The 57,671-nt window shown below is 42.5% G+C and carries 57 protein-coding genes, 1 other RNA gene and 1 other annotated feature (1 of these 59 only partly in view); of the genes, 14 read left to right on the top strand and 44 right to left on the bottom strand.

What is annotated here, in order from left to right:
• The 11 genes from BLR82_RS18775 to gpr all read right to left on the bottom strand — a co-directional run.
• Positions 1-508, bottom strand: the 5' portion of a protein-coding gene (locus BLR82_RS18775; protein WP_074600966.1) for a 16S rRNA (uracil(1498)-N(3))-methyltransferase. It extends 248 nt beyond the left edge of the window; the window shows 508 of its 756 coding nt (coding positions 1-508); its start codon is at positions 506-508; its stop codon lies off the left edge, out of view.
• Positions 509-1,465: a 50S ribosomal protein L11 methyltransferase gene (prmA, locus tag BLR82_RS18770; RefSeq protein WP_074600965.1), complete on the bottom strand. Its 957-nt coding sequence runs from the start codon at positions 1,463-1,465 to the stop codon at positions 509-511.
• 154 nt (positions 1,466-1,619) lie between these two features.
• Positions 1,620-2,747, bottom strand: a complete 1,128-nt coding sequence (gene dnaJ / locus BLR82_RS18765; protein WP_074600964.1) for a molecular chaperone DnaJ — start codon at positions 2,745-2,747, stop codon at positions 1,620-1,622.
• A gap of 208 nt (positions 2,748-2,955) precedes the next feature.
• Positions 2,956-4,785 carry a molecular chaperone DnaK gene (gene dnaK / locus BLR82_RS18760; protein ID WP_074600963.1) on the bottom strand — a complete coding sequence of 610 codons (1,830 nt, stop codon included), beginning with the start codon at positions 4,783-4,785 and terminating at the stop codon, positions 2,956-2,958.
• Between the two features lie 31 nt (positions 4,786-4,816).
• The gene (gene grpE, locus BLR82_RS18755; protein ID WP_425440914.1) at positions 4,817-5,389 is read right to left on the bottom strand and encodes a nucleotide exchange factor GrpE; all 573 of its coding nucleotides are present in this window, start codon (positions 5,387-5,389) and stop codon (positions 4,817-4,819) included.
• Positions 5,390-5,555: 166 nt separating this feature from the next.
• The gene (gene hrcA / locus BLR82_RS18750; protein ID WP_074600961.1) at positions 5,556-6,587 is read right to left on the bottom strand and encodes a heat-inducible transcriptional repressor HrcA; all 1,032 of its coding nucleotides are present in this window, start codon (positions 6,585-6,587) and stop codon (positions 5,556-5,558) included.
• Between the two features lie 77 nt (positions 6,588-6,664).
• Positions 6,665-7,822, bottom strand: a complete 1,158-nt coding sequence (gene hemW / locus BLR82_RS18745; RefSeq protein ID WP_074600960.1) for a radical SAM family heme chaperone HemW — start codon at positions 7,820-7,822, stop codon at positions 6,665-6,667.
• Positions 7,823-7,988: 166 nt separating this feature from the next.
• A complete protein-coding gene (gene lepA, locus BLR82_RS18740) occupies positions 7,989-9,803 on the bottom strand; it encodes a translation elongation factor 4 (protein WP_074600959.1) in 1,815 nt (604 codons plus the stop codon).
• Between the two features lie 190 nt (positions 9,804-9,993).
• Positions 9,994-10,314, bottom strand: coding sequence for a DUF3679 domain-containing protein (locus tag BLR82_RS18735; protein WP_074600958.1), 321 nt, complete (start codon positions 10,312-10,314; stop codon positions 9,994-9,996).
• Positions 10,315-10,325: 11 nt separating this feature from the next.
• Positions 10,326-11,519: a stage II sporulation protein P gene (gene spoIIP / locus BLR82_RS18730; RefSeq protein WP_083334946.1), complete on the bottom strand. Its 1,194-nt coding sequence runs from the start codon at positions 11,517-11,519 to the stop codon at positions 10,326-10,328.
• A gap of 91 nt (positions 11,520-11,610) precedes the next feature.
• A complete protein-coding gene (gene gpr, locus BLR82_RS18725; RefSeq protein WP_074600957.1) occupies positions 11,611-12,711 on the bottom strand; it encodes a GPR endopeptidase in 1,101 nt (366 codons plus the stop codon).
• A 166-nt stretch (positions 12,712-12,877) separates the two neighbouring features.
• Between gpr and rpsT the strand changes: the two genes are divergently transcribed.
• On the top strand, positions 12,878-13,144 hold the full coding sequence (rpsT, locus tag BLR82_RS18720) for a 30S ribosomal protein S20 (protein WP_026569890.1): 267 nt from the start codon (positions 12,878-12,880) through the stop codon (positions 13,142-13,144).
• A gap of 172 nt (positions 13,145-13,316) precedes the next feature.
• On the opposite strand, the gene holA is transcribed toward rpsT, so the two are convergent.
• Complete coding sequence (gene holA, locus BLR82_RS18715; RefSeq protein WP_074600956.1) at positions 13,317-14,369, bottom strand: DNA polymerase III subunit delta; 1,053 nt, start codon at positions 14,367-14,369, stop codon at positions 13,317-13,319.
• Between the two features lie 322 nt (positions 14,370-14,691).
• Here holA and BLR82_RS18710 point away from each other — a divergent pair, with 322 nt between their 5' ends.
• Positions 14,692-14,826 (top strand): YqzM family protein, encoded by a 135-nt coding sequence (locus BLR82_RS18710; protein WP_074600955.1) that lies wholly within the window; start codon positions 14,692-14,694, stop codon positions 14,824-14,826.
• A 108-nt stretch (positions 14,827-14,934) separates the two neighbouring features.
• Here BLR82_RS18710 and BLR82_RS18705 read toward each other — a convergent pair whose 3' ends face one another.
• The 3 genes from BLR82_RS18705 to BLR82_RS18695 all read right to left on the bottom strand — a co-directional run bounded on the left by BLR82_RS18705 (position 14,935) and on the right by BLR82_RS18695 (position 18,496).
• Positions 14,935-17,223 carry a DNA internalization-related competence protein ComEC/Rec2 gene (locus BLR82_RS18705; protein ID WP_074600954.1) on the bottom strand — a complete coding sequence of 763 codons (2,289 nt, stop codon included), beginning with the start codon at positions 17,221-17,223 and terminating at the stop codon, positions 14,935-14,937.
• 30 nt (positions 17,224-17,253) lie between these two features.
• Complete coding sequence (locus BLR82_RS18700; RefSeq protein ID WP_074600953.1) at positions 17,254-17,817, bottom strand: ComE operon protein 2; 564 nt, start codon at positions 17,815-17,817, stop codon at positions 17,254-17,256.
• A 64-nt stretch (positions 17,818-17,881) separates the two neighbouring features.
• Complete coding sequence (locus tag BLR82_RS18695; protein WP_083334945.1) at positions 17,882-18,496, bottom strand: helix-hairpin-helix domain-containing protein; 615 nt, start codon at positions 18,494-18,496, stop codon at positions 17,882-17,884.
• An 88-nt stretch (positions 18,497-18,584) separates the two neighbouring features.
• Between BLR82_RS18695 and comER the strand changes: the two genes are divergently transcribed.
• Positions 18,585-19,409 carry a late competence protein ComER gene (comER, locus tag BLR82_RS18690; RefSeq protein ID WP_074600952.1) on the top strand — a complete coding sequence of 275 codons (825 nt, stop codon included), beginning with the start codon at positions 18,585-18,587 and terminating at the stop codon, positions 19,407-19,409.
• A gap of 852 nt (positions 19,410-20,261) precedes the next feature.
• Here comER and BLR82_RS18685 read toward each other — a convergent pair.
• Genes BLR82_RS18685 through BLR82_RS18650 form a run of 8 tightly spaced genes read right to left on the bottom strand, consistent with a single transcriptional unit; the run spans position 20,262 to position 25,280 of the window.
• Positions 20,262-21,017 carry a class I SAM-dependent DNA methyltransferase gene (locus BLR82_RS18685; RefSeq protein ID WP_074600951.1) on the bottom strand — a complete coding sequence of 252 codons (756 nt, stop codon included), beginning with the start codon at positions 21,015-21,017 and terminating at the stop codon, positions 20,262-20,264.
• Positions 21,017-21,364 (bottom strand): ribosome silencing factor, encoded by a 348-nt coding sequence (gene rsfS, locus BLR82_RS18680; RefSeq protein WP_026569883.1) that lies wholly within the window; start codon positions 21,362-21,364, stop codon positions 21,017-21,019. Before rsfS ends, BLR82_RS18685 begins: the two co-directional genes overlap by 1 nt.
• Entirely contained in the window at positions 21,357-21,950 is a 594-nt protein-coding gene (yqeK, locus tag BLR82_RS18675; RefSeq protein ID WP_074600950.1) for a bis(5'-nucleosyl)-tetraphosphatase (symmetrical) YqeK, read from the bottom strand. The genes rsfS and yqeK overlap by 8 nt, the downstream gene beginning before the upstream one ends.
• On the bottom strand, positions 21,937-22,506 hold the full coding sequence (locus tag BLR82_RS18670) for a nicotinate-nucleotide adenylyltransferase (RefSeq protein WP_074600949.1): 570 nt from the start codon (positions 22,504-22,506) through the stop codon (positions 21,937-21,939). The genes yqeK and BLR82_RS18670 overlap by 14 nt, the downstream gene beginning before the upstream one ends.
• Before the next feature lie 11 nt (positions 22,507-22,517).
• Entirely contained in the window at positions 22,518-22,808 is a 291-nt protein-coding gene (yhbY, locus tag BLR82_RS18665; protein WP_074600948.1) for a ribosome assembly RNA-binding protein YhbY, read from the bottom strand.
• A gap of 1 nt (position 22,809) precedes the next feature.
• Complete coding sequence (gene aroE / locus BLR82_RS18660; RefSeq protein ID WP_074600947.1) at positions 22,810-23,649, bottom strand: shikimate dehydrogenase; 840 nt, start codon at positions 23,647-23,649, stop codon at positions 22,810-22,812.
• 10 nt (positions 23,650-23,659) lie between these two features.
• On the bottom strand, positions 23,660-24,760 hold the full coding sequence (gene yqeH, locus BLR82_RS18655; RefSeq protein ID WP_074600946.1) for a ribosome biogenesis GTPase YqeH: 1,101 nt from the start codon (positions 24,758-24,760) through the stop codon (positions 23,660-23,662).
• A gap of 1 nt (position 24,761) precedes the next feature.
• Entirely contained in the window at positions 24,762-25,280 is a 519-nt protein-coding gene (locus BLR82_RS18650) for a YqeG family HAD IIIA-type phosphatase (protein WP_074600981.1), read from the bottom strand.
• Positions 25,281-25,680: 400 nt separating this feature from the next.
• Between BLR82_RS18650 and sda the strand changes: the two genes are divergently transcribed.
• The 8 genes from sda (at position 25,681) to sigK (ending at position 32,890) form a co-directional block, all read left to right on the top strand.
• Entirely contained in the window at positions 25,681-25,821 is a 141-nt protein-coding gene (gene sda, locus BLR82_RS18645; RefSeq protein WP_026569877.1) for a sporulation histidine kinase inhibitor Sda, read from the top strand.
• 282 nt (positions 25,822-26,103) lie between these two features.
• Entirely contained in the window at positions 26,104-28,434 is a 2,331-nt protein-coding gene (locus BLR82_RS18640; protein ID WP_074600945.1) for a Na+/H+ antiporter subunit A, read from the top strand.
• 1 nt (position 28,435) lies between these two features.
• Positions 28,436-28,774 (top strand): Na(+)/H(+) antiporter subunit C, encoded by a 339-nt coding sequence (locus BLR82_RS18635; RefSeq protein WP_074600944.1) that lies wholly within the window; start codon positions 28,436-28,438, stop codon positions 28,772-28,774.
• Positions 28,767-30,248, top strand: a complete 1,482-nt coding sequence (locus tag BLR82_RS18630; RefSeq protein WP_074600943.1) for a Na+/H+ antiporter subunit D — start codon at positions 28,767-28,769, stop codon at positions 30,246-30,248. Before BLR82_RS18635 ends, BLR82_RS18630 begins: the two co-directional genes overlap by 8 nt.
• Positions 30,249-30,254: 6 nt before the next feature.
• Positions 30,255-30,731 (top strand): Na+/H+ antiporter subunit E, encoded by a 477-nt coding sequence (locus BLR82_RS18625; protein WP_074600942.1) that lies wholly within the window; start codon positions 30,255-30,257, stop codon positions 30,729-30,731.
• An 85-nt stretch (positions 30,732-30,816) separates the two neighbouring features.
• On the top strand, positions 30,817-31,038 hold the full coding sequence (locus BLR82_RS18620) for a monovalent cation/H+ antiporter complex subunit F (RefSeq protein ID WP_371068787.1): 222 nt from the start codon (positions 30,817-30,819) through the stop codon (positions 31,036-31,038).
• Positions 31,019-31,402 (top strand): monovalent cation/H(+) antiporter subunit G, encoded by a 384-nt coding sequence (gene mnhG / locus BLR82_RS18615; protein ID WP_074600940.1) that lies wholly within the window; start codon positions 31,019-31,021, stop codon positions 31,400-31,402. The genes BLR82_RS18620 and mnhG overlap by 20 nt, the downstream gene beginning before the upstream one ends.
• Before the next feature lie 783 nt (positions 31,403-32,185).
• Complete coding sequence (gene sigK / locus BLR82_RS18610) at positions 32,186-32,890, top strand: RNA polymerase sporulation sigma factor SigK (RefSeq protein ID WP_074600939.1); 705 nt, start codon at positions 32,186-32,188, stop codon at positions 32,888-32,890.
• A 174-nt stretch (positions 32,891-33,064) separates the two neighbouring features.
• Here sigK and BLR82_RS18605 read toward each other — a convergent pair whose 3' ends face one another.
• The 3 genes from BLR82_RS18605 to BLR82_RS18595 form a co-directional block, all read right to left on the bottom strand.
• Entirely contained in the window at positions 33,065-33,304 is a 240-nt protein-coding gene (locus BLR82_RS18605) for a YrhC family protein (RefSeq protein WP_074600938.1), read from the bottom strand.
• Between the two features lie 95 nt (positions 33,305-33,399).
• Positions 33,400-34,092, bottom strand: a complete 693-nt coding sequence (gene mtnN, locus BLR82_RS18600; RefSeq protein WP_074600937.1) for a 5'-methylthioadenosine/S-adenosylhomocysteine nucleosidase — start codon at positions 34,090-34,092, stop codon at positions 33,400-33,402.
• Between the two features lie 30 nt (positions 34,093-34,122).
• A complete protein-coding gene (locus BLR82_RS18595; RefSeq protein WP_074600936.1) occupies positions 34,123-34,818 on the bottom strand; it encodes a YrrS family protein in 696 nt (231 codons plus the stop codon).
• 181 nt (positions 34,819-34,999) lie between these two features.
• Between BLR82_RS18595 and BLR82_RS18590 the strand changes: the two genes are divergently transcribed.
• Positions 35,000-35,245, top strand: coding sequence for a KTSC domain-containing protein (locus tag BLR82_RS18590; protein WP_083334944.1), 246 nt, complete (start codon positions 35,000-35,002; stop codon positions 35,243-35,245).
• 526 nt (positions 35,246-35,771) lie between these two features.
• Here the strand turns inward: BLR82_RS18590 and greA are convergent.
• The 15 genes from greA to cymR form a co-directional block, all read right to left on the bottom strand.
• Positions 35,772-36,248 carry a transcription elongation factor GreA gene (greA, locus tag BLR82_RS18585; RefSeq protein ID WP_074600934.1) on the bottom strand — a complete coding sequence of 159 codons (477 nt, stop codon included), beginning with the start codon at positions 36,246-36,248 and terminating at the stop codon, positions 35,772-35,774.
• Positions 36,249-36,552: 304 nt separating this feature from the next.
• Positions 36,553-37,176 (bottom strand): uridine kinase, encoded by a 624-nt coding sequence (gene udk / locus BLR82_RS18580; RefSeq protein WP_074600933.1) that lies wholly within the window; start codon positions 37,174-37,176, stop codon positions 36,553-36,555.
• A 24-nt stretch (positions 37,177-37,200) separates the two neighbouring features.
• Positions 37,201-37,836, bottom strand: a complete 636-nt coding sequence (locus BLR82_RS18575; protein ID WP_074600932.1) for an O-methyltransferase — start codon at positions 37,834-37,836, stop codon at positions 37,201-37,203.
• Between the two features lie 147 nt (positions 37,837-37,983).
• Positions 37,984-39,126: an endolytic transglycosylase MltG gene (mltG, locus tag BLR82_RS18570; RefSeq protein WP_074600931.1), complete on the bottom strand. Its 1,143-nt coding sequence runs from the start codon at positions 39,124-39,126 to the stop codon at positions 37,984-37,986.
• Between the two features lie 244 nt (positions 39,127-39,370).
• Positions 39,371-39,655 (bottom strand): DUF1292 domain-containing protein, encoded by a 285-nt coding sequence (locus tag BLR82_RS18565; RefSeq protein ID WP_074600930.1) that lies wholly within the window; start codon positions 39,653-39,655, stop codon positions 39,371-39,373.
• 25 nt (positions 39,656-39,680) lie between these two features.
• Positions 39,681-40,097, bottom strand: coding sequence for a Holliday junction resolvase RuvX (gene ruvX / locus BLR82_RS18560; protein WP_074600929.1), 417 nt, complete (start codon positions 40,095-40,097; stop codon positions 39,681-39,683).
• 2 nt (positions 40,098-40,099) lie between these two features.
• The gene (locus BLR82_RS18555; protein ID WP_074600928.1) at positions 40,100-40,363 is read right to left on the bottom strand and encodes an IreB family regulatory phosphoprotein; all 264 of its coding nucleotides are present in this window, start codon (positions 40,361-40,363) and stop codon (positions 40,100-40,102) included.
• Positions 40,364-40,457: 94 nt separating this feature from the next.
• The gene (gene alaS / locus BLR82_RS18550) at positions 40,458-43,094 is read right to left on the bottom strand and encodes an alanine--tRNA ligase (protein ID WP_074600927.1); all 2,637 of its coding nucleotides are present in this window, start codon (positions 43,092-43,094) and stop codon (positions 40,458-40,460) included.
• Positions 43,095-43,208: 114 nt separating this feature from the next.
• Positions 43,209-43,415: a binding site (T-box leader), on the bottom strand.
• A gap of 65 nt (positions 43,416-43,480) precedes the next feature.
• Complete coding sequence (locus BLR82_RS18545) at positions 43,481-44,548, bottom strand: AI-2E family transporter (RefSeq protein ID WP_074600926.1); 1,068 nt, start codon at positions 44,546-44,548, stop codon at positions 43,481-43,483.
• Positions 44,549-44,661: 113 nt separating this feature from the next.
• A complete protein-coding gene (locus tag BLR82_RS18540; RefSeq protein WP_074600925.1) occupies positions 44,662-44,850 on the bottom strand; it encodes a hypothetical protein in 189 nt (62 codons plus the stop codon).
• Between the two features lie 71 nt (positions 44,851-44,921).
• Positions 44,922-47,240: an SF1B family DNA helicase RecD2 gene (gene recD2 / locus BLR82_RS18535; protein ID WP_074600980.1), complete on the bottom strand. Its 2,319-nt coding sequence runs from the start codon at positions 47,238-47,240 to the stop codon at positions 44,922-44,924.
• Positions 47,241-47,261: 21 nt separating this feature from the next.
• Positions 47,262-47,936, bottom strand: a complete 675-nt coding sequence (locus tag BLR82_RS18530) for a tetratricopeptide repeat protein (protein ID WP_074600924.1) — start codon at positions 47,934-47,936, stop codon at positions 47,262-47,264.
• 590 nt (positions 47,937-48,526) lie between these two features.
• Positions 48,527-49,639 (bottom strand): tRNA 2-thiouridine(34) synthase MnmA, encoded by a 1,113-nt coding sequence (mnmA, locus tag BLR82_RS18525; RefSeq protein ID WP_074600923.1) that lies wholly within the window; start codon positions 49,637-49,639, stop codon positions 48,527-48,529.
• A gap of 36 nt (positions 49,640-49,675) precedes the next feature.
• Positions 49,676-50,818 (bottom strand): cysteine desulfurase family protein, encoded by a 1,143-nt coding sequence (locus BLR82_RS18520; RefSeq protein WP_074600922.1) that lies wholly within the window; start codon positions 50,816-50,818, stop codon positions 49,676-49,678.
• A 17-nt stretch (positions 50,819-50,835) separates the two neighbouring features.
• Entirely contained in the window at positions 50,836-51,255 is a 420-nt protein-coding gene (gene cymR, locus BLR82_RS18515) for a cysteine metabolism transcriptional regulator CymR (protein ID WP_074600921.1), read from the bottom strand.
• A gap of 406 nt (positions 51,256-51,661) precedes the next feature.
• Between cymR and BLR82_RS18510 the strand changes: the two genes are divergently transcribed.
• Positions 51,662-52,951 carry a replication-associated recombination protein A gene (locus BLR82_RS18510; protein WP_074600920.1) on the top strand — a complete coding sequence of 430 codons (1,290 nt, stop codon included), beginning with the start codon at positions 51,662-51,664 and terminating at the stop codon, positions 52,949-52,951.
• A 478-nt stretch (positions 52,952-53,429) separates the two neighbouring features.
• Entirely contained in the window at positions 53,430-54,101 is a 672-nt protein-coding gene (locus tag BLR82_RS18505; RefSeq protein WP_074600919.1) for an RsfA family transcriptional regulator, read from the top strand.
• A gap of 72 nt (positions 54,102-54,173) precedes the next feature.
• On the opposite strand, the gene ssrS is transcribed toward BLR82_RS18505, so the two are convergent.
• The 3 genes from ssrS to hisS form a co-directional block, all read right to left on the bottom strand.
• Positions 54,174-54,366, bottom strand: a non-coding RNA gene (gene ssrS / locus BLR82_RS18500) — 6S RNA.
• 118 nt (positions 54,367-54,484) lie between these two features.
• On the bottom strand, positions 54,485-56,263 hold the full coding sequence (aspS, locus tag BLR82_RS18495; RefSeq protein ID WP_074600918.1) for an aspartate--tRNA ligase: 1,779 nt from the start codon (positions 56,261-56,263) through the stop codon (positions 54,485-54,487).
• Position 56,264: 1 nt separating this feature from the next.
• Positions 56,265-57,545, bottom strand: coding sequence for a histidine--tRNA ligase (gene hisS, locus BLR82_RS18490; RefSeq protein ID WP_074600917.1), 1,281 nt, complete (start codon positions 57,543-57,545; stop codon positions 56,265-56,267).
• Positions 57,546-57,671: the final 126 nt, after the last annotated feature.

The following is a 57,671-nucleotide window of genomic DNA, read 5'->3' as shown; positions in this document are numbered from 1 at the left end:
CGAAAATTTTCACCGGATAATCCTCGCTCTTTCTCAAAAGCGCATCGAAGTCAAGGAAAGGCTCCACTTCCGGAACTACTGTGCGATGCGATTGCTCGCTAGCCTCTTTGACTATTTTCTGATAACGGGACAGCTTTTTTTCTGCCTTTTTCTTATCCCATTTTACAATCGAACGTCCTGCTTGAAAAGGAATGAAACTGGCCGCTCCTAGCTCTGTTCCTTTTTGCAGGACAAGTTCCAGCTTATCGCTTTTGGGAAGCCCGTGAGCGATAGTCACTTCTACTGGAAGTTCTTTTGACTCATCCAGCCATTCGTTAATAGTAGCTGCAATATACTGATCCGTGATATTGCTTATCGTACATATCGCTGCCCTGCCTTCTGGTGCATTGCAAATAATTGAGTCACCAGTCTGCATACGCATTACCCGATCGATGTGATGCCTGTCATCCCCAGTTATTCGGACCATACTTTCCTGCCAGCCCTCTTCGGGTACAAAATATCGCTGCAATTAAAACACCTGCTCTGCTTCCGGTTTTTTTGCTATAAAGGAGATCCAGTCCTCCATTTGATTGACTTCCAATATTTCAAAACCGTTCTTTTCCAATTCCTCGCGTACCTCTTGTTTTTTAGCCTGGATAATACCGGAAGTAATAAATGTTCCTCCTGGCTTCAAGCAAGCATACGCTTCATCGATGAAACGGACGATAATCTCGGCCAGAATATTAGAAACAATCAAATCAGCTTGTTCATTAACATTATCAAGCAAGTTATTTTGCCTTGATTCAATCTTGCTCTCCACATGATTGAGCTTAGCATTTATCACGGTGCTTTTCACGGCGATATCATCCAAGTCGAATGCCTTAACCTGATCTGCTCCCAGCAGCACGGAAGCGATGCTTAATACTCCAGATCCGGAACCAACATCGAGTATTCTGTCCCCTTCCGAAACGAATCTTTCCAGTGCTTGTATACTCAAAACGGTCGTGGGGTGCGTACCCGTACCGAAAGCCATTCCCGGATCAAGCTCAATGATGATTTCGTCACTCGAAACAGGTTTATACTCCTCCCATGTCGGTATGATCGTCACCTTTTCTGATATTTTTACAGGCTTATAATATTTTTTCCATGCTGTCGCCCACTCTTCCTCATGCACTTCGCTAAGCGTTATCTTATTCGTGCCTAGGTCAATATTATAAAGAAGCAGATTGTTGACCGCCTGTTTGATTTCTTCTACTGTTTCCCCGAGAAAACTGTTAACAGGCAAGTAAGCTTTCACGTAAACGCCTTCTTCTGGATAATCATCGGGGTTCAGCTCATAAATTTCTCCATAAAACGTGTCTCTTTCTTTTATCAAATCCCTTGGATCTTCGATAACAACTCCACTGGCACCTGCTTCGTGTAGTATGTTGGAAATCGGTTCTATTGCTTCATTTGTGGTATGGATTGTGATTTCTGACCATTTCACTGGAATCACCCGCTTTTTCCGGAATAACAGCTGCCAACCAGCTGTCATTCCGATTATTGATAGATACTTTATGTAAAGTCAGGGTTGAACTTGTTAAAAAGCAGGCAGGAAGTTACAAAACATGTACCTTCCCGCCGGTTTATCTTACTTATGATCATTCCCCTTTGAATGCGCGTTTGACCCGCTGAAAGAATGTTCCATGCTGTTCTTCCGTCGGCTGATTGCCACTGATATCATTAAATTCGCGCAAAATTTCCTCTTGCCGTTCTGTAAGGTTGGTAGGAGTCACGACGCGGATGTTGACATGCTGGTCCCCATGACCGTAACCTCGCACATTCGGAGCCCCTTTCCCTTTCAAACGGAACGTCTTGCCTGTTTGTGTTCCAGCTGGAATTTTAAGCTTTACTTTACCATGGACTGTCGGAACTTCAATTTCATCTCCCAAAGCAGCCTGGGCAAAAGTTATGGGCATCTCACAGAACACATGGTCGCCTTCACGCTGGTAAAATTCGTGGGGTTTGATTTGAACCACGACATATAAGTCTCCTGGAGGACCTCCATTGACTCCGGCTTCGCCTTGTCCGGAAACACGGATTTGTTGTCCTTCGTCTATTCCTGCCGGGATGTTGATATGAATTTTTTTACGTTTTTTCACTTTACCTGTTCCACCGCAGGTGTTGCACTTATCGGGGATGATTTTCCCTGTACCTTGGCAATAATGGCAGACACGCTTATTGACGACACGGCCGAATGGTGTATTTTGTTCCATATTCAGTTGACCTGACCCATTACAATGGGAACAAGTTTTCGGTTCAGTTCCAGGCTTGGCGCCGGAACCGTGACAAGTGTCGCAAGTTTCCTCGCGTGGGATTTGAATGTCTGTTTCTTTGCCGAAAATGGCTTCTTCAAAATCCAGTGTCATGGTATATTGTAAGTCAGCGCCCTGCCGCGGTGCATTAGGGTCCCGCCTTCTTCCACCGCCGCCAAAGAACATATCAAATATATCGCCGAAACCGCCAAAGTCTTCGGCACCGCCAAAACCACCGCCAAAGCCTTGGCTCTGTGGTCCGGCATGACCAAACTGGTCATATTGAGTTCTTTTTTGTTCATCGCCCAGTACTTCATAGGCTTCTTTCGCTTCTTTAAATTTATCGGCAGCATCTGCTTCCTTATTTACATCCGGATGGTATTTACGTGCCAATTTCCGGTATGCTTTTTTTATTTCATCCTTGGAAGCATCTTTGGAGACGCCTAGGATTTCATAATAATCTCGTTTACTCACTTGAAGATCACTCTCCCGAATCTCTATAACATAAAGTTTATCATAACATTACTTTCCTTAACTGAGCAAATTCCTTCTTGTGTAGATAAGTTGGGGCACATAACAAATAGAAGCTTGATGAATTGGTGTTATAATACGGATTAAGTGTAAAAAGCCAAAGCCAAGGAAATCCTGACTTTGACTTTTTGACACGGACTTATTTCAACGCCTATTTTTTCTCTTCATCGTCGTCTACTTCTTCATAATCGGCGTCCACTACATCATCGCCTTCCTGGCCGCTTTCACCTTGCTGGGCCTGGGCATCTGCCTGTGCTTGTTCATATAGTTTAACCGATAGGGCTTGCACCTGCTCTTGAAGGGCATCTTTTTTCGTTCTGATTTGTTCTAGGTCGCCTTCTTCAAGCGCTTTTTGCAATTCTTCTTTAGCAGACTCCGCTTTTTGTTTTTCATCTTCAGAAACCTTGTCGCCTAGGTCCTTGATGGTTTTATCTGTCGTGAAGACCAACTGATCTGCTTCGTTGCGAAGTTCCACTTCTTCTCGGCGTTTCTTATCTTCTTCGGCGTTTGCTTCAGCATCTTTTACCATTTGTTCCACTTCTTCTTCAGATAGTCCGGAAGATGACTTGATGGTAATCGATTGTTCTTTGTTCGTACCCAAATCTTTTGCCCGGACATTTACGATACCATTTGCATCAATATCGAAAGACACTTCGATTTGTGGTACACCACGTGGTGCTGGTGGGATATCGGTCAACTGGAAACGTCCCATTGTTTTGTTATCTGCAGCCATTTCCCGCTCACCTTGCAGCACATGGATGTCTACTGCTGTTTGATTATCTGCTGCAGTTGAGAATACTTGTGAATGGCTGGTAGGTATGGTCGTATTCCGTTCAATCAATTTAGTCGTTACACCGCCCATTGTTTCAATACCCAATGATAGCGGGGTAACATCCAGCAATACTACATCCTTGACATCACCTTGCAGCACTCCACCTTGAATAGCAGCACCAAGCGCTACAACTTCGTCAGGATTTACCCCTTTAGATGGTTCGTTGCCGATTTCCTTTTTGATCGCCTCTTGCACAGCAGGGATTCTGGTGGATCCACCGACAAGAAGAACTTTATCGATCTCTCCTGCACTCATACCAGCATCTTTCAATGCTTGACGAGTAGGTCCCATAGTCCGTTCTACAAGATTGGAAGACAGCTCATCGAATTTAGCACGAGTAAGATTCATTTCCAAATGAAGCGGGCCGGCATCCCCAGCAGTAATAAATGGTAGGGAAATTTGGGTTTGGGCAACACCGGATAAATCTTTTTTCGCTTTTTCGGCAGCATCTTTAAGCCGTTGCAATGCCATATTGTCCTGAGAAAGGTCGATGCCATTTTCTTTTTTAAACTCAGCAACCATATGATCAATGATGACTTGGTCAAAGTCATCGCCGCCCAGACGGTTGTCACCGGCAGTGGCCACAACTTCAAAGGTGCCTTCGCCGATATCCAGAATAGATACGTCGAATGTACCGCCGCCCAAGTCATAGACAAGGATAGTCTGATCTTGATCATCTTTATCAATACCATATGCCAAAGCAGCAGCTGTTGGTTCGTTGATGATACGCTCTACTTCAAGACCTGCAATTTTACCTGCGTCTTTTGTTGCTTGGCGCTCGGCATCATTGAAATAAGCAGGTACGGTAATGACGGCTTTGTCAACAGATTCTCCCAAATAATCCTCTGCATATGATTTAATGTACTGCAGAATGATAGCAGAGATTTCCTGTGGAGTGTATTCTTTTCCTTCGATCTCCACCTTATAGTCTGTGCCCATATGGCGTTTGATTGATTGAATCGTGTTTTTATTGGTGATCGCCTGACGCTTGGCAACTTCGCCAACTTGTCTTTCTCCATTTTTAAAAGCAACAACGGAAGGGGTGGTACGGTTTCCTTCAGGGTTCGGAATTACCTTTGATTCTCCACCTTCCATCACAGCTACACAAGAGTTTGTTGTTCCTAAGTCAATTCCAATTATTTTTCCCATGTCTAACTTCCTCCTTTACAGCATATGTAGTTTATTGATTGACCTTTACCATAGCCGGCCTAATGACACGGTCTTTCAGTAAATAGCCTTTTTGCAATTCTTGCACAACTACATTGGATTCATATTGGTCATCTTCCACCTGCATAACTGCCTGATGGATGTTTGGATCAAACGTTTCACCTTCTGTTTTGATCTCTTCGACGCCTTCTTTTTCTAAAGCATCTCTCAATTGGCGATAAACCATTTTGATGCCGTCCACAAATCCTGCAGCCGATTCATCCTCGGGCACTGTATCCAGCGCTCTTTCAAAATTGTCGACGACAGGAAGCAGCTCAGATACAAGTGATTGTGATTTATACTTAAGATCTGCCTCTTTTTCTTTTTGCGTCCGTTTCCGGAAATTATCATACTCAGCTTGTAATCTTAACAATCGCTGATATACGTCCTCTTTTTCCTTCTTTATTGCTTCGATTTCCTGTGCAGCCTGCTGGTCCTTTTCCTCGTTGTTGGAGTCGGAATCTTCCTCTGTTTCTTCCACCAGTTCTTGCTCAGGATCTTCCACTACTTCCTGTTCTTGTTTTTCCTGATCTTTTTCTTCCACGATTGTCACCTCCTAAGCAACCTCTTCCACCATAACCATTGTAGAATATATCACGAAAATGGTGTGTGTTAAATAAATACGTTTGAAATTGTTGCAAAAAAATCATTCTGTCTGCACACAAAGAAGGGATGGGAAACACGGCTTCCCATCATATCAGCTATACCCGCAATTACTCCCTTTCATACAGCGAGCGGAAAGTATTGGTCAATCTTTTCGACAGCACGTTCAACAGACTGATCACCCTTGAATATTCCATTCTTGTCGGCCCAAGCAAGGCAAGTGTTCCCATTTGCTTGTCGCCTATCGAGTAAGTAGCGGTAATCAAACTGCAGTCCTGCATGGCGTCAAGCTTATTCTCCTGTCCAATGGATACTTTAATCCCGTCTTTTTCTGTTCGGAGAAGGCTCGCCACAAGTTCTTCCTGTTCCATCACGGAATACAGTGACCTGATTTTTTCCACGTCTTTAAACTCTGGCTGCATCAATATATTGGTTTTACCTCCTACATAGAGCTTGACTGGGTGTTCCTCAAACAAAGCTCCGTTAAGGTAATGGTAGGCCGTTTTATAATCGCGTGTATGTTCCCTCAGCAATGCCGCCACTTCTGCTTTCAGTTTTTCCTGCAGCTTGATAATCGGCACACCAGCCAATTTGTCATTCAGTATATTGACCAGTATTTCCAGGTCGGCCGCATTGATTTCGTGTGGTACATTAAAAGAACGATGTTCAACATGACCGGTATTGGTAACCAAAATAGCAACAGCTGTATTTGCCGTTAAGCTGATGATTTGCAGCTGTTTCAATTTTGTTTCAAAAACTTCCGGCCCTAATATGATAGATGTATAATTTGTCAAATCGGAAAGAATTCCGGCAGACTTTTGCACAACCCGCTCAAATTCCAGCATTTCTTCCTCAAAAGTATGTGTAATGATCTCCAGTTCAGAATTGGACAAAGAAAACGGGGAAAGGAGATGGTCCACATAGAACCTGTATCCTTTTTCCGACGGCACCCTACCTGAAGAAGAATGCGTTTTTTCAATAAAGCCCAACTCTTCCAAGTCAGCCATTTCATTTCGAATGGTTGCAGAACTAAAGGTTACTTCATCTTTCTTGGCAATAGCTCTGGAACCGATTGGTTGTGCGGTAGTGATGAATTCATCAATAATAACTTGTAATACGAGCAGCTGTCTATTTGATAACATCGATGATCACCCCTGTTAGCACTCTTATGTAGTGAGTGCTAAATCTATTATTAAATTATCAAATGGACCGTTCCTTGTCAATAAGTAAGCTCCAGTGAATCATCGTCCAAAAGAAACTCCTGAAACACTTCATTTCCGAACAACAGGCCCTCTGATGTAAGTTGTAAAAATCCAGATTTTTCCGTCAGCCAGCCTTTCTTTTTCAATTGCTCAATCGCATCACCATAGAGATGATTAATCTCCCGTCCGTACTTTTCTTGAAATTTTTGGATGGAAACTCCCTGACGCTTGCGCAGTCCAAGAAACATTTCTTCCTCCACTTGCTCCTTCAAGCCTATCGGTTCCGTATGAAGTACCGGTTTCCCGTCCTTCAATGCTTGCTCGACATATGCCGGCAAAGGTCTTAAATTGATGGTCCGTCTACCGGGTAAATAACCGTGTGCCCCTGCGCCCATTCCATAATAATGATCATTGTTCCAATACGTTAGGTTGTGCCTGCTTTCATAACCAGGTCTGGCAAAATTACTGATTTCATATTGGTTGAGCCCTTGTCCCTCCATTCGTTCGGTTAGCAGCTGGTACATTTCTGCTTCCACTTCTTCCTTCGGTTTATGAAGCTTTCCTTTTTTGTAACGTTGGTAGAAAATGGTTTTCGGTTCTATTTGCAGTGAATAAGCTGAATAATGAGGAAGCTTGAAGGACAATGCTTCGTGAAGTGTCCGTTCAAAATGGTCCAATGTTTGATTGGGCAAGCTGTAGATTAAGTCGATGCTAATATTTTCGAACCCGTGTTGTGTTAAGGCATCCACATTCTGATAAACATCCTTCACCCGATGTACCCTGCCAATGAACTCCAGCATCTCATCATCGAAGACCTGTACCCCCATTGATATTCGTTGTACCCCATAATGTTTCAAAAGCCTGATTTTTTCATCATCTAAATCTCCTGGATTGGCTTCAAAGGAATATTCCTCACAGGAGTTAATTTCGAAATGTCTGTCAATCATTTTGAGCAGCTTTTCCAATTGGCTGCTGTTCAATGCCGTAGGTGTTCCACCGCCAACAAAAATGGTTTTCATCGATTGTTTTGGTTCATCAATGTAAGTAGACATTTCCTTCCCCAAAGCATCGAGATACTCATCCACAAGTGTTTCGTTGTAGTAAAACTTCGTAAAATCGCAGTAATGGCAAATTTGCTGGCAAAAAGGTATATGAATATAAACGGATTTGACCATTTGTTGTCGCCCCTTCTCTGCTTATTGCAGTCAATCTTGTTGTTATCAGTGAAGGAGCTGTTCCAGGTAAGAACAGCTCCTTTTTTATTTACCTGTTATGAATGGATAATCAGAAGACTGGCGAGACAATCACGGAATACCAGTCTGCAACTTGAAGAAGCACGCTTTACTCCTCGTCCATTTTCAATACAGACATAAAGGCTTCCTGCGGTACTTCTACCGAACCGACCATTTTCATTCGCTTTTTGCCTTCTTTTTGCTTTTCCAACAGCTTACGCTTTCTGGAAATATCCCCACCGTAACATTTAGAAAGCACATTTTTCCGCATTGCTTTGATTGTAGAGCGAGCAACTACCTTGTTGCCGATAGTCGCCTGTACAGGAACTTCAAACTGCTGTCGCGGAATCAAATTTTTTAACTTTTCTACAATCTGTTTCCCTCGTTCATATGCAAAATCCCTATGGACAATGAACGATAGAGCATCAATCGTATCTCCATTTAGTAAGATATCCATCTTCACCAAATTGGATTGCTTGTATCCGATCAATTCATAATCAAAAGATGCATACCCTTTTGTCTGGGATTTCAACTGATCAAAAAAGTCGTAGACAATTTCAGAGAGCGGTATATCATAGACGACATTCACCCGCACTTCATCGAGATACTGCATGTCAATGAAATCGCCACGCTTTTTCTGGCAAAGCTCCATAACTGCGCCTACATAATCATTCGGCACCATGACCGTCGCTTTCACGTATGGTTCCCTTACTTCCTGAACACTTTGCGGATCCGGCATGACGGAAGGATTATCCACTTCTACCTCTTCACCGTCTGTCAAAGCAACTTGATAGATAACACTTGGAGCTGTCGTAATCAGTTCGATATTGAATTCACGCTCGATTCGTTCCTGGATGATTTCCATGTGGAGCATACCCAAGAATCCACAACGGAATCCGAAGCCGAGTGCCTGTGAGGTTTCTGCTTCATATTGCAGGGAAGAGTCGTTCAATTCCAAGCGTTCAAGCGCTTCACGTAAATCATTGTAATTATTCGCATCGACCGGATACATCCCGCAAAACACCATTGGGTTCAAGCGCTTGTATCCTGGCAGGGGTTCATCTGCAGGCCGTTCACTAAGTGTGATTGTATCACCAACCTGGCTGTCCCCTACGTTTTTAATCGAGGCTGTCAAATAACCTACATCGCCGACTGCCAGTTCTTTCTGTTGGTATGGTTTCGGATTGAATACCCCCAGTTCGTTCACTTCGAACTCTTTTCCATTCGCCATCATTTTAATCTTGTCGCCTACTTTTACTGAGCCTTCCTTCACACAGACATAGGCGACGACGCCACGGTAAGGATCATACAAGGAGTCGAAAATCAACGCCTTCAATGGTGCTTCTGCGTCACCCTGCGGAGCAGGAATCCTTTCGACGATTTGTTCCAATATCTCATCGATCCCGATACCAGATTTACCACTAGCTAAGATAGCGTCATCGGCCGGGATTCCGATTACATCTTCAATTTCCTTTTTGACTCGTTCTGGGTCGGCACTCGGTAAATCGATTTTATTGATGACCGGGATGATTTCCAGATCGTTGTCGAGCGCGAGATACACATTCGCCAGTGTCTGAGCTTCTATTCCTTGTGCAGCATCAACCACCAGGATTGCACCTTCGCATGCTGCCAGGCTTCGCGACACTTCATATGTAAAGTCTACGTGACCAGGTGTATCAATGAGATGAAATAAATAATCTTCTCCATTGTCGCGTTGGTATTTCAACTGTACCGCATTTAATTTTATGGTAATTCCGCGTTCCCGTTCCAAGTCCATGGCATCGAGAAATTGCTCTTTCATTTCACGGGAGGTAAGTGCTTTCGTTTTTTCTAAAATTCTGTCGGCAAGTGTTGATTTTCCATGATCGATATGAGCGATAATGGAAAAATTGCGTACTCTACTTTGATTTCTTGCATTAGCCAATGATGATCACTCCTATTTTTCGAGCAACGATAACTAGCATTGATTATAGCAGTAGGCAGCAATACATTCAACGAAAACAGTGGAGTTCTCTGCAAATAAATGACAGCAGTCTGTTTCCGGCAAGGGTTCCTGCCTTTCACATTCTGCTGTCTTTTCCTCCGACACTTACCCTGTTTATCCAATATCTTTATCAGAAAAACACCTGTACAAGCTGGTATATGATTGCAATCACTTGATTGTAGAACCAGCTCAGGAAGTTTCCGAGTGCAGCCGCCAGCTTTTGTGTAAAATGGGTCTCCTTAACCGGTTCATAATCTTTTCGGGCAGCTAGAACTGACTCCGCTTCCGGCTCTTTTACCGTTATCAAAGGTGTTTTTTTATCAATGGCAGGGATTTCTTCATCCTCGACTATTGTACCCTCCGGTCCTTTGGCAACCTGGTTGATTCCTGTCAGCATCCCACCAAAAAATAATAGAACCATTATCAGTAAACTGAACAATACCTTTGCCATTGGCCGACCTCCTAAGGATTTGCCTGAACTTTCTCTGCATCCCAATAATAGTCACTAAATACTTCTGCTAAAGCAGCCGCCGAACGATACAGTTCATCCATATTATTGTCAACGCCGCCAAATTCGATAGTCAGGGCATTTTCCGAGACGTCCTGGTTATAAACACCATTTCTGCCAGGACCGCCATACTTCTCGACACCCCTGCTAAGTCCCGGGTATTTCTCCTCCATTAAATGGTGGAGTTTGTTGGCAAGTTTTAAATTCTTTTCAAAATGTTCATTTTCACTTCCTAACACAAACATTATTTTGGCAAAATCTTTTCCGTCTATTTTTTTAGTGGTGACATCTCTCCCCATGGAATCCCGGTGAAGATCGAAAACAAATTGCAGGTCTTTATTATCGGCAAGCGCAGCCTCGACCACCGGCTTTGATGCCCGGTAGGAATCAGCGGTGTAATCCCAGCCTTTTTCCTGGAGCTCCCCTGTATTATCCGTATGGTCTACTTGCGTTCCGACCCCATGCTCCTCCAAGCGCTTTTTCAATTCATCGCTCACTTTAGTTATGTTGACTTCTGCATGGAACGCTTCATCCGGGTTGTCGACTCCTGGCAAATGCGGTAAGAATGACTCTCGGTTGTGGGTGTTATATATAAACACCACTTTCCTGTCACCTGTAGTCGGCTGACTGGACTCTTTTTCCCCCTCGCTTTCTTCTGTTTCTTTTTCCTCCTCCTCTGGAAGTGATGCCTCCCTTTCCTTCAAAACCACTTCAAGTGGAGCAGAAGATTCTGCGGTAAGATTGGTATAATTCGTCCCTTCACCAGCAATCAATATTTCCCGGTCAAACTGTTGAAATCCTGGCAATTCCTTTCCGAGCAAACTGCGAGGATCTTCCGGTTTCAAACTCGTAGTCAGCCTGAAAGCCAAATCGGAAGTATCGAGCGGTTGATAGTCATCCGGATAAGCACTTTCGAAAGCCTTGTTTTCCATGCCTACTAAGTAGAGAAACGAGGACCCTTTAATCTGCCTTGTCCATTCATTGATTGTACTGGAGGATAACCGATAGGCAGGCTGTATCGTCGTGAGGACCCCTATAAAAATAAACAATGCCGTTATGCTTAAAATAAGTACACTACCGTTTCTATACCAAGGCTTCGTTTTGTACACAAATTCGTGAATGGTCGTTCTTCGAGTCTTCTTTCTCATGTTTCCATCCTTCCTGTCTTTTCTATCATCTTTAGTAGAATCTATGAACTGACAGGAAGAAGTAGAACTAGAAATTGGAATTACGGATTAATCAGCGGGTATAGGAGCCGAAATTTTCGACATTGATATTTTCATGAAGTGCAGCATTGAGACCGGACGCAATAATGTGGGCCATATCAGCCATATAACCGTCAACCTCTTTTGGTGTCACCATCAAATTATGCCCCAAGGGAGTTAATACTTCTTTGATGAGCGAACGCTTTTCTTCCTCCGATAAACTACCGACCATACCTAATACGGCTTTTCTTTGTTCTTCTCCCGGCAAGTCCTCTTCTTTAAGCTCTCGTTTCCCGAAAGACATTCCAGCAGGTGTCAAGGCTTTTGAAGGCTTATCCTTTTCCTTGAACTCTCTGCCAAAATGCTTAAGGAGAAAATCGATAGTATCGCTGGTTATTGTTACCGCGTCGACCACGGTCGGAACCCCTATAGCAATCACCGGTATTCCAAGGGACGTCTCACTAATCTCTTTCCGTTTGTTCCCGACTCCCGATCCTGGATGGATACCCGAATCAGATATTTGAATGGTGGCATTGACCCGCTCTACTGACCTGGATGCAAGCGCATCAACCGCTATAACGAAGTCAGGTTCCACTTGGTTGATCAATCCAAAGATAATATCACTGGTTTCGATTCCGGTTACTCCCATTACTCCGGGAGTCATGGCAGAAACTGGTCGATAGCCCTCTTCCACATATTCTGGATGGAGGTTAAACAAATGGCTGGTAACCATGATTTTTTCGACGGTCATCGGCCCGAGAGCATCCGGGGTAATATTCCAATTTCCCAGTCCCACTACTAGACAAGTTGCTTCCTTTGGAATCTTACTTTGTTTAATCAGCTCTCCCATTTCTTTGGCTAATACCTTCGCAGTCTGCTCCTGGCTTTTGGTATCCTGCTTTTTAACGGCTTCCGAATGAATCGTTACATAGCTTCCCGCTTTTTTGTCGAGCGCTTCTGCCCCCGTTTCATCTATTTGCACATAGGTTACCGTGATGTCCCCTTCCTGTCTTTCCTTTGTTGTAACTCCCTTAATACTACTCTCATCCGTTTTTTCTTTTTCTACATACATGTCTTTTGCTTCTACTGCTAAATCAGTTCTTACTTGGTATTTCTTTTGTTCTTCCTTGTTCATGTTGCGACCTCCCTTTTTATTGTTTAGGGTTGCCGGTTTTACTGTTAATCATACAGAATATCGTTTATACTGAAAGATAGCTATTGAAAAGCAGCAAACGCTTTGGTAAAATGGCTTTTGTTCCAAATTAATATTTTAGGGATGTTTTCTATGGAGGTGAAACTAAATGGCTAATATTAAATCTGCAATTAAACGTGTCCGCACTAACAACGATCACCACTTGCGCAATCAATCCTTTAAAACGGATATGCGTACACAGATTAAGCGTGTAGAAAACTTTGTTAATAGCAATGATGTCGAAAATGCGCAAACGGCGCTTCGAAAAGCAACTCATAAAATTGACAAAGCTGTTCAAAAAGGTATCGTCCACAAAAACAAAGGCAACCGCCAAAAAGCTCGTCTTGCAAAAATAGTTAATGAACTTAGTGCCTAACGGCTTGATTTATGACCAACACGAACGATCCTGACGCAGGATCGTTTTTTATTTCCCTTAAATAAACGAAGCAGCCTGAACGAATGTTTTTATCATCCCGGTATTTTCATTTCAGAGAATCCAAAAAAGGGACTGCCAGAAGCTAATTGGCTTCCGGCAGTCCCTTTATATGCTACCTATCGGTGCTAAGTTTTTTGTTTTGCCGATGATGAATCAATTGATAAAGAAGGAGCTCAAAGGAAAGGGATTTGTCCATTTTGCCTTGTTTGATCTGCGTATCCGTCTCTGTAAACAGATGGATGATTTGCTGCAACTCATCAAGGGTAAAGCTTTTCTCTCGTTTTTGTGACATCTTCACCACATACGGATGTACCTTAAGCTGCTGGGCCATTTGTTTTTGTGAATACCCTTTTTTCTGCAACACCTTTACATGCATGACAGTTCTGAATTGGGAAGCAAGCAATGCAAGTAACGCGATTGCATCCTCGTTTGCTTTTTCCAAGTCCTTGTAAATATGAACAGCTTTACTTAAATCTTTTTCAATTACTGCATCTACCAGCTTCAATCCAGAGGTTGTGGCATTGTGCGCGATCAACTGCTCGGTGATTTCCTTTGTTATCCTTCCTTCTCCGCCTGTGTATAATGCAAGCTTATCGATTTCCTGCTTCAGCATAAGCAAGTTGGTTCCCATTTCCTGACCTATAATATCAAAAGCATCTTCGTCGATTTCCACTCCGGCACTCTTTGCCAAACTTTCAATCCATTTGGGCAAATCCCATTCCTTCACTGGCTGGCATTCAATAAAAGCACTTTGTTGTTTTAACGTTTTCGTTACTTTTTTTCGCTCATCAATTTTTTCATAGGGAGCAGTAATCAGAAGTATGGTATATTCAGCCGGAGTCGACAAGTATGTTTGAAGGGCATCAAGATTGTGCTCGACAGCAACCTTATCTGGTTTCGCTTTTAAAAAAACCGCATTGTTTGCCATAATCACTTTCCGCTCGCTAAAAAACGGGTATGTTTCCGCATCCTCTATCACTTCTTGAATGGACGTTTCCGTTAAATCATATGTAGTAACACCCGTTTCCCTCTCTTCTTCCGTCAGTGCATTCAACAGGAGTTGCTGACGGATATCCTGTATTAAATAGGACTCTGTTCCATATAATAAATATACTGGAGAAAAATGCTTGTTTTTTATCTCCTTTAAAACATCAAAATAATTCATCCTGTTCACTCCATCCTTGTAGGACAATCGTAAAACGAAAAAGACTTCCTTGCAAGCAGGTTTATGACAGGAAGGAGAAAACAGACCAAGCTGTCTCCTCCTTAAGAAAAAGCAATCTATATCAACGCAGGCATAACAGCCCCGGGAAACTGCTGTGCCTGCGACATTTTGCTCTTGGTTATAGATTGACCAGTTTGTCTTTTTATATGGGTGTTAAGTCTTGCTAACAAAGGTAAGTACATTTAAACAAGTTAAATTACAATCAAAAGTGGATTTTTTAGCGTGAATGTCTTATACTAAAGTTGTTATAGGAGGGGTTAATGTGAACGAATTCGAAAGAGATGTCCAATCCAAAAATAATGATGTCGTTGATTCTGGAAAAGGATTTATTTTCTCATTCCTTTTCTTTTTCATCATTTTCTTCATTGGTGTCTTTGCAAAAGTGATCGGATCCTGAATAAGTATGGTACGCAAGGAAAGAGACTGTTTGACGCAGTCTCTTTTTTTAATTGTTGGTTCCTGATCTGATTCATTAACATGGATTGCTTCCGGTTACATGATCATTCTATGGAAGAAAGGAATAAAATGTTCCACCTTGGCCGTAAAATGAGTACCATACCGCCCCATGTTGATCTGTCCGCATAACAGAAATTTCGGCTTTGTTCAGTTTTTCAAGCACTTCTCGGTGCGGATGGCCATATCGATTTGACCTTCCTACTGATATCCAGGCCGCTTTAGGCGTTACCTGCTGCAGGATTTCTGACGATGTGGACGTTTTACTTCCATGATGAGCTACTTTCAAAACGTCAATATCAAGCTTCGGGTAAGCGTTAATCACAGCCCTTTCCGTGTCTTTTCCAATATCTCCAGTGAACAACCAGCGTTTTCCTCCGATTTCCGAAAATAATACCATTGAATTGTCATTCGAATCCCCGCTCTCACCAGATGGGGACAGTATAATGAACACTTTTCCGCCGACTGTTATGGATTGTCCGGCATTCAGTTGAACAAGCCGTGTATTCACCTGTGGCAATACAGCCATCTGTTGTTGACTAAATTGATAATAAGGACTGGTGAATAGCTTTTTTACATCAAAATCGCGGAGCAAATAAGAAGCACTGCCATCATGATCCAAGTCACCGTGTGACAAAAACAGCCCATCGATGGTAGTAATGCCCCTGTAGTATAAGTATGGCTTGATTATTTGCTTATAGACTTTGTCTGTCGGTGCATGAAAATCAGCCGAGGCTGACCCGGCAGCATGGACCAGTATTACTCCTTTTCGGTGCGGAAGTTCAATGACAAAGCAATCTCCTTGGCCGACATCCAGCATGGTCACTTTTCCGCGAGGACTCAAAAATGGGGAGAGCGATAATGCTACAAGTAAAGAAACCAATCCCACACCATATAGAAGTGCTTTAAAACGTCTTTCGGCAGTAAATTTTGCCATAAACATAATCAGTAATAAAAAGTATGGTCCATACATGAGGGTGGGAAAATCACCGATAACCCAAGAAGAATCAAAATTTTGGTCAATTTTCTCCAAATAAAGCAGCATGGTATGATGAACGCTAAAAAACAATTTATCGATGAAATCAGCAAGAGGCATAATAAGCAGGACAGAAAATTGCAACACCAAGAGACAAGGAATCACAAATGCAGTGAAGTAAGGTACGACAATCAGATTTAATATTATTGACAGGGGTTGAAAAAAATAAAAGGTGTCCAATTGAATGGGGAGAATCGTAAGCTGGGCTATGAGACTTACAGAAAAGCTAATGTAAAACCAGGAGTACGGTTTGGTGAAAAAATTTTTGGATAGGAGTAAACCAAAGGTCACGAGATAGGAGAATTGAAAACCTGTTTGCATGATCAATTGTGGATTCCCGATCATTAACCCTATGAAAATGAGGCTGAGACAATCTGTCAGCGACAGATTTAAATTTAATTTTTTGCAAATTACCAAGAGGACGGCCAGCAAACTCGCACGCCAAACGGAAGGGGATTCTCCAGCCAAAACAGCATATATAGGCAGGACAGCAATTAAGCAAGATTGAATGTTCTCTACCGTCCACCATCCGGTTTTTACAGCAAGATAATAAATAACCGCCACCAGCAAGCCGACATGCAATCCCGAAATCGCTAACAAATGGTTTATTCCCCATTTTTGAAACCTAGCTAATTGCTCTTCCGGAAGTTGTGTATCATCACCCATCAGAAGCGCATTAAGCCAGGATGCGGAAAAAGGACTTAGATGGGAATTATTAATCTTCAGGATTGAGGAACGAATTTGATCGAAGAAATATAGGAAAGAAGAACCTTTACATTGGAGGCTGTCTTTAGAAGAGAGAATCAATTGATAGGAAATACCCTTGGATTTCAAGTAGTCTCGGAAGTTAAATTCTCCTGGATTGGAAGCCTGCTGGGGAAGTTCAAGTCGCCCTTTAACATGACAATCAGCTCCTCTTCGCAACTGTTCGGAAGTTACCGTACCAGTCTCTCCCTTTTCTTTGTTATTAAAATAGGTGATCAGCGTCTTGATTCCGTTTGTTCTGTCCTTTAAAATAAATTCAGTTTTTTCAGGGGTGCCTTGAATGGAACCGACGATTTTCCCTTGAATTATTTCGGGATCTGATGAGTAGGAAGGAGAAGGTTCATTAGTAAAAACAAACCATCCACTAAACAAGACAAGCGAGGAGAAAATAAACATCGTATGCTTGCCGCTCAATCTCTTTCGAAAATAAAGCAAGAAAATCCAAAGGAGAAAAAAGAATACGATGATCACGTTATGATGGAAAACGGAAAGGGAACTCGCCAGCATTGCCAGGGCGATTAGATGCCAATTCCCTTTCACCGCTTCTTCCGCCCCATTTCAATAACAGGATTATACACGAAATAACTGCTCTGCTTCCTGCTTAAAGGCAGTAAGTTCCTGCTCATCTTTTCCCGCTTCTTCCAGCTTGTCCAATAATTGATCCACATATTGCTTTTTCTCCTGTACCCGGATATCCACTGCAACCTCTTCCAGCTTCACTTTTTCCGTTTCTACTCCTGCATCTTGGAAAAGTTCTATCGCATAAGGGTGATTTTTGTAATCCTCCGCATAATAGACTTTGCGGATTCCGCTCTGGATAATCGATTTGCAGCATTGGAGACATGGAAAATGAGTCACATACAGTTCTGCTCCATCTGTGGCAACTCCAAACTTCGCACACTGCAAGAGTGCATTTATTTCCGCATGGACGGTTCTAACGCAATGACCGTCTATTACATAACAGCCTTCATCAATGCAATGGACACTACCAGATACACTTCCATTATAGCCCCCCGCAATAATCCGCTTGTCTCGAACAATGGTTGCACCAACCATCAACCTCTGGCAGGTACTGCGCAGTGCAAGTAGATGGCTTTGAGCCATAAAATATTGATTCCAAGATATTCTTTCCAAATTAATTACCACCTTAACCACAGTTTCATTTAGTTTAACCCCAGCATTTTTTCTCGTCAATACTCTATGGAACTTGAATAGAGGAAGCGATTTTTTCCAGAGTCTTCTTCCCGATGCCGGCTACTTCAAGCAGTTCCTCTATCTTCTGATAACCGCCATTTTCATCGCGATACTGTATAATAGCATCTGCTTTGGAAGGGCCGATTCCAGGCAGCTTTGTCAATTCTTCTGCATCGGCAGTATTCAAGGGGATCTTGCTATTCCCCTGTTCAGCTTCCACATCTGAATTCTCGTCTTGTGCGCCTTGAGCAGGAACCATAATCACCTGTTCGTCCTGCACTTTCTGAGCTAAATTTACCGCGTTCGAATCCGCTTTTTTAAGAAATCCTCCTGCCAATTCAATTGCATCTCTAACCCTTTTGCCAGCAGACAAAGGATAAACACCTGGATGTTTCACCTCTCCTTTGATATCTACATATACTTCCCCTTTCTCACTTTGATTTAACGGATCTCCGTTTTGTTCAGCTTGCATTCCAGAAGATCCGCGTATTTCTTCCGGTAAGGAGAGTGAATTTCCTTCTTCGGCTGTCAAGGGGTCACTAAGTAAGTAAATAGCAGCTAAAACGATCAACCCGATCATAATTAAAATGATTCGAACGTGTTTTTTCACTATTTCCATCTTATTTTTCCTCCTTCTTAACAAGGTCTCATAGGACGGCCTATTTGTTCATACAATAGATTGGTAAAACATGCAGGGAGTTGATGAAATGAAATGGGGAGTTATCGGGACGGGAAATATGGGGCAAATCCTTATTCATGCTTGGATGTCCTCAGGCGTTATTGAGCCGGATCAACTTTATATAACCAACCGAACCATCAGTAAAGCTCATGCTATACAGGTAAAATATCCAGGTATCCATGTCTTAGAGGACAAAATGGAACTTACAGCTGTAGCAGATATTCTTTTCATTTGTGCAAGGCCGACGGAAATTTATCCGCTAATTGGCGAAATTCATGACAAACTGACCAGCGAACAGTGCCTTGTATCGATTACTAGCCCCTATTCTGTTCAGCGACTGGAACATCTGGTACCTTGTCAGGTCGTCCGGATGATACCAAGTATCACGAACAGGGCTCTTTCTGGGACAACACTCTTCAGTTTCGGCGAATCGGTAACAAAAGTGATGAAAGGATACTTACTCCAAAGCAGCAAGCTGTTTTCTAATCCGCAGGACATTGAAGAAGATGTGACACGGATAGCCTCCGACATCGTTTCATGCGGTCCTGCCTTTTTCAGTTACTTGGCTCAGGAATTCATCGAAGCCGCCTGCCGTGATACCAACATCAGCAAGCAAGAGGCAACAAGTCTAATGGAAAACATGCTGATTGGGTACGGGAAATTACTGGAAGAAGGGCATTACAGCCTCCCGCTACTCGTTGAAAAGGTGTGCGTCAAAGGCGGAGTTACAGGAGAAGGGATCAAAGCGCTGGAAGGAGAAGCCGGCCGTTTATTTAGCGGCTTAATTAGCAGGACACACGCAAAATACCGCGAGGACATCGAAAAAATAAGTTATCAAATGCTAGAGGGTTAATAATAAATTCAACAGATTTTGCGAAAATCCTTTTTTTTAAATAAACCAAATAAAAAATTTTGAGTGAAATATTCTTGTTAAGCGATGTAATTGATAGAGACTACGCAGTAACTTCCTTTTAAGTCCTAGGGCCTTTTTTTTATAGTAGTGGTGTAATCCGGCGCTACGGAAATACCTTAAGCTTTCCGCGGGCGGCTGGTGAGCTTCCACGAGCTAACGCTCTGCGGGATCTCACCGAGGCCTTCCCTCCCGCAGGACAGGTGTTTTCGGTGGGACGAGTAATCGCAGTCCCAAGGAAGGCTGCGGCAGCGATGCATCGCACGAAGAAAATCGTATTGTATTTTCGAGGAGTCTATAGGTATTTCCTCCGCCGAGAACAGCTACCTGTTTATAAACGAGTGTACTAGCCATTTTTCTCTTGAATCACTTGTTACTGCGTGTGACTAGGATAATAAGCAGAGTCCAAGAGAAGGAGAAAAGATGGAACCCCAACTGTTTTTTTAGAAGAGAAGTACACGATTCCAAGCAAGCCTTTTTAAGATGTCTTGTTGGGATTCAATGGAAAAGGTTTCTACGCTTACGATAATCAGCACGCTTCTTAGCGCAGGTACCATACGCAGACTCCTGCGGGAAAAGCGCGAGCTGAAGATCCACTTGGAAAAGCGGTGTTTTTTACCAAGTTATCTGAAGCCGTGCCCGCGGAAAGCGAAGTATGCTGCCGAAGCGGTGGTTAACACGCTTATTTAAATAGCAATAGCAATTTACATAATAGTTACTGCGCAGTTTATATCTATTGCGCATAACAAAAGCTTGTAGAAAAACTTAACGTTCTTCTACAAGCCAAGAAGGTGGTTAAACCTCTTTCTTTTTTTCACACACAAAGAAAACCCGTTCTGCTTGCGATTCCTCAAGCGGTTCATCAGAAAAGTCCCCATAAACTCCCCGGATAACAAAACCGGCATCTTTCAGCAGCTCTCTATATTGATTAACCGGAAAAGTCCTTTGGTGATGCTGTTCATCAAACCGTTGATATCGCTGATCTGCTTCTTGAATGAAAAACGTTAAATCGTGGAAAACTTCCCCTTGTTTCTCCCCTGGCTGACAAAGCCAAACATACGATATATCATTATATATTTCAGCGAAAGTCTCTCCCTTCATATCATGCTCGATATGTTCAATCGAGTGGGTGTCGAAGAGAAACAATCCTTTGGGAGATAACATTCGGTTTACATTGGCAAACGCTTTGCGTAAAGATTGCTCGTCCGTAATATAATTAATCACATCGCAAAAACTGATGGCTGCATCAAATTGAGAAAAACCACTCAATTCGGTTAAATCTGCTTGATACCACTGTATTTGTTGGCCTGCTTCTTCGGCTGCACTCCTAGCGTAAGCAAGCATTTCTTCTGAATTGTCTATGCCTGTCATTCGGTAGCCGGCATTGGCCAGACGCCTGGTGATTTGACCGGTACCGCAGCCTAAGTCAGCAACTTTGCCGATGGATTTAGCATAGCGGCCAAACATTTTTTCGGCAAAAGCCGTCCACTCATCATATGGGGCATCTTCCATCAGCAAATCATAAACCATCGCAAGCTTCGCATATGACATTAATTAATTCCTGTTTCCACTAGTGGTGCGTCTCCCCATAAACGCTCCAAATTATAATAGCTTCTTTCTTCTTTATGGAAGATGTGACAGACTACATCTTCTAAATCGACCAAAATCCACCTTGCCTGCTCAAATCCTTCCAGCCGCTTCACGGTCAGTTCCTTTTCTTCTGCAGTTTCCTTTATTGCTCTGGCAATTGCCTGGACCTGCCGTTCATTACTCCCCTCACATATGAGAAAATAGTCGGCGATAAGCGAGACATCCTTCATGTCCAATAAGACAATATCTTCTCCCCTTTTATCCTCGCATGCTTTTGCCGCTAATTGTGCCAATTGTTTACTATCCATTAATTGCTTCCCTCCATTTATTATCCTCCAACATCTTCGTTAAATCATTATATGCATGAAAAGTATCCGGATAAATCCGTTGATTTTTGCTCACTAAATAACGAATGGTATTTTTGGATACCATCCAACAGGCATAGTCTAAATTTTCCTTGGCTGCCCTTCTAACATCATCGACCCCTGGAAAGGCACGTCCAGGTTCCATATAATCGGCCAAAAAGACCAGCTTTTCCAGATGATTCATGCCGGCTTTTCCGGTCGTATGCCAGCGAATCGGACTTAAGACATCGTTGTCCTGGATGCCGACCTCGCGCTCTACAAGTAAAGCACCAACCGGGCCATGCCACAATTCATGATGATATTCCAATAAATCCTTGGGAAGGGGCTCATGGATAATCCAGCTGCGCATTTCCTCTCGATCCCGGTATTTGGCGTAATCATGGAAAATCGCTGCAAGCTCTACCGTTTTTAAGTTTCCCCCATATTTGTCCGCCAATTCTAATGCGGTGTCCGTAACTCGGACAGTATGTTCGAACCGCGCTTTTGTCAGGTGCGGCTCTACGATAGCCAAGGCTTCACTCCGTTCCATATAAACGATACTCCTTTATCTTGTTAATCACTTTATCCGGCACCAAATACTTCACAGAATGGTTTGCTGAAGTTCTTTCCCGTATTAAAGTAGAAGAAACATCTATACCAGGTATTTCGATTTCCAAAACTGGGTAGTCGGTATCTAGTCGGTAGTCGGAACGTTTCACTCCTACAAAATGAACCATTCCGGTCAGCTCCTGGATTCGGTGCCACTTAGGCAAGTATTCCACCATATCTGCTCCTATGATGAAATAAAAATCGGTGTCAGGCTCACGATCCTGTAATAACCGTATGGTTTCAATCGTATAGGACTTCCCTTCCCGCTCTAATTCAATCGGTTCTACACGAAAATGAGGGTTATCCTCTGTAGCGGCCTCAACCATCTCCAAACGGATCGCCGCATTTGTTCCTGAATGCTGCTTATGCGGCGGCAAATTAGAGGGAATAAACCACACTTCATCAAGCTGTAACGCCTGGTATACTTCCTCAGCAATCAACAAGTGACCCAAATGAGGTGGGTCAAATGTGCCACCTAACAAACCAATTTTTTTCATAACAAACTCCTTTAGGGCAGTACAATTTGTTTGTTCTCTTCCGATTCTTTGTATAGTACGATGATGTTTCCTATTATTTGTACAATTTCTGCCTTGGTTCCTTCTGCAAGCTCCTCTGCAACATCCCCTTTATCTTCCATACAATTTTGCAGGATGCTGACTTTGATTAGTTCCCGTTTTTCCAAGGCTTCACCCACCTGGGTTATCATATTCTCATTGACCCCTGTCTTGCCAACTTGAAAAATAGGGTTTAAATGATGAGCTTGAGACCGTAAATAACGTTTCTGTTTGCCTGTTAACATTTCATTTCCCTCGCAATCTTTGTTCTAGTTGTTCCACCAATGATTCCATTTGTGGATGTGTTCCTGTCCAAATTTCAAATGCATATTGGGCTTGATAGAGCAGCATCGTATGCCCTTGGTGTGTCCTGGCACCTAAATCCCCGGCTTGTCTTAACAGCTTGGTAGTCAATGGCTTATAAACGATATCACTAACCACTGTATGTGGCTTTACCTTATTTAATGAGATGACCTGTTCATCGTATTCAGGAGACATCCCGACAGATGTAGTTTGTACAATCAAATCATAGTTATCGAGCGACGATTCCGCTTCAGAATAGGAAAGGATTTCTGTTTCGGTATGTAAATCCTGTAAATCAAGCAAGCCCTCTGCTTTGGACTTGGTTCTGTTGGCTATACCGATTCTTTGTATTCCGTGTTTGGCAAGTGCACGGTAAATCCCGCGAGCAGCTCCTCCTGCTCCCAGTATAAGTGCCTTTTTCTCTTGCCGAAGCACGTCAGGATAAGCCTCAGCCAGGGAACGCAGATAGCCGCTGCCATCGGTATTATACCCTTTCAGCCTCCCTTTATCGTTTACCACCGTATTAACTGCACCGATTCTATAAGCATCCGTGTCCACTTCATCTAAGTACGACATGACTGCTTGCTTATGCGGTACAGTCACATTGAACCCGGAGATACCCGCTCTTTTCAATTCATTTACGCGCTTCTCTAGTTGATTCGGCTCCGTCGCGAACAGTTGATAGGATCCCTGAATGCCAGTATTCTCCATGAATTTTTGATGTATGAACGGCGACAAGGAATGTTGAACCGGGTAGCCGATCAATCCTAGCTTATATCCCATTATTCTCCCCCTATATCAAGGAAGGTCGGATCGATATAGTTACGCCTTTCGGGCTGTATACTGTAACCGTAACATCCCCCTCCGGTATAGTGATCCAGCCTAACCCTGGAAACACAACATCCGTTTTCCCTTCTGTTAGTTTCATCGTATTCTTCTCAAACTCCGGGAGCAATTCCATTGACTCTTGGCCAGGAGGTGACAACAATTCACCGACATGGCGCTGGTAAAGATCGTCAGCGTTCTCCAGTTTGGTACGATGGATGTTCAATTGATTCGCAAAATAACAAACAAAAGACTTTCTTCCTCCCTTATTGAAGTCAAATCGGGCAAGACCCCCAAAATAAAGCGTCTGCTGTTCGTTCAATTGAAATACGCGCGGTTTTATCTCTTTTCCAGGCGTGATTGCTTTCACATCTTCATCAGATAAATAGTGAGCCATCTGTTTTCTATTTATGACTCCTGGTGTATCATACAACGAACTATCTTCATCCAGTGGAATATCAATAAAACCGAGAGTGGTCCCAGGAAAATAGGAAGTGGTTATTGCATCACTAATTCCACTGGTCCGGTTGATTAATTTGTTGATCAGCGTCGATTTCCCTACATTCGTGCTGCCGACAATATACACATCTTTTCCTTCCCGGTACGTTTCAATTGCGGATTCCAGTTCATCAAATCCGATCCCCTTTTCCGCAGAAACCAATAGAACATCCTTTACCGGAAGACCCTCTTCCTTTGCCGAATGGTGCAGCCATTGCTTCAGTTTATTTTTGTTTGTAGACTTTGGAAGTAAATCTACTTTATTTCCCGCAAGCAAGATGGGATTGCTTCCAGTCAGCCGCTGCAGGCTGTTAATGAAACTGCCATTGAAGTCAAAAATGTCGACCACCTGCACAATTAGCGCGTCGGTATTACGGATTTCACTGATCATCTTCAAAAAGTCATCATCAGTCAGTGAGACATCTTGCACTTCATTATAATGCTTTAAACGGAAGCAGCGTTTGCAAATAACAACTTCCTTCTCCAAAGCAGACTTCGGCGCATATCCCGGCTTCTTCTCTTCTTCCGTTTGAATAGACGCTCCACACCCTTGACAGATTATTTCTTCCATCTCACTCTTCCTCCCAAGTAATCATTCCTTTTCTTCTCATCCAACTCAAGATCCGTCTTTCAATTTTCCGATTGATTCTTGTCAATTTACCATCTGTTTGAACAATCGGTACAACCAGAATGGTATAAAATCCTGCACTGTTGCCGCCCAACACATCAGTCATAATCTGATCTCCGACAACAACGATTTCCTTCTTGTCCAATTCCATCTGTTTGGTAGCTTTTTTGAAGGCTTGACTCAACGGCTTTCGCGCGCCATAAACAAACGGAGTGTTTAATGGTTCTGAGAATAATTTTACTCTTTCTTCTTTATTATTTGAAATGATTGTAATTTTGATTTCGTGTTTTTCCATCAGCTGGAACCAGGCGATGATTTCCGGTGTAGCCATGGCCACATCCCAAGCCACCAACGTATTATCAAGATCTGTTATAATTCCTTTTATTCCACGAGCTTTCAGATCGTCTGGATGGATTTCAAATACGCTTCTCACATGTTCATTTGGCAAAAACCTTTTTAAGATCAACTGCTAGTCACCTCATTTTATGTATAACCGTTCTCTACACTCCTTACTCATGATATACATTTTATCTTCTGGATTCAAAAGAAATTTTTTAGCAGTTCACTTCTTTTCCATCTTGGCATATATGTTTGCTGTCGGCAAAAAATGAATCTTTCTTTCGACAAATTCCCGCACATTTCACTCTGTGGATAACTTTATTAACATCTTATTTCCCGTCAAATCAAATAATTCCTCCCAAATAAACAGTTTATTAACAAGTTATATACAGCCAACTGTTAATAACTTACAACTTGTCCAACCCATTCTTTCATGGTAAAGTATTAATAACTTCAAGACAGACATTCATTCATTCCTTGAAAATGTATTGATGGGAAACTTCCAATACAGGAGGAGCAGCCTTATGGAACATTTATCGGACGAATTGTTAATAGAATCCTATCACAAAGCGAATGAACTAAATTTAAGCAATGAATTCATTCATTTAATAGAAGCGGAAATTCAAAGAAGGTCGCTAACTCACGAAATTAAATACTCCAGCTGAATACTTCCGTTTTCTGTTTGGATTAAATGGATGGTTTACTGAAAATTGTCAAACTCTTGTCATGTTTTCTCATGGCAGGGGTTTTTTATTTTCGCTAAAATGAGTTTATGGACGTTTTTGCATATTCCCCCCTCGTCCATGAATGCATTTAGTTGAATATTACACCTTGTTCTGATTAAAATGAAAGGTAAGTGTGCATTTATTCCGCACTCCCATCGGCATTATTATCATCTGATAGCCTTCCCCTGTGAATGAGATCAACTAAAGGAGGACCATTATTACATGCTATTCGCAGTTTTATTACCACTTATCTTGACACTTCTTATTCCTTTCTTGAGTAAGGTTAAAGATAAAGTCCACACAGGAATTTTTGTCTTTTTCATACCTCTGGGAATATTCATTTTTTTTGTTCGTTTTATTGGAGAGGGTTTTTCTCCGGAACTGGAAAGCTACCCTTGGATTCCTTCTCTGGGAATTTCACTTGATTTCTACTTGGATGGATTAAGCTTATTATTCGTGCTTTTGATCAGTGGCATAGGAGCCCTGGTTACTTTATATTCCATCTTTTATTTACATAAATCGGAAAAATTGGCGCACTTCTATGTGTACCTTTTACTATTCATGACCGCAATGCTCGGGGTTGTATTATCAGATAATGTGTATGTTCTTTATACATTTTGGGAATTAACTTCTATCTCCTCCTTCTTATTGATTGGGTATTGGAACCATCGGGAAGGATCCCGCTACGGGGCGATGAAGTCGATGCTGATCACTGTCTTCGGTGGTCTGAGCATGCTTGGTGCCTTCATGCTTTTACATGTAATAACGGGAGTCACAAGTGTACAACAGATGATTGGCAGTGTAGATTTAATCCTGTCAAGCGACTACCTGCCGTTGATATTGACTTTGCTTTTATTGGGGGCTTTTACCAAGTCAGCTCAATTTCCTTTTCATATATGGCTTCCGGACGCTATGGAAGCACCGACTCCTGTCAGTGCTTATCTTCACTCGGCTACAATGGTGAAAGCAGGTATTTTTCTTGTCGCCCGATTTTCTCCGATTTTCCATGGATATGAATGGTTCTTTATTGTCGTGAGTGGAATTGGCATAATCACGTTGTGCTGGGCTTCCTACATGGCAGTCAGACAAACTGATTTGAAAGGAATTCTTGCTTTCTCGACAGTCAGCCAGTTAGGTATGATCATGGCAATGCTGGGTTTCGGCACGGAAGCTGCCGTTTTTGCTGCTGTTTTTCATATTTTGAACCATGCCACTTTCAAAGGGAGCTTGTTTATGATCGCCGGCATTATCGACCACGAATCCGGCACGCGGGATATTCGCAAACTAGGCGGGCTGATGACGTTAATGCCTATTTCCGCGACGCTTGCACTGTTTGCTTCGCTATCTATGGCCGGGGTACCACTCCCATTTCTCAATGGGTTCTATAGTAAAGAGCTTTTCTTTGAAAACTCTCTTCACATCGGAGATACCACGTTGTTGATTGCGTCTGTAATGAAACAGGCAATCCCTTATCTTGCAGTGTTCGGGAGTATTTTCACATTTGTTTATTCGATGTATTTCTTGTTCGGAACCTTTACTGGGAAACAGAAATTGGAGCAACTACCAAAAAAACCACATGAGGCACCTATCGGCATGCTGATCGCCCCTGCGATTCTTGTATTCGGGGTTATTTTTATCGGACTGTTTCCGAATCTGTTCAATGAAACGTTTCTCGCTCATGCAGCTGAGGCAATCAGCGGAGTGAAAACCCATGAGCATATCGTTTATTGGCATGGATTGAAACCGGCATTCTACATGTCTTTAATTGTAGTAGCCTTTGGTACAATCCTATATCTATTCCGTGAAAAATGGTGGAATATTTACAAGACTATCCCAGGTGATCTGAGCTTTAACAGAGTTTATAATCGCACACTGAAAGGGTTAGACGTGTACACTTCGAAGCTGACCAAGGGCTATATGAACGGATCACTGCGCAGATATACTGCTCTGATCATTTCAACTATTTTCATTGTGACAGGACTAGTGATGGCCGGTACGAATGGTTTCACCTTCAAAACGGATGACCTTGCACCTATCACACTCCCAGAAATTTTTGTAGGAATCATGGTGATAGCTGGTGCAGTTGGTACCATTCTCGCCAAAAATAATGTAGCGGCCATCATCATCCTCGGCGTATCAGGTTATGGGCAGGCATTATTGTTCGTCTTTTACCGGGCACCCGACCTGGCATTGACACAATTGGTAATCGAAACCATTACGGTAGCCTTGTTGCTGTTATGTTTCCATCATTTGCCGCAGTTGAGCCGCAGGACGGAAGGAACCGGCTTTCGTTTAACAAATGCAGTCATCGCAGTAGGATTTGGCACATTGATGACCTTGATTGGTATATCAGCACACAGCAGCAAATGGTTCGCTACGATTTCGGACTATTTTTTGGAAACCTCGCATGATTTAGGCGGTGGAGACAACGTAGTGAATGTAATCCTCGTTGATATGCGTGGCCTGGATACTCTCTTTGAGATTACTGTCCTGGGTATTGCCGCATTTAGCATCTACAGCTTGATAAAGCTGCGCAGCAAGGAGGGAGAATAAATTGGAAATTATCATGTCGGTGGTAGCCGGAGTTTTATTTGCAGCCGGTATTTATAACTTGCTGCAAAAACAGCTGCTTCGAATCGTAATCGGTACGGTTATCCTTTCGAACGGAGCCCATCTGTTCATTCTGACGATGGGGAAATTGAAACGAGGCGCACCGCCTGTTTTGGAATATGGAATAAGTGACTATGCTGATCCACTTCCTCAGGCCTTGATTCTGACCTCCATTGTCATCAGTTTCGGTCTGACCAGTCTGCTGTTGGTACTTTCTTACCGGGCGGCGCAAGAGAACAATACAGATAATATGGAAAAATTGAGGGGTAACCATGATGAGTAACTTAGCAGTACTTCCAATCATCATCCCGCTAGTTTCAGGGATTTTGTTAGCATTCTTTCATACAAAAACACCGTTTGTACGCCATGCAGCAAAATTGTTGTCCGTGATTAGTACAGGTGTAGCTGCATATGTTTTTTACTACGTAGTGCAGAACGGTACCGTGACATTGGAGACTGGAGGCTGGGAAGCTCCTTATGGGATCGTCCTGGTCGCTGACCTGCTGGCGGTCACCCTTGTTTTAACTACCAATGTTATCGGACTTGCCTGCGTCTTTTATGCGCCTTACTCACTTACTGAGCAGAAGGAAAGGTACTACTTTTATACGTTTTTCTTCCTTTTGATTACAGGTGTGTCTGGCGCATTCCTGACAGGTGACTTGTTCAACTTGTTTGTATTTTTTGAAGTCCTATTGATGGCTTCTTATGCGCTGATTACGTTGGGGGGAGAAAAAGTACAGCTCCGTGAGTCGATCAAGTATGTGCTAGTCAATCTATTTTCTTCGATTGTTTTTGTTACTACTGTTGCTTTTCTCTACTCTGTTTTAGGAACTGTCAACATGGCGCAAATGGCTGAAAGGGTACAGGAAGTAGAGCAACAGGGGATTTTGACGACGATAGGTATCTTGCTATTCTTTGTATTTGCAACGAAAGCAGCATTGTTTCCACTCTATTACTGGCTGCCAAAGCCCTATACCGTTCCCAATCCGGTCGTATCTGCAATGTTTGCAGCACTGTTGACAAAAGTTGGTGTTTACTCGATCATCCGCATGTTCACGCTAGTGTTCATTCATGACACGACAGTGACACATGAACTATTTATTTGGATAGCCGGATTTACGTTGGTGTTCGGAGCAATTGGTGCTTTGTCAACAAACAATATCAAGCTGGTAATCGCATATAACATTATTCCTGCAGTCGGATTTATGGTAATGGGTATCGGAATTTATAACAAAACGGCGCTAAGCGGATCAGTCTATTATATGATAAGTGACATGATAATAAAGGCAGCCTTATTTTTGTTAGCAGGTGCTGTCGCTCATATTGTCGGTACCTCGGATTTGCGGAAAATGAAGGGGCTGATTCATCAGCTTCCCCTACTTGGCTGGCTGCTGTTCATTTCCGCATTCGTCCTGGCAGGTGTACCCCCGTTCAGCGGCTTTATTGGCAAGTTAATGATTATGCAAGGCGGTTTCGCTGATGGAGAGATAGCCATTGTAATCATTGGTTTATTGTCCAGTCTGTTAATTTTGTATTCGATTATGAAAATATTCGTCCGAGGTTTCTGGGGTGAAAAAGATGAGAATATCGTGATCGACAGAAAAACCGCCACCGCACTGACTTGGCCGGTCGCTTTTCTAGTATTTCTCACCGTTTTGCTCGGAATCGGAGCAGAAATATTTTATCCGGTCATAGATAATATTTCGAATCAACTAATGAATCCGGAAATTTATATCGATTCTGTTTTTAAGGAGTAAACCTATATGCCTTTTCAAATTTTACTAAACATTTTGATCGCAGTAATGTGGATGTTCATGAGTGAAAGTTACACGTTCTCAACATTTTTTGGCGGTTATTTGATTGGTATCCTGCTCTTACTGGTTCTACAGCGCTTTATCCCCGACGCATTTTATATGCAACGGGTGGTTAAAGTATTGAAGTTAATGCTTTTGTTTACCAAAGAGCTGATCCTTTCCAATCTGCAGATTGTCAAACTGGTTTACAAACCAAAGTTGGATATCACACCAGGTATATTTGCATTGCCGACAGAACTGAAAAGTGATTGGGAAATCACGCTGCTTGCGAACCTGATTTCTCTCACTCCTGGAACCCTTTCGATCGCTGTTTCCGACGATAACAGTTTGATTTATATCCATGCGATGCATATAGACGATACCCAGGAATCCATCCAGGAAATCAAGGACAGTTTTGAAAAAGCGATTATGGAGGTGACCAGATGATATGACATCTACCGATTTTTACTATATTACAGAAATTGTCACGTATATATGTTTAGTAGCAACCTCTGTTTCACTGATCTTGTTAATGATTCGTGCGATTAAAGGGCCGACAAATCCGGATCGCGCTGTAGCCTTGGATGCGATTGGAATTAATTTGATGGCTCTGGTAGGTCTGATTGCCATATTGCTTGTTACAACCAAATTAAATGATATTGTATTGTTGATTGGTATCTTACTATTTATTGGTACGATTGCATTGGCAAAATTCATAGAAAAGGGTGTTATCATTGACAGGGACGAGCGTTGATATCTTCATGGATATTCTGATTTCGATATGTTTGCTGGTTGGTACATTTTTCATTTTTTCGACGTCCATTGGATTGCTGCGCTTCCCTGATGTCTATACAAGAATGCATGCTGCTACCAAAGCATCGACGTTAGGCATAGCCGGAATTATGATTGGAGCTTTTCTGTTTCTGTATGTCGAGCACGGCATATTTAGCGGAAAGTTGATTTTAGGTTTGTTGTTTGTACTTTTGACCGTCCCGGTATCAGGTCATATGATTTCCAGGGCGGCCCATCGCAGCGGCGTTAAACCATGGGGGGACAAAGTACGCGATGATTATACGGAAGCCATCAGAGCGAAAGAAAATCCAGACCATATGAAATAACGAAAAAGTAATTAAAATACCTGTGGAGGAAATCATCAGCATAAGCTATTTGCTGATGGTTTTTTCATTTATCCAGTTTCCAAAAAGGGAGCTCCTTATACACAGTAAATATAAACTGCGCAGTAACTGTAATGAGAAGTTCCATTGCTATTAAAAAAGGTTGTAAACCACCGCTTCGGTAGCATACTTCGCTTTCCGCGGGCACGGCTTCAGCTAACTTGGTAAAGAAAACCGCTTTACCAAGTGGATCTTCAGCTCGCGCTTTTCCCGCAGGAGTCTGTGTATGCTCCCTGTGCTAAGAGGCATGCTGATTATCGCTTGCTTTACTCTTTCTATTGGACTTTCTGCTTTGTTTTTCTAACTACATGCAGTACAAAGTAATTCAAGAGAATATGTCTAGTACAATTTATAAATAGGAAGCTATTCCTAGCTGCGGAAATACCCGGAGACTCCTGCGGGAGGAAAGGCCTCGGTGAGATCCCGCAGAGCTTTAGCTTGAGGAAGCTTACCAGCCGCCCGCGGAATGCGCAGGGTATTTCCGCAGCGCCGAACTCCAACTCAATAAAGTAAAGTTAGGAACACGCATTCAAACTATGTTGCAGTTAACAATTTTTTGTGCAGTAATTACTCTTTTCGTATTTTTTTTTAATGCGGGCTTTGTACCCTTCATTAACTCGCGAAGCAGATTAATAAATGTTTCACCGGCAGACAGGCACAATTTCCAACAACCGCACATAGAGTGAAGATATAGGCTATAGCCCACTCTAACGGAGGTGCTTGTTTTTGTCGGGTATAATAAGTGCGTTGGCATATCTCATCAAAGAAACACTGTTCTTTGTATCCTATGTTAAAAACCATGCTTTTCCTCAACCACTCTCTGCTAAAGAAGAAGCATTATATATTGAAAAAATGCAAGAGGGCGACCAGCACGCCAGGGATATGTTGATCGAACATAATTTGCGCCTGGTCGCGCACATAGTAAAAAAATTTGAAAATACCGGAGAAGACACGGAGGATTTGATTTCTATCGGAACAATTGGATTGATTAAAGGAATTGAAAGTTTTTCAGTCGGGAAGGGAACAAAGTTGGCCACTTACGCTGCAAGGTGTATAGAAAACGAAATACTTATGCATTTACGCGCTTTGAAGAAAACCAAAAAAGATGTGTCTCTCCACGATCCAATCGGCCAGGACAAAGAGGGAAATGAAATCAGTCTGATTGACATTTTGGAAGCAGAAAATGAAGATTTGATAGAATATATCCAATTGAATATGGAAGTGGAAAAAATCAAGGAATACCTTGGAATACTGGATGAGAGAGAAAAGGAAGTAGTGATCAATCGATACGGTCTAAATAATACCAAAGAATTAACACAGCGCGAAATTGCCAAGAAGCTGAAAATTTCTCGGAGTTATGTATCCAGAATTGAAAAACGTGCTCTAATGAAAGTCTTTCATGAGTATTACCGTAAGGAAAGAGGCACATAAAACAGAGAATACCGATATATCCCTAAAACATAAGAGATACAAAGAGAGTAACAGGAAAAACAAATACTTCAGCCTATCCCTTAAAAGGCGAGTATCCTCATCTCTCTAATTAACATTGAAAAACCGCATGGCATTAAATGACTTTTCCAGTCAGTGAATACCATGCGGTTTGTATCATTCCATTAAACTATTTAAATCACGCTGCCACTTTTTCAACAAGACAGCAATCCAACCAGCAGCCATAATGGTTAGGATCAATATAGTCGGCAAAAGGCCGCCATTATCCATCGGCTCAAGATAGTAATTAATAATCATCCCTAAATAGAAAAAAGCACTAAGCATCAACAGTGTCACCAAGAAACGACCAAAGTCTTCAATACGCTCCTCGATGAGTTTAGCTTCCTGCTGCTTCATAAGCTGCTTTCCTCCTTCCTATTGAACAAAAAGCGATTCTACTTGTACTATAACATAGAATCACAGTTTGCCAGGAAGGTAATTGATGGAAAAGCTCAGATTTTTTCTACTATATCGATGATCAAATTTGCGGCATTTGCAGCTGCTTTTTCTAAAAAAGCATCGAAGGACACGGAAGATTCCTTTCCTGCTATGTCAGACAAAGCACGAATGACGACAAAAGGCACCTGATAATTGTAAGCTACTTGAGCTATTGCTGCTGCTTCCATTTCTGCCGCAATCATATCAGGAAACTTGTCCCTGGCAAATGCCACACGTTCTTCATCTTGCATAAATGAATCACTAGTAGCAATCAATCCCTTTTTCGCCTGAAGATCGTCAAGTCCATTTGCTGCCTGGATCGCTAACTCTACTAATTGTTCGTCCGCTTCATATTTAGGAGGCATTCCTGGAACCTGTCCATATTCATAATCAAATGCCGTAACATCTACATCGTGGTGCGTAACAGAAGTCGATATGACAATATCCCCCACCTCTAGTTCCTGATTGAATCCACCTGCAGAGCCCGTGTTGATGACATGAGTGGGCGCAAACCTCTCATGAAGAATCGTTGCTGCCATCGCGGCATTTACTTTTCCTATGCCCGATTGAAGTAAGACGACCTCACGATTTTTCAGTGTCCCCTTTACAAATGTACACCCTGCTGCCTTAATCGTATCAGTAACGTCCATTTTCCCCTTCAAAAGTTGCACTTCTTCGTCCATTGCTCCGATAATGGCAATTGTCATAGTCTATTTCCTCCTGTAACATTGTTCCTGTTATTGTTCAAAACGGTATTTTTGATCATTTTCTTTTAACACTTCCACCTTGGTTGGTTTCCAGCCCTCGTTTTCTACCCAAGTTAGGTATGTCCGGTATGTTTCTGTCTCGTCACTATCGGAAACGGTGGCAATAACTTGTTGGTCGGCACTTCCTCTTTCGACCCACCAGACAACTCGGTTGCTGCTTGGTAAATCCGTCGCCAATTCAATGGCTTCCATCATTTCTTCCCAATCCTGTGTACCTTCTTCGAACGTCGTTTGATGTGTCCCCTGCTGTTTCGTACCTACCGGTTTCCAATCTGCTGTGTACGCTTCTTTTACATTACTGTCTCCGCTTGAATCAACCGTTTCTTTTTCTGCCTCTTGTCCCGTATCATTTTCATTGGGTTCCGTTTCTTCTTCTTCGCTTGTTTCGGAATCCGGCTGATTCGCTCCATCCGCCGTGTCCTCATTTTCGTTCTTGTCGTCTTCTCCCACCTCAGCAGCAGAATCCTGCTCCTTTTCAGGCGATACTTCTTGGTTTTCATTGTTATTTGTGGCATTATCTTCATCCCCACCGCCGAACAGAAAGAAACCAATCAAAACAAGGATCAGTATTCCGCCGGCAATTAGAAGGAAAGTTATCGCTTTTGTGCCTTTTCTTCTTTTTTCAAAACGATTCACCCTGGATGGTGAATGAAAATCATCTGACATGAAAGTACCTCCTTTTCCATCTATCTGCTATTATACTATGGTATTTTGAATTGGACAAAATCATTCTAACCTTCCCGCCAGATTATTTTTGTCGAACTTCTTCTACTTTTGGCATATAGGAAGGAGTCCGTGCATAAACATCTAACTAATAAAACAGCGAGTTCAGAAGGGGATGATGCTATTGAAAATTACCAAGTTCGATCAGCAGCTTTGGGGGATAACCACCTTCAATGAAGTCGGTTATGATAAAGAACAAAATCTGTTTTCCATTTTCTTTTTAGATGGCACAGAGGTTCAATTTGCTGAAGTGGAAGAATTGGTCGTCTTCGAGTTCCTGATTTCCTTGAAAAAGGAGGATTTTATCAGAAAAGTGTTTCTTCCCTACTATCCTTGCAAGCACAGAAAAGTACTTTCAGAATTGAAGTGAACAAGTTCTTGAAAAGGATATGGACTCCGTTCTCAACGATAACGAACCAGCAACAAAATTAAGGGGCTGTCCAAAACATTCATCAGCATAGAAAACTGCTGATGATTTTTTTGAATAGGAAAATATCCAAGCATCTTGTGTACAACACCTGTGAGGTCAAATAAGCGGTGGACTAGTTCTTCTTTCCATATAGAGGATTGCCTCAAAACCTCAAGGGGTTAGGCACTGAAGCTGTAGAGTTCCATTCAATACCTTTTGATTCCTGTCAACTGTAGGAGAGTGGTTTTTCACCCCGCCATTTCTTTAACGAAAAGCTCATTCCACAGAAGCAGCGGTTTCCATCCGGCCATAGAGGAAATGAACTCACTTTTTGCGAACAAATGCTCATTCGGACATGGTTCACCACCGTATTCAGCATTGACTCAATTCCTATGATTCAATTCTTACCACAAAGCAAAAACCGAACGAATTCGTTCGGTTTTTGCTTTGTTTACTGGTTTTGTCCAAGTCACTATATAACTATTCCTTATTCAACGCTAAGGATTTCCACTTCCATATCCCCGCCTGGTGTCGGTACAGTTACCTTTTCGCCTATTTCACGTCCTATCAGTGATTTTGCGATTGGTGAATCGTTCGAAATTTTCCCTTCGAACGGATCTGCTTCCGCACTACCGACAATTTGATAACTTTCTTCGTCACCGTCAGGAAGTTCTTTAAACGTCACGGATTTCCCTAAATTCACCACATTTGGATTATCGTTATCGTTTTCGATAATTACTGCATTCCGAATCATGTTTTCCACCGTAGCGATACGGGATTCTACAAAAGCCTGCTCATCTTTTGCAGCATCATATTCAGAGTTCTCGGAAAGATCGCCGAACCCTCTGGCTATTTTTATTCTTTCTACAACTTCTTGTCTTTTTTCCGTTTTAAGGTATTCTAATTCATCTTCTAATTTCTGCTTACCCTCATTGGTCATGTAAAAACTTTTTTCTGCAGCCATTTGACACACTCCTTTGATTCCAACAATAATATCAAATTCCCGATTATTCCAAGTCTTCTTTTATCTGGGGTATATATAGTTTATATAGTATACAACAAAAACATGATAAATTAAATCGGTGAAGTTTCACATTGCTGGTCACCATTTTGGTAATCGGGGCGGGAAAAGAACCTTGTCCTTCTATAAAAATGAGCAGCACATTTGTGCGCTCAAGTCCATGTTCCCGTTTTCAGTTTGACTATATCCAATACTATGGCAGATTTTATCTAATTTTTCAATAGTTTTTACTTATGGACGGAAAAATTTACCGGTTCAGAATCGTTTGTATTTTAGTTGCCATCAAATCGATGGCTACATGGTTTTGTCCACCCTCAGGGATAATAATATCTGCATAGCGTTTCGTCGGTTCGACAAACTGCAGATGCATGGGCCGGACTACATTGATGTATTGATCGATAACAGAATCGATTGTACGCCCACGTTCCTTGATATCCCGAAGCAGCCGTCTGATAATCCGCACATCTGCATCCGTATCAACAAACACTTTGATGTCCATTAAATCAAGCAGGCGTTGGTCTTCCAGAATCAAAATCCCTTCTAAAATGATGACATCTTTGGGTTCGACACGTACCACTTCCTCCGAACGGGTATGACGAGTATAGTCGTAAACAGGTTTGTTGACAGGTTTTTGTGCCAGTAGTGTTTTTACATGTTCTATCAATAAATCGTTATCGAAGGCCAATGGATGATCATAATTGGTATTCAAGCGTTCTTCATACGGAAGATGGGCTTGATCTTTATAATAATAATCCTGTTCTATGACTAAAATGGTCTTATCTGTAAACCGCTGGCTGATTGACCTGGTTACAGAGGTTTTTCCAGATCCGCTGCCCCCGGCAACACCAATAACTACGGGTTTGTTCGACATACTACCTAGCTCTCCTTTTTCCTTTCATCTTCTAACACTGACAGCGATCCCGTCACCAACCGGAATAATGGTCGTATAAAAGTCGGGATGATGGACAAGCCATTCATTATAACTGCGCACTTTTCCTGCAAGTTTGTTAAGCCTGTCTTTTTGGTCGGATTCCGAAGCAACCATACCTCTAAACAGAACATTATCGGAAACGATAACCGCATCCTGACTCAACTGCTTGCTGTAGATTTCGAAAAAACGCTGATACTGACCTTTGGCTGCATCAATAAACAGCATATCATAGCGTCCGTTATTATTTACCTGCTCTACTACTTCTAAGGCATCTCCCAAAATTACCTGGATTTGGTTTTGTTTATCCTGAGCTTCAATATTATTGACTGCTTCCTGATAACGCTGTTCATCTCTTTCAATTGTCAAAATCTGCGCAGCAGGATATGCTTCCAGCATTCTGAGTGCAGAATAACCGATAGCCGTCCCGATTTCGAGTATTTTTGCAGGCTTATGAATGCGGATCAATTGCATCAAAAACTGAATGCCTAGCGGCTCCATTATCGGTATGCGATGCGCTTGCGCATATGCTTCAAGTTTTGCAGCCCACTTTGGCACAGCTGGGACAGTCCCCATTAAGTATTGTTCTAATTGATCATCCACTTTTGCAACCTCCGTCAATTTCTTATGTCAAAAGTCCGCTTGTTTTTCAAATGGATTGTTCATAACAGGGCTTTACAAGACCTTTGAACAATTTTTACAACCCTATTATTTTAACACAAAAAAAGCAGGGAATGCGAATTTTTACCTTCACTCCCCTGCTGCATCCCTGTGTAAATATTTTTGCGTTAACTGCTGATGTTCTTCAAATGTTTCCGAGTAATAAATCGTCCCATCTTCTGCCGCCACAAAATACATATAGTTGGTATCCTCTGGATTGAGAACCGACTGCAGGGAATTCTCTCCAAAGTTTGAAATAGGCCCTACCGGGAGCCCCGATACTTGATAGGTATTATAAGGCGACTCAACCTCAAGGTCTTCGAACAATACCCTTGATTTATGCTCGCCCAAGGCATAAAGCACTGTCGGATCGGTCTGAAGTCTCATATTCTCAGCCATCCGGTTGAAAAACACTCCCGCTATCATCTTTCGATCTTTTTCTGTTTGCGCCTCCTTTTCAACTAGTGATGCCATTGTCAGTGCTTCGTGAACAGAGCCAATCTGATCATTAGCCGAAATGGAATCCAAATATGGCGTCAAAACATTTTCAGTCTTTCGCAGCATTTTGTCGATAATTTTTTCCGGTGTAGGATTTTCCACATAAAAATCATAGGTAGCGGCAAATAGATAGCCTTCCAGTGGATACCTGATTTCCGGATCCAATATCTCCTCCGACAATATCATTGGATGTTGAGCAATCAGATTTTCTAAGTATTCGGCATCTTCTGTCTTGGCTATAAATGCTTCCGGATCAATGCCAGCTTTTTCAGCATATATAGAAGCTATTTCTTCAATTGTTTTTCCTTCCGGGATTGTGATTGTAAGAATAGGATCCTTTACCAGTGTACCTGTCTGCAATGACTCCACAATCTGGTCAAAGCTCATCGACGGCGAGAACTCGTACTCTCCCGCCTGAAACTCTGCCACATTATTAAATTTAATATAAAAGCGGAATACAAGACTGTTGCTTATAATGCCGTTTTCTTCCAATATGCCGGCGATTTGGGAAGTAGAAGAACCTAAAGGTATTTCTACATCTGTGGTCGTATCATCATCCGGATCCACTGGTTCCATGGCAGACTTGACGTATAAATATCCGGCAATAGAGCCGATTATCATGATCAATAGTAAACAGGACAGGATTACAGCAACGATTTTCCTGACAGTGCTTGCTTCTTCCATGCGCTGTTTCCAACGTAAGGAAAACTTTGTCTCTTTATCAGAAGTAGACATACGAAACCCCCTTCACCGGATTTATTATACTACAAACCTCGACACCATTTCTAATTATTGTGTAATTTATTCAAGTTTTCCGATTATAACGCATCATTCAGCATAAAAAAGTGGCATAGATTTTTTTATCACAAAGACCGAGCGGTGTGAACATCCCACCACTCCATGATTTTGCTTTTCTACATAAAAAAGCCTATTACCGGCAAATGCCGATAATAAGCTTTCAGTCATCCTATAATGAAATTTATTCTGTTTCTTCATCCGTCAGGGTGTTAAGCATTTCCTCGACCATTTCCCATTCTTCCTCTGATTCAATTTGGAACAATGACAAGTCATCTTCATCCTGAGATTTTTCCTCATAGCGAAATGCAAATACCTCGACTTCATCATCGTCTTTCTGTTCAGCAGGAACGACAGCAATATACGAATTGCCTGTCTGGTCCACATCAAACGTGAACAGCACTTCAAACAAATGCTCTTCTCCATTCTCGTCTGGAATAATGATTCTTTCTTTTTCTTCTAATGCCATTTCTGCACCTCCGTAAGTTGTTCGTTCATTTGTTTGCGTCCAGGTAACCTTGCAAAATCATGACCGCGGCCATTTTATCGATCACCTTTTTACGCTTTTTGCGGCTCATATCTGCTTCTAAGAGAACCCGCTCCGCAGCCATGGTTGTCAACCTTTCATCCCATAAAACCGTCCGTATTGAAAAACGGTCTTCAAGGTACTTGGCAAACGCTTGAGAAGCTTCGCCCCGTTCCCCGATTGTTCCGTTCATATTTTTGGGCAGGCCGACTACTGCCTCTTCAATATTATATTCCGAGATTATTCTTTCTATTTCGGATTCAGCTGTCGAATAATCCTTTTCATTCCATTTAATGGTCGTGATGCCTTGGGCAGTCCAGCCAAGGGCATCACTGACAGCAACCCCGATTGTTTTTTCACCAACATCAAAACCAATTTTTTTCATTATTACTCCTTATGGTTATTCAAATAGGACTTGACCAGTTCTTCAATCAACTCATCCCGTTCTATTTTTCTAATTAGGTTCCTTGCATCCTTGTGCCGGGGAATATACGCCGGATCACCAGACAACAAATACCCGACGATCTGGTTGATTGGATTGTAACCTTTTTCCCGTAAAGCTTCGTGCACGGTTAAGAGCACTTCTTTTACATTTTTTTCGAATGGTTCTTCGGGAAAATTAAATTTCATTGTTTTGTCCATAGATCCCATTAGTTTACCCCCGTTTTTCAAATTTTAACGTTAACTGACAAACGTCCACAATTCGTTACTCTCTATTATATACCTAAACCGTCTTCAAGAAAAACTAGGAATTTTCCTTGATAAATGTTTCAGCATATTGAAGTGCCTCTGGGAGCTGGTCAGGGTTTTTGCCTCCCGCCTGTGCCATATCGGGACGACCACCACCGCCACCACCGCAACGTTGTGCCGTTTCTTTGATCAGTTTTCCTGCATGATAACCTTGTTCAACAAGATCCTTCGAAACTCCTGCCGCGAGCTGGACTTTTCCATTAGAAACTGAACCTAACAGAATAATGCCAGAGCCGACCTTTTGCTTGAGTTCGTCGACCATATTTCGCAGCTGGTTCATATCCTGGACATCTACTTGCCGAGCAAGCAGTTTCACACCGTCAACTTCCTGAAGATGATCCAGTATAGAAGATGCCTCCATATTAGAAAGCTTGGCACTTAACGATTCCTTTTCTCTTTGGAGTTCCTTCATATCATTGAACAGGACGTCTATTCGCTCCGGCACATTCTCCGGGCTTGTCTTCAGCATATCTGCCGCGTTCCTTAGAACAGTCTGTCTGTCATTTAAATATTGATAAGCTGCCTTTCCAGTACTTGCTTCTATCCTGCGCGTTCCGGCGCCAATTCCGGACTCAGCTGTTACTTTGAACAATCCGATTTCTGCAGTGTTGACGACATGGCAGCCTCCACATAATTCAATGCTGTAGTCGCCGACTTGGACCACTCGTACGATATCACCGTACTTTTCCCCGAATAAGGCCATGGCTCCCATTTTCTTGGCTTCATTAATAGGATGATAATCAATTGCCACCGGTACAGATGCCCATATTTTTTCATTGACAAGTTGTTCAACACGGTCCAATTCCTCATTCGAAATAGAACCGAAATGAGAGAAGTCAAACCGAAGCCGGTCTGTAGTTACCAGGGAACCAGCCTGGTTGACATGTTCCCCTAATACATCCTTTAATGCCTGGTGAAGCAAATGTGTTGCTGTATGGTTTTTAACAATCTCCGAACGGGATTGTTGGTCAACCATAGCCTTTACCTGTTCCCCTCTTTGCAATCTTCCTTCCTTCACCAAAACACGGTGCATGTTCTGTCCCTGTGGAGCTTTCTGAACATCCTCTACAGAAAGGGTAGCTTGATCGGTATGGATCCAGCCTTTGTCAGCAACCTGCCCGCCGCTTTCAGCATAAAATGGCGTTTCTTTCAAGAAAAGATAAGCTTCATCTCCTGCTTCCACGGTATCGACAAGCTCTTTGTCCTTGATAATCTCTAAAACGGTTGTTTCCACTTCCAGCTCTTCATAACCGACAAACGTGCTTTCTGCTTCCACTTCTCCGGCTACGCCTTCCTGTACATGCATGGAATCAACCTTTTGTCTAGCTTGACGTGCCCTTTCCCGCTGTTTGTTCATTTCCTGTTCAAAGCCTTCCTCATCCATGGTAAAACCCGCTTCGCTTATATACTCATCAGTGAGTTCTTTCGGAAAACCATAGGTATCATACAAACGGAATACCTCTTCGCCAGGAAAGACATTGCTGCCCTTTTGCTTTTCGTTTTCCATGATTTCCGATAAAATTGCCAAACCTTCACTTAGGGTTTCGTGGAACCGTTCCTCTTCTGTCTTTACCACGTTCTCGATAAAGGTTTTTTTATTCTGAACTTCTTCATAAAATTCTCCCATGATATTACTGACCGAATCCACCAGCTGGTACATGAATGGCCGATTGATTCCGATCTGCTTGGCATAACGGACTGCCCGCCGCAAGAGTCGTCTCAATACATAGCCGCGTCCCTCATTCGAAGGAAGCGCACCATCACTGACAGCAAATGTTACTGTACGGATATGGTCGGCAATTACTTTGAATGCTACGTCGCTTGCTTCCGTTTCGCCATACTTGACGCCGGCCAGTTGTTCGGTACGTTCTATCAGCGGCATGAACAAGTCTGTTTCAAAATTAGTCGGTGTATCCTGGATGACACACACCATCCGTTCCAGCCCCATTCCAGTATCAATGTTTTTCTTAGGGAGCGGGGTATAAGTGTTGTCGGGATTATGATTGAATTGAGAAAAAACCAAATTCCATATTTCCAAATAGCGCTCGTTCTCTCCACCTGGATACAGCTCTTGATCATTTGCGTCATTTCCATATTTCTCGCCGCGATCATAGAAGATTTCCGTGTTCGGACCGCTTGGTCCCTCGCCGATATCCCAAAAATTTTCTTCCAGACGGATAATCCTTTCTTCCGGTAGTCCAATTTTGTCCCGCCAAATTTGAAAGGCTTCGTCATCTTCCGGATGGACGGTAACAGAAAGTTTTTCTTTTTCAAAACCGATCCAATCATCGCTTGTAAGAAACTCCCAAGCCCATTCAATCGCCTCTTCTTTAAAATAATCACCAATTGAAAAGTTCCCCAGCATCTCAAAGAAGGTGTGATGCCTTGCGGTCTTTCCCACATTTTCAATATCATTTGTCCGGATCGCTTTCTGGGCATTTACCAATCGCGGATTATCCGGAATGACTCTACCATCAAAGTATTTTTTTAACGTTGCTACCCCACTGTTAATCCAAAGCAGTGTTGGATCTTCTTTAGGCACTAAGGAAGCACTAGGTTCTACACGGTGCCCTTTCTCCTTAAAGAAATCTAAATACATTTGCCGAACTTCTGCTGATTTTAAATGCATCATAGGTTTTTACCTCCATTGGCTTTGACTTATTTTTAAAGGATTGCTTCTAACTGGTTCTCCACCAAACAAGATACACATTCAGATAAAACAAAGAAGCTCCCGTTCCTGCCTGAAAGCAGGGACGAGAGCTTTGTTCGCGGTACCACCCTGATTATGGACACAATGATCCATCACCTTTAGTTGCTTGTAACGGTGCAGGCCGGCGGAGATGAATCCGCACTCAGATCTAGCTTCCATGGTCCTGTCCGGGAATTTTTTCAGCCTGGAAATTCCTCTCTGATCGGGTGGTCACCATGTACTCGGGATCCTCAACGTATTATAGCATTCCTTCTATTGACCTTCGTCTACTTGTCTCAAAGTATAAAAAAGATACTTGCTTATGTCAATCAATCTGCCGTCCGAAAACGATGGATGTGAAACAGAATTACTTTTAAAATGGTGAGAAGCGGGACAGCCAATATCATTCCGATAATACCGCCAACTTCTCCCCCTGCCAGTAAAGCAAATATAATCAGTATCGGATGGATATTGATGCTTTTGCCTACGATGAATGGGGATAGAAGATTCCCTTCGATTATCTGGACGATAAACACGGCGATCACTACATAAATCACCATTTTATACGAGATAGTCAAGGCAATTACTACTGCCGGAATTGCTCCCAAAATAGGACCAAAGTAAGGAATGATGTTTGTCACTCCCATAATTACTGCCAAAAGAAGCGGATATCGCATGCCAATCAGCCACAAAAAACCATAAGTGGTTAAACTCACAAACAGGCAGACAAGCAACTGCCCCCTAATATAATTTCCAAGACTCTTATCTATTTCAAGGCAAAGCTTCCGTCCGTCGTCCCGATACTTCTCCGGAGTCAGTCCTCTGACTACTTTCCTGATCAAGTCAAAATCTTTCAGCATATAAAATACAAGGACGGGAATAACCGCTGCCAGTATGACGATATCCATTAGTTTGGCTGCCTGTTCAACTACGCTAGTAAGCAAATGACCGACAAATTCTTCCACTCGGTAAAAAAGAAGATCCATCCGGTCGTGTACGGATTCTGGTAAGTAAGCTGTTCGTTCATACAAGCCATAAATCGCATTGCGGTATTGCTCCATAAACGTTGGCAAATTGGCGTTCAAGTCCCGCAGCTGATGAAGCAGTACGGGAAAGGCTTTGTAGAGAAGATAACCTGAAAGACCAAAAAACACAATATAAATGCCGATTATTGCAAACCATCGGGGGAAATTACATTGATGAAGCTTTTCAATTACCGGGTGCAGCAAATAAGCAATCAATGCCGAAATAATGAATGGAGTCAATATGTGGAGAAGTACAGTCAAAACCGTCTGATACAGGGGCAGCAGTATCCATAACAAATACATGAACAAAAATGCCAATATTCCAGCAGAAATCCAATATAAAAAGCGGATAGATTTATTAGGATGGAACAAGCATACCTCTCCTTCCCGGTAAACAAGCTTGACGCCTTGAGCCAAAATGTCTCCATTTAGTTTCCCCAGGAAAGAAGATTTTATTAATCAATGCCGGTCACTGCTAATACATTCTACCAACTTGCTTTTCTTTCATCCTCGCTAAAAAGGTCATTCAACGAACTCAAAGAACCATCCTGTTCAACCTGATGCAAATCCAGTACATCTCCCAATAAAGACAGTTCTATAAAACAATTCCAGCAATAAAATTGCTGGTTTCCTATTTTCCCAATGTTTTTACCTTTGCAGTTCGGGCAATGCATCCAGGATCCTCCTTGCCAAATCGTAAGTTGTCCTAAAGCATGCCCGATTTATCCTGTTTTATACATAAAATCTATAAAAAATCGTATGGCGAAAGTTCTCCTTCCTCCTCCTGTTCAGGTTGAGGTACGTTCTCAATGAGTTCCCGAAGCTGTTCTTCTAATGAAGTAAACCGGCGATTCGTGTCCTGTTCGTTGACTCCTTGAATAAACGCCTGTTTATTCCCGCACAAAATCAATGACTTTTTACATCTTGTAACAGCAGTGTATAGTAAATTTTTGCGCAGCATTCTTCGATATCCTTGGATTACCGGAATGATGACAATCGGAAATTCACTTCCCTGAGACTTGTGTATGGAAGTACAGTAAGCATGCATAATATTGGCTAAATCCTTCCGTTCATATGCTACCTCTTTTTCTTCAAAGGCTACCACAACTTCTTCAGCCTGACCGCTTCCCTCGTCTTCCTCAAAAATCGCCGATATTTCTCCGATATCTCCATTAAAAACACCATCTTCCGGCTGATTGACCAATTGGATTACTTTGTCGCCAGTCCGGAACGTGATATCCTTTGTGCGAATTTCCCTGCGTTGATTTGTTTTCGGGTTAATCAATTTCTGAATTTCTTCATTGATACGATGTATGCCTGCTTTTGAGCGATACATCGGTGCGAGCACTTGCAAATCTCGAAGATCGACTCCTTTGTCGTGTGCGCGTTTGACAATTTGAATGATCACATCCACCACTTGGTACTCCGGACACTCAATAAAATTAAAATCCGTTTCCTGCTGAAGGGAGTCATGCCTGCACTGATTGTTTTTGATTTCATGAGCAAGTTGAATAATCTTCGAGCCTTCTTTTTGCCGATAAACCTCGTTGAGTTGTACAAAGGGGACAAGACCGCTTTTAAGTAAATCGGCCAATACCTGTCCAGGCCCTACGGATGGCAGTTGGTCCTCGTCACCAACTATCAGTACTTGCATATTATTTGGAATTGCTTTGAACAATTGATGTGCCAGCCAGATATCAACCATAGAAAATTCATCAATGACCAGCAGCTTTCCTTCCAGCTGATTATCTTCATCTTTTTCAAAGGTTTCATGTCCATTCCAGCCTAGCAGCCGATGAATCGTCACAGCTGGAAGACCGGTAGACTCTTTCATGCGCTTAGCTGCCCTTCCGGTTGGGGCTGTCAATATAAATGGATAGGTTGCATCATTGTCATAGTCATCAGGGTCAAGGGATAAACCGTGAATTTCTGCGTAAGCATTGATAATTCCTTTAATGACCGTTGTCTTTCCTGTACCCGGCCCCCCTGTCAACACCATCAATTTGGAACCAATCGCCTTTTCAATCGCCTGATACTGTTCCTTGCCATAACTGAGAGACTCTTCTTCCTCAATCCTTCCGACTATTTTTAGCAGCTCCGCATCTGCCGGCTGTTCTGAGATTGCTTGTTTGATAATTCGGTCGATATTTGTACAAAAGCCGCTTTCTGAATAATATAGCGATGGCAAGTAAACCCTTGAATCAACTACAATTATCTTTTTCCGCTTATTCAATTCTGCAATCTGAGCAGTGATTGTTTCCGGTTCTATCTGATGCTCTTCTCCATGCAACAATTCATCAACAGCTTGCAAATGGTTTTCCAATGGCAGATAAACATGCCCCTCCTGAATACTTTGCTGCAATGTATAAATACAGGCAGCTTGAACTCGGCTTGGGTGGTCCATCGGAATGTGATTTTGTCGTGCCACTTCGTCAGCTCGTTGAAAGCCGAAGCCTTCTATATCAAATACATACTGGTATGGGTCCTGCTCGAGAATGGTGATCGCTTCATCTTTATACGCCTGATAAATTTTTTGTGCCATTTTCAGCCCGAATCCATAGTTGGATAAATGGACAACAATATGTTCAAACCCCTGGTGTTCAGCCAGGTCCTTTGAAAGCTGTTCCGCTTTTTCTTGTGTGAGTCCTGGAATTGAATTCAACACACCAGGGTCTTGCAATATCTTGCTGACAGCCGTTTCCCCCAATTCTTTGACAATTCGCTGGGCAGTTTTTTTACCGATTCCGTAAAACAAATCACTGGATAGGTAAGCGACCAATCCATCTTCTGTCTCTGGAATGAACCGTTTAAAATGGTTCACCTGATATTGCAGACCAAACTTTTTATGTTGTTCAAATGTACCGTGAAAAACGTAGGTCTCTCCTTCATTTAGACGGGAAAAATACCCTTTTACAACCATGTCCTTTTCTTTGAAAGACTCATTGGTTTCTAGAACCTTGATTCTGGCAATGGAAAAGTGCTCCTCCTCATTGATAAAAATATGATGAAGGAGCTCGCCTTTCACATAACTATTCTGTTGCAATTGTCCGTTTTTATCTTCCATTGCCATCTTGATTGCCCCTTTTTACTGTTCCTGGTTATCCTGGTTCAGCATGTCATCGATACTCTTTTTCCCGTTTGCAGCTAGCAGATGATCCGGCTGATATTGCAGTGCTTTGTTAAAATACTCGTAAGCTCGGTCGACATCTTCCTCATATAAATAGCTTACACCGATATTGTAAAGGGCATCACTGTGTCTCTCATCAACTTCAAGAACTTTGAAAAAGGTTTGTTGCGCTAACTGGATTTGATTTGTTTGCGCTAAAGCCAGTCCATATTGAAATAAAGCCGTCTCATCTTTTGGGTTCAACTCAATGGCACGCTGAAAATAGGGAAGGGAAAGCTTTTGATGATCTTGATGTTGCAAGGACATCGCCAGCATCATATAGACATCCCCTTCTTCAAGCCCTGTGTTAATTGCCTTTTGAAAATGTTGCTGAGCAGCTGGATAGTCTTCCTGGTCAAAAGCAGCGTTCCCCAATCCAAAGTAAGCTGTAGCGGCATCGGAATCTAGTTCAATCGCTTTATGATAAAATTTTTCAGCTCGCTGATAGTCATTCATATGAAGCAACAGGTTGCCAAAATTGATGAAACCTACGGGATCTTCCGGATTTTCCTCAATCGCTTCATTGAACAAGCGTGCTGCTTCCTGAAGATCCTGTTCTTGCATTTTTTCTATTCCTTTACTAATTTTGTCCATATTCTCACCCCGATGTATTTTTCATAGCATTAAAACCCTGCAGATAAAATATTTTCTTATAAGACGTTCTATTACTTTTGCTTAGACACTGAGCACTCTTGGGTCTTCTTAGGCTATATATACAAAACCCATGCACGCTTGATCTATAAAGAAGAAAGGCGTTTTTTGCACCATTTGTTTTTTCTCATGAATCACTTGGTACTGCGTGTAGCTAGGATAACGAGCAGAGTCCAATAGAAGAAGAAAGGACGGAACCCTAACCGTTTCTAGAAAGAAAAGCACCCGTTTCCCGACAACCGTTTTTAAGAAGTCTTGTCGGGTTTCCAGGAAAAAAATTTCTACGCTAGACTAATCAGCATACTTCTAAGCTTAGGGAGCATACGCGGACTCCTGCGGAAAAGCGCGAGCTGAAGAAATATTCTTTAATCGAATCAGTGGGAGAGAAGCAAGAGTACACTATTACTTTCTGAAGATTAACCCCTTCTACACTCTTACCTCTAGTTTAATGAAAATCGATTGTCCCGCCAACCCCTTGACTGAACTTTGAAAAACCCCTTGTCACATTGGACAAGGGGTTGCAGTATATACAATCAGCCAACATAGTCTAGGTATTTCTCGTCTTTGATGACTTCGTCAATTGTTCCTCCACCTAGACAAACGTCACCGTCATAAAAAACGACCGCCTGACCTGGAGTGATTGCACGCTGAGCTTCATGAAATTCTACACGTACCTTATCATCGCCAAGAGGGCTGACCGTTACTTTACTGTCTTGTTGACGATAACGGAATTTTGCGGTGCATTCCATCGAACCGTTCAATCTTTCTTCATTTATCCAATTCAAATCTGTAGCTATCAACCCGTCAGAGTACAACCGGTGGTTATGAAATCCTTGTTCCACGTAAAGAATATTTTCTTCAAGGTTTTTCCCGACAACAAACCACGGATCCCCGGAGCCACCGATCCCAAGACCCTGCCTTTGGCCGATCGTATAATACATCAGCCCTTCATGTCTGCCTTTTTCCACTCCGTTCAAAGTTTTCATTTTACCAGGCTGTGCCGGCAGATATTCACTCAAAAATTCCTTGAAATTTCGTTCGCCGATAAAACAGATACCTGTGCTGTCCTTTTTATGCGCAGTCGCCAAATCATGTTCAGCCGCGATTCTGCGCACCTCTTTCTTCGGCAAATGCCCCAAGGGGAACATGACTTTGGATAGGACCGATTGAGAAAGTTGATTCAAGAAATAAGTTTGGTCTTTGTTGTCATCGACTCCGCGGAGCATTTGGTATTCTCCATCCACTTCACGGACTTGAGCATAGTGTCCTGTCGCAAGAAAATCCGCTCCTAACGACAAAGCATGGTCAAGAAAGGCCTTGAATTTTATCTCTTTATTACACATAACGTCTGGGTTTGGAGTCCGTCCTGCTTTGTATTCATCCAAAAAATAGGTGAACACTTTGTCCCAGTATTGTTTTTCGAAATTCACCGCATAATACGGTATTTCCAATTGGTTACACACTCTTACAACATCATCAAAATCTTCTGTAGCTGTACATACGCCGTTTTCGTCGGTATCATCCCAATTCTTCATAAAAATACCAACTACATCATAGCCTTGCTGTTTTAAAAGCAAAGCAGCCACAGAGGAATCGACACCTCCGCTCATCCCGACGACCACTCGCGTATCTTTTTTATCCTTCATGCTGTTCACCGCCTTGTTCATTATTTGCTTTTTTCATTACTGCGCCAGACGTTTGACAATGGAAGCTACTCGTTCAGCAGCTTCTTCCGCATTTTCCTTGGTATTGGCAAGCCCGAAGCTGAATCTTATCGAGTTAGTCGTACGGTCATCTCCTTTTCCGAACATTGCCGACAACACATGAGAAGGTTCGATCGAACCAGCCGTGCAGGCGCTACCGCTGGAAGCCGCAACACCAGATAAGTCGAAGTTCGTTAGAAGAGCCTCCACGTTCGTACCAGGAAAGCTAATGTTGACAATTGCAGGAACTGTTTCCGTCTCGATCCCGTTTATTATAAACCGAACATTTTCTTGTTTCAGTTTTTGTAGAAAAATCTGTTTGAAGACTCCGTATTCCTGTCGCCGTTCCGCACGTTTTTCCACAGCCAATTCGACGGCCCTCTGGAATCCCTTTATGCCGGAAACATTTTCCGTTCCCGGCCTTCGTTTCCTTTCCTGCTCTCCACCGTATTGCAAGGCTGCAACCTGGGTACCCTCTCGCATATAAAGGAAACCGCCAGCCTTAGGTCCGTTGATTTTGTGGGAAGAAGCAGTCAGCATATCAACATTCCACTCGTCAACATTAATATCCAGGAGACCGTATGCTTGCACAGCATCTGAATGGAAATAGGCAGGGTGATCTTTCAAAACTCCGCCAATTTCTTTTATTGGCTGTATCATTCCTGTTTCATTATTTACTGCCATAATCGACACTAAAATGGTATCTTCTCTCAATGCAGACTCCAGTTCGTCCACCGACACTTTTCCTTCCGGTCCGACAGGGAGATAGGTAATTTCAAAACCCAATTTTTCCAAGTATTCGGAAGCATGGAGGGTGGCATGGTGTTCGATTTGGGTAGTAATCACATGCATACCGCGTTTCTGATTTGCAAGAGCGGTTCCGACGACGGCGAGATTATCCGCTTCCGTCCCGCCACTCGTAAACACAATCTCTTTTTCATTTGCATGGATACTTCCAGCAATTACACGGCGTGCTTCATCGATTACTTGTCTAGCCTTTCGACCAAAATGATGTACACTGGAAGGATTGCCGAACACTTCCTGTAACACCGGCAGCATAGCTTTTGTCACTTCCGGATGCACCGGTGTCGTCGCTGCATGATCTAAATAAATAGGTTCCATTTTCATCCTCCCTTCTTTCAAATATAAAACATGTAGGCTTCCTGGCTATCATCATCACCGTGTTTACACAAATCATCAAGGGTTGTCGTATCCAGCACATTTTTTACAGCGTCCCTGACACGCATCCACAAGGCCTGTTTAGCAGGTTCTTCATTCTCTATCCCTTCTACAGGAGTGATAGGTCCCTCTAATACTCGAATGATATCACCAGCAGTAATCTCGCTCGGCTGTTTAGCCAGAATATAACCTCCATAAGCTCCCCGTACACTCTTTACCAAACAAGCATTCCGCAAAGGGGCTGCCAATTGTTCTAAGTAATGTTCTGACAGTTCGTTTTCCTTTGCGATCGTCTTCAATGATACCGGACCGTTGCCATAGTTTTTTGCCAACTCTATCATTATGGTCAAACCATACCGGCCCTTGGTTGAGATTTTCATTCCCCTCACCTCTTCATGCATAACTCTCTAACAGCGGAACACTTCTTTCGGCTTTAGTTTTGCTTGACTCCGCTTTTTGATACATCAAGCTTGTGATAACTTCGCCTTCATAACCGCTGATTCGTCAGTTTCTATTGGGAAACACCTAAATGACACTGGTGTCTCGATATATCTAAACGTTTTTCTTATAAAGAGATTGAGACTTTCTTGTCATCCAACTCTTTAACTCCTTGTTATAATTGTTCTTGTAGCCAAAAGCTATTATAGCATGAATTGCAAGTTTCTTGCATTTTATCAAGGTTATCATTACGCTTGAAAATAGTTATTTTATAGACATTCTAAAGTTACGTCAAGCTATATACTCAAGAACGATCATTGGACTCTTCATTATACAGGGGGAATAGTAATGAGAAGCAAAGAACCATTGGCTTACCGGATGCGTCCAAAAACAATCGATGAGGTCGTCGGACAGGAAAATGTGATCGGAAAACAGACAAAGCTTTACCAGATGCTGATGAACGGTTACGTACCATCGTTGCTTCTATACGGAGAACCAGGTATCGGCAAAACGGCCATCGCGCATGCGATAGCCGGTACTGTAAACATGCCATTTACCACCTTGAATGCAACTACTGCCGGAAAAAAGGATGTAGAAATCGTTGTCGAGAAAGCGAAAATGGAAGGAAACACCATCCTTTTTCTCGATGAGATCCATCGTTTTAACAAAGCACAGCAAGATTACTTGCTCCCACATGTGGAAAAAGGGTTAATTATCTTGATCGGTGCCACTACTGAAAATCCGTATCACGATGTCAATCCCGCTATTAGAAGCAGATGCGGACAGATCAAGCAACTGGAGAGGCTTGACAGCAAAGATATAGAGATGCTGCTTCGTAACGCTTTGGCTGATGAAGATAGAGGCTTCGGGAATCTCCCTATCACTGCTGACGAGAAAGTAATTCAGCGGATTGTGGAAGGGACCAACGGAGATGCAAGGAAAGCCTTAAATGTACTGGAAGCAGTTGTCTATGCTTCCGGTAAACAAGAGGAAGAAATCGTGCTGGAAGAAAAAACAGTGGAAGAATTTATTGATAAGGCTGGTGTGTTCGGCGATAAAAAAGGATCTAATTTTTATAATTTATTATCAAGTCTGCAAAAAAGTATTCGTGGCAGTGATGTAAATGCCGGTTTATATTATTTAGCGCATTTACTGGAAAGCGGAGATTTGACTGCCGTCAATCGACGTCTGCTTGTGATTGCTTATGAAGACATTGGATTGGCAAGCAAAGACATCGGCAGTCGTGTTCTAGCGGCAGTGGAAGCAAGTGAACGTCTTGGCATGCCTGAGGCCAGGATTCCTTTATCGGTCGCTGTCGTCGATATGTGTCTGTCTACGAAATCCAACTCCGCCTACAAAGCCCTTGATATGGCAATAAATGATATTCGAAAAGGAAAAGTCGGGGATATCCCTCTCCATTTGCGTGATACCCATTATAAAGGAGCAAAAGATTTGGGCCATGAAGGGTACTTATACCCGCACAATTATCCTGTCGGTTCTTTCGGCGGCTGGGTTAATCAAGACTATCTTCCAGAAAAATTAAAAGACAGACAGTATTATCATCCCGTAGAGGCTGGAGAGGAACGAAGAATGGCGGAGATCTACAGGAAATTACAAGATTTCAAAAAACAAAAATAGACTCTATCTTCTATTTTTTTGTGTTCATTATACTATGGAAGTCCACTACGCTTTCTGTAAGCACTACAGCGCAGGCAAAATAACTGTACTATTGCGAGAACAATTCGTGTCAGAGACACCGGCTACTGGGTCTGCGTCTTTCCGTTAAGGATAAAAGATTTAATTCATGAGCGCCCTGGCTGAATCCGTGCTCACGAAACGTGATGTGTTCTGCCGAAGCAGTTACGAGAAACCAATCTTGTAAAAGTGTCTGGAAAGCGAGTTTTTCCTTCCTGTATCGCAATTTGTTTCAACTGTTAAAAGGATTAAAGCAACGAGAGATATCCGATGGCACAGCAGCTTTATGTAAAAAACACTTATGTTTTCAGAATAAAAAAGACAAAGTATTACATTCCCGCGTATAAAAACAATAGAAACGGCAAAGATAGATATAAAAATTACAAACTATTTCTATGAACTTATTGAAGGAGTGAATACTTTGGTTAAAGTTAGACAAGACGCCTGGTCACATGAAGATGACTTGCTGTTAGCCGAAACCGTATTAAGACATATCAGAGAAGGCAGCACCCAATTGAATGCTTTTGAAGAAGTCGGGGATAAATTGAATAGAACCTCGGCTGCTTGTGGATTCCGCTGGAATGCTGAGGTAAGGAAGAAATATGAGCAGGCAGTAGATATCGCAAAACGACAACGAAAAGAGAAGAAACGTGCACTTGCCAAACAACAGAAAACTGCACACAAACCAGCCCCAGCCTTTTTGTCTGGTCCGGTAGAAGAAGTTAAGGAAACCGTAAATGAACAATTCCATTTACCTGTTCAAGTAGCAGAAGATGAATCCTCTATTAATCTGGACACGGTAATTGACTATTTAGCTTCATTAAAACAAGGTTATCATGACTCGAGGAAGTCCCAATTGGATGTTAAGACCTTAACAGATGATAATGAATCTCTTAAAGAAGAAAACCACCGGCTTAAGAAACAACTGGGAGACACAAAAGAACAGCTGCAGGCAATCCAGGAAGATTACCAAGTGCTGATCCAAATCATGGATCGAGCCCGTAAGATGGTGGTCTTCGATGATCAGGAAAGTCTATCTGCTTCTGCTTTCAAGATGGACAAGAACGGGAATTTAGAACATATGGCTAGATAACCAGTTACGAAGATAATAAACACAAAAAAACCTTAAGGATATCTGCATCCTTAAGGTTTTTATTATGTACGTATCAATCCCGATCGTGCCGTCCCCTTGATAGTTTTGAACCCGCTCTCGGCAGGTGGGTGCCCTGTTCTATGTTTTATGCTTCCTCTCATCAGAGATTCCAATGAGGCTTGCACGCCGCATAGAAACCGCAGGCTCCCGTTCAACTAAATGTTCGGTCAAAACGTATTGGATGAGACGAACACATCAGGATTGATAGTTGGCCTCCCAAAGGAGTGCCGCTTAAGTTATACTCAAATAATAGCACAGAAATATCCGGCTTTCAAGAAGCTTACTCATGACGTTTCCATAACAATTGTTACATGTTTGCAATATCAGGATTTTCGTCCCGGTTCTTTCCGTTTCAAATTCAATTCATCCAGCTGAGCTTGGCTAACGCCGCCCGGAGCTTCAGTAAGCAAGTCAGATGCGGAAGCTGTTTTAGGAAACAAGATCGTGTCCCGCAAATTGGTTCTGCCGGCTAGCAGCATGATAAAACGGTCGAAACCCAGGGCGATGCCCCCATGTGGGGGTGCTCCATGCTCCAACGCATCAAGCAGAAATCCGAACTGCTCCTCTGCCTCTTCCTGAGAAAATCCCAATACCTCAAACATTTTATTTTGCATTTCCCGCTGATAAATACGTAAAGAGCCGCCGCCCAATTCATAACCATTAAGAACAAGATCATAGGCTTCCGCTTTTACTTCCTGCGGATGGGTATCCAGCTTGCCAATATCCTGTTGAACAGGCATAGTGAAAGGATGATGTGCAGCAAAATAACGACCTTGTTCTTCGTCATATTCTAACAGTGGCCAATCCGTTACCCAAAGGAAATGAAATAATGATTCATCAATCAACTTCCGTTCTTTCCCCAGCTTCAAACGAAGGGCGCCAAGGCTTTCATGTACCACTGACACTTTATCTGCCACAAATAGCAATAGATCGCCCTCTTCTGCATCCAACACCTGCTTTATATTCTCCGCTTCCTGCTCTGTCAAAAATTTAGCGATAGGACCTTTTAATTCGGTTCCTTCTGTTTTCAACCAGGCAAGACCTTTAGCCCCATAAATCTTAACGAATTCTGCCAGCTGGTCGATGTCTTTCCTAGAGTAATCTGACGCTGCGCCTTTTACATTAATAGCGCTGACTTTCCCCCCATCCTCGACAGCACTGCTGAACACTTTAAATCCAGATCCTTTTACTACTTCGGAAACATTGACTAGTTCCATCGAAAATCTTGTATCAGGTTTGTCTGAACCGAACCTTTCCATTGCTTCATCATAGCTCATTCGCGGGAAAGGTGTCTCAATATCCAAAGCTTTTACTTGCTTCATTACTCTTTTCATCATTCGCTCAGACATCGCCATGATTTCTTCGCTCGACATGAAAGAAGTTTCAATATCGATTTGGGTGAATTCCGGTTGCCGATCCGCCCGTAAGTCCTCGTCACGGAAACAGCGGGCAAATTGATAATACTTTTCGAATCCGGAAACCATTAGCAGTTGTTTAAATAATTGGGGTGACTGCGGAAGTGCATAAAAGTGACCGGGATGCACCCTGCTTGGAACTAAATAATCACGTGCCCCTTCCGGCGTGCTTTTTGTCAGCATGGGAGTTTCCATTTCTAAGTAATCTTCTTCATTTAAAAAATTTCGAATCGCTTGGGTTGCTTGATGCCGCAACTTAAACGTGTTTTGCATCGGTTCTCTTCTTAAGTCGATATACCGATACTTCAACCGCAAATCTTCGGAGACCTCCGTTTCCCCTTCGATTTGGAATGGAGGCGTTTTTGATGTATTCAATATTGAAATACTTGCTACCGATATTTCAATTTCTCCAGTGGCCATTTTTTCATTGACAGTAGCACTGTCTCTTTCGACCACCGTTCCTTGGATTTCTACAACATACTCACTTCTAACCCGTTCAGCGACGGTAAGTGCTTCCCGAGAAATGTCTGGATTGAAAACCACTTGAACAATTCCGGAGCGGTCTCTTAGATCAATAAAAATCAAACCACCCAAATCGCGGCGTTTCTGAACCCACCCTTTTAAATTCACTTGCTCACCGACCGATTCTCTTGAAAGTCTGCCTGCCATCTGTCTTGATTCTGCCATATTAATTTTCTCCTTCCAACTCTTTCTTCATATAAGCAACCAGTTGCTGAAGCGAAACATCTTCCTGCTCCCCGGTATTCATGTTTCGCACCGTAGCTGTATTATTTTGCAATTCTTCTTCCCCAAGGATTACTACATACTTCGCTTTCGAGCGATCAGCAGCTTTGAATTGGGCTTTGAACTTCCGTTGCTGGTAGTCCTTATCTACCTGAACGCCAGCTTTTCTTAATTCATAAGTATAACGGACTGCTGCCTTTTCAGCTTGGTCCCCGAGAGATACAAAAAAGCAATCGAGTCCATCGGCCACCGGCAATTCAATTCCTTCGGCTTCTAAAGCCATCAAAAGTCTTTCCAGGCTCATTGCAAACCCGATACCAGGAGTTTCAGGGCCGCCAAGTTCTTCGACAAGTCCGTTATAGCGCCCCCCTCCCGATAAAGTGGTAATAGCGCCAAACCCTTCGGCATTGCTCATAATTTCGAAAGCGGTATGGTTATAGTAATCGAGACCCCGAACAAGATTAGGATCGATGACATAATCAATGCCCATGTTATCAAGATGGTTCCTTACTTGTGCAAAATATTGTTCCGATTCTTCATTTAAATAAGTCAGGATCGAAGGGGCTGTTGCCATTGCTGGGTGGTCTTTATCCTTTTTACAATCCAGAATCCGGAGAGGATTTTGTTCCAGCCGGACTTGGCAATCTGCACATAACTCCTCTTTATGTGGAGAAAAATGCTCAACTAGTGCTTCCCTGTGATTGTTACGGCTTTCTGCATCACCTAAGCTGTTGAGTACAAGTTTTAAAGATCGGAGTCCCAATTCTTGATAGGCGCTCATAGCCAACGCAAGCACTTCCGCATCCACTGCCGGGTCTGCACTTCCCAAAGCCTCAATGCCGAATTGAACAAATTGTCTCATTCGTCCTTGTTGTGGTCGCTCATAACGGAACATCGGTCCGAAATAAAACAGCTTGACCGGCTGATTGGCGAGTCCATATAACTTATGTTCGACAAAAGCCCGCACTGCCGACGCAGTTCCTTCAGGCCGCAAGGTCAAACTTCTGCCGCCCCTGTCTTGGAAGGTATACATCTCCTTTTGTACAATATCCGTACTGTCTCCCACTCCACGCTGGAATAATTCGGTGTGTTCAAACACAGGAGTGCGTATTTCTTTATAGTTAAATCGTCTGCATAAATCAGTCAACTTCTGTTCAATATATTGCCAGTTACCGGTCGTTTCCGGTAAAAGGTCCTGTGTGCCCCTAGGTGCCTTGATATTCATTTTCAAACCCCCTGTTTCTTATGGTTATGTAGATTTCAGTTACCTATCTTAATACGACTTTCAGACTTTTTGGATACCCTGTATAATGCATGACCGAATTCGATGTTCCCTAAAATAAAAAAATAA

The organism is Sediminibacillus halophilus, from assembly GCF_900103695.1.
Classification (GTDB): Bacteria; Bacillota; Bacilli; order Bacillales; family Amphibacillaceae; genus Sediminibacillus; species Sediminibacillus halophilus.
Note: the sequence above shows the minus strand (reverse complement) of the source record. Positions and strands in the feature narration are given on the sequence as shown.

Coding starts and splice junctions, on each gene's coding strand:
- yqeH (WP_074600946.1), bottom strand. CDS start 24,760: ATGGAAGAAATAATCTGTCAAGGGTGTGGAGCGTCTATTCAAACGGAA.
- cymR (WP_074600921.1), bottom strand. CDS start 51,255: ATGAAAATCTCAACCAAGGGCCGGTATGGTTTGACCATAATGATAGAG.
- yhbY (WP_074600948.1), bottom strand. CDS start 22,808: ATGTTAACAGGCAAACAGAAACGTTATTTACGGTCTCAAGCTCATCAT.
- aspS (WP_074600918.1), bottom strand. CDS start 56,263: ATGGCAGAATCAAGACAGATGGCAGGCAGACTTTCAAGAGAATCGGTC.
- rsfS (WP_026569883.1), bottom strand. CDS start 21,364: ATGGATAGTAAACAATTGGCACAATTAGCGGCAAAAGCATGCGAGGAT.
- sda (WP_026569877.1), top strand. CDS start 25,681: ATGGAACATTTATCGGACGAATTGTTAATAGAATCCTATCACAAAGCG.
- mnmA (WP_074600923.1), bottom strand. CDS start 49,639: ATGAAGGATAAAAAAGATACGCGAGTGGTCGTCGGGATGAGCGGAGGT.
- BLR82_RS18695 (WP_083334945.1), bottom strand. CDS start 18,496: ATGGAAATAGTGAAAAAACACGTTCGAATCATTTTAATTATGATCGGG.
- rpsT (WP_026569890.1), top strand. CDS start 12,878: ATGGCTAATATTAAATCTGCAATTAAACGTGTCCGCACTAACAACGAT.
- BLR82_RS18595 (WP_074600936.1), bottom strand. CDS start 34,818: ATGTCAGATGATTTTCATTCACCATCCAGGGTGAATCGTTTTGAAAAA.
- BLR82_RS18625 (WP_074600942.1), top strand. CDS start 30,255: ATGCCTTTTCAAATTTTACTAAACATTTTGATCGCAGTAATGTGGATG.
- BLR82_RS18640 (WP_074600945.1), top strand. CDS start 26,104: ATGCTATTCGCAGTTTTATTACCACTTATCTTGACACTTCTTATTCCT.
- BLR82_RS18670 (WP_074600949.1), bottom strand. CDS start 22,506: ATGAAAAAAATTGGTTTGTTAGGTGGCACATTTGACCCACCTCATTTG.
- ruvX (WP_074600929.1), bottom strand. CDS start 40,097: ATGAAAAAAATTGGTTTTGATGTTGGTGAAAAAACAATCGGGGTTGCT.
- BLR82_RS18735 (WP_074600958.1), bottom strand. CDS start 10,314: ATGGCAAAGGTATTGTTCAGTTTACTGATAATGGTTCTATTATTTTTT.
- udk (WP_074600933.1), bottom strand. CDS start 37,176: ATGTCGAACAAACCCGTAGTTATTGGTGTTGCCGGGGGCAGCGGATCT.
- spoIIP (WP_083334946.1), bottom strand. CDS start 11,519: ATGAGAAAGAAGACTCGAAGAACGACCATTCACGAATTTGTGTACAAA.
- BLR82_RS18620 (WP_371068787.1), top strand. CDS start 30,817: ATGATTCGTGCGATTAAAGGGCCGACAAATCCGGATCGCGCTGTAGCC.
- gpr (WP_074600957.1), bottom strand. CDS start 12,711: ATGAACAAGGAAGAACAAAAGAAATACCAAGTAAGAACTGATTTAGCA.
- BLR82_RS18605 (WP_074600938.1), bottom strand. CDS start 33,304: ATGAAGCAGCAGGAAGCTAAACTCATCGAGGAGCGTATTGAAGACTTT.
- recD2 (WP_074600980.1), bottom strand. CDS start 47,240: ATGGAAGATAAAAACGGACAATTGCAACAGAATAGTTATGTGAAAGGC.
- greA (WP_074600934.1), bottom strand. CDS start 36,248: ATGGCTGCAGAAAAAAGTTTTTACATGACCAATGAGGGTAAGCAGAAA.
- dnaK (WP_074600963.1), bottom strand. CDS start 4,785: ATGGGAAAAATAATTGGAATTGACTTAGGAACAACAAACTCTTGTGTA.
- mltG (WP_074600931.1), bottom strand. CDS start 39,126: ATGTCTACTTCTGATAAAGAGACAAAGTTTTCCTTACGTTGGAAACAG.
- comER (WP_074600952.1), top strand. CDS start 18,585: ATGAAATGGGGAGTTATCGGGACGGGAAATATGGGGCAAATCCTTATT.
- BLR82_RS18530 (WP_074600924.1), bottom strand. CDS start 47,936: ATGGACAAAATTAGTAAAGGAATAGAAAAAATGCAAGAACAGGATCTT.
- BLR82_RS18555 (WP_074600928.1), bottom strand. CDS start 40,363: ATGGGATCTATGGACAAAACAATGAAATTTAATTTTCCCGAAGAACCA.
- hrcA (WP_074600961.1), bottom strand. CDS start 6,587: ATGTTATCAAATAGACAGCTGCTCGTATTACAAGTTATTATTGATGAA.
- mtnN (WP_074600937.1), bottom strand. CDS start 34,092: ATGACAATTGCCATTATCGGAGCAATGGACGAAGAAGTGCAACTTTTG.
- BLR82_RS18630 (WP_074600943.1), top strand. CDS start 28,767: ATGAGTAACTTAGCAGTACTTCCAATCATCATCCCGCTAGTTTCAGGG.
- holA (WP_074600956.1), bottom strand. CDS start 14,369: ATGAATTATTTTGATGTTTTAAAGGAGATAAAAAACAAGCATTTTTCT.
- BLR82_RS18565 (WP_074600930.1), bottom strand. CDS start 39,655: ATGGCATTAGAAGAAAAAGAAAGAATCATTATTCCAGACGAGAATGGA.
- BLR82_RS18520 (WP_074600922.1), bottom strand. CDS start 50,818: ATGGAACCTATTTATTTAGATCATGCAGCGACGACACCGGTGCATCCG.
- alaS (WP_074600927.1), bottom strand. CDS start 43,094: ATGATGCATTTAAAATCAGCAGAAGTTCGGCAAATGTATTTAGATTTC.
- BLR82_RS18685 (WP_074600951.1), bottom strand. CDS start 21,017: ATGTCATATGCGAAGCTTGCGATGGTTTATGATTTGCTGATGGAAGAT.
- aroE (WP_074600947.1), bottom strand. CDS start 23,649: ATGGGATATAAGCTAGGATTGATCGGCTACCCGGTTCAACATTCCTTG.
- BLR82_RS18510 (WP_074600920.1), top strand. CDS start 51,662: ATGAGAAGCAAAGAACCATTGGCTTACCGGATGCGTCCAAAAACAATC.
- hemW (WP_074600960.1), bottom strand. CDS start 7,822: ATGGTCAAATCCGTTTATATTCATATACCTTTTTGCCAGCAAATTTGC.
- BLR82_RS18540 (WP_074600925.1), bottom strand. CDS start 44,850: ATGCATTGCCCGAACTGCAAAGGTAAAAACATTGGGAAAATAGGAAAC.
- hisS (WP_074600917.1), bottom strand. CDS start 57,545: ATGAATATCAAGGCACCTAGGGGCACACAGGACCTTTTACCGGAAACG.
- yqeK (WP_074600950.1), bottom strand. CDS start 21,950: ATGGAACGGAGTGAAGCCTTGGCTATCGTAGAGCCGCACCTGACAAAA.